Annotated in this window: 49 protein-coding genes and 1 tRNA gene (1 of these 50 running past the window's edge); 23 read left to right on the forward strand and 27 right to left on the reverse strand. The window is 55.8% G+C overall.

Annotated elements, in window-relative coordinates:
- Positions 1-310: 310 nt before the first annotated feature.
- The 8 genes from QHG98_00005 (at position 311) to QHG98_00040 (ending at position 8,098) form a co-directional block, all read left to right on the forward strand.
- Entirely contained in the window at positions 311-616 is a 306-nt protein-coding gene (locus QHG98_00005; protein ID MDH7596115.1) for a ferritin family protein, read from the forward strand.
- 117 nt (positions 617-733) lie between these two features.
- A complete protein-coding gene (locus tag QHG98_00010; GenBank protein MDH7596116.1) occupies positions 734-1,777 on the forward strand; it encodes an mRNA surveillance protein pelota in 1,044 nt (347 codons plus the stop codon).
- A gap of 235 nt (positions 1,778-2,012) precedes the next feature.
- Positions 2,013-3,038: a hypothetical protein gene (locus QHG98_00015; GenBank protein MDH7596117.1), complete on the forward strand. Its 1,026-nt coding sequence runs from the start codon at positions 2,013-2,015 to the stop codon at positions 3,036-3,038.
- Positions 3,039-3,146: 108 nt separating this feature from the next.
- Complete coding sequence (locus QHG98_00020; GenBank protein ID MDH7596118.1) at positions 3,147-3,791, forward strand: DUF115 domain-containing protein; 645 nt, start codon at positions 3,147-3,149, stop codon at positions 3,789-3,791.
- A gap of 61 nt (positions 3,792-3,852) precedes the next feature.
- Complete coding sequence (gene aspS / locus QHG98_00025) at positions 3,853-5,157, forward strand: aspartate--tRNA(Asn) ligase (GenBank protein MDH7596119.1); 1,305 nt, start codon at positions 3,853-3,855, stop codon at positions 5,155-5,157.
- Positions 5,158-5,661: 504 nt separating this feature from the next.
- Complete coding sequence (gene pstB, locus QHG98_00030) at positions 5,662-6,405, forward strand: phosphate ABC transporter ATP-binding protein PstB (protein ID MDH7596120.1); 744 nt, start codon at positions 5,662-5,664, stop codon at positions 6,403-6,405.
- A 7-nt stretch (positions 6,406-6,412) separates the two neighbouring features.
- Positions 6,413-7,081, forward strand: a complete 669-nt coding sequence (gene phoU, locus QHG98_00035; protein ID MDH7596121.1) for a phosphate signaling complex protein PhoU — start codon at positions 6,413-6,415, stop codon at positions 7,079-7,081.
- Positions 7,082-7,090: 9 nt separating this feature from the next.
- A complete protein-coding gene (locus QHG98_00040) occupies positions 7,091-8,098 on the forward strand; it encodes a phosphate uptake regulator PhoU (GenBank protein ID MDH7596122.1) in 1,008 nt (335 codons plus the stop codon).
- Between the two features lie 353 nt (positions 8,099-8,451).
- On the opposite strand, the gene QHG98_00045 is transcribed toward QHG98_00040, so the two are convergent.
- The gene (locus tag QHG98_00045; protein MDH7596123.1) at positions 8,452-10,335 is read right to left on the reverse strand and encodes a GNAT family N-acetyltransferase; all 1,884 of its coding nucleotides are present in this window, start codon (positions 10,333-10,335) and stop codon (positions 8,452-8,454) included.
- Positions 10,336-10,421: 86 nt separating this feature from the next.
- On the opposite strand from QHG98_00045, the gene QHG98_00050 reads away from it, so the two are divergent.
- Together QHG98_00050 and QHG98_00055 are read left to right on the forward strand one after the other, a co-directional pair.
- Positions 10,422-11,120, forward strand: a complete 699-nt coding sequence (locus QHG98_00050) for an FkbM family methyltransferase (GenBank protein MDH7596124.1) — start codon at positions 10,422-10,424, stop codon at positions 11,118-11,120.
- Positions 11,121-11,368: 248 nt separating this feature from the next.
- Positions 11,369-12,172, forward strand: coding sequence for a 2-amino-3,7-dideoxy-D-threo-hept-6-ulosonate synthase (locus QHG98_00055; protein ID MDH7596125.1), 804 nt, complete (start codon positions 11,369-11,371; stop codon positions 12,170-12,172).
- A 152-nt stretch (positions 12,173-12,324) separates the two neighbouring features.
- Here QHG98_00055 and QHG98_00060 read toward each other — a convergent pair whose 3' ends face one another.
- From QHG98_00060 to QHG98_00090, 7 genes are all read right to left on the reverse strand, one after another.
- Complete coding sequence (locus QHG98_00060; GenBank protein MDH7596126.1) at positions 12,325-13,473, reverse strand: molybdopterin molybdotransferase MoeA; 1,149 nt, start codon at positions 13,471-13,473, stop codon at positions 12,325-12,327.
- Positions 13,474-13,485: 12 nt separating this feature from the next.
- The gene (gene cobQ / locus QHG98_00065) at positions 13,486-14,988 is read right to left on the reverse strand and encodes a cobyric acid synthase CobQ (protein ID MDH7596127.1); all 1,503 of its coding nucleotides are present in this window, start codon (positions 14,986-14,988) and stop codon (positions 13,486-13,488) included.
- A 257-nt stretch (positions 14,989-15,245) separates the two neighbouring features.
- Entirely contained in the window at positions 15,246-20,312 is a 5,067-nt protein-coding gene (locus tag QHG98_00070) for a PAS domain S-box protein (protein ID MDH7596128.1), read from the reverse strand.
- A 37-nt stretch (positions 20,313-20,349) separates the two neighbouring features.
- Positions 20,350-20,961: a cyclase family protein gene (locus QHG98_00075; protein MDH7596129.1), complete on the reverse strand. Its 612-nt coding sequence runs from the start codon at positions 20,959-20,961 to the stop codon at positions 20,350-20,352.
- On the reverse strand, positions 20,962-21,603 hold the full coding sequence (locus tag QHG98_00080) for a hypothetical protein (GenBank protein MDH7596130.1): 642 nt from the start codon (positions 21,601-21,603) through the stop codon (positions 20,962-20,964).
- 133 nt (positions 21,604-21,736) lie between these two features.
- Complete coding sequence (locus tag QHG98_00085) at positions 21,737-22,396, reverse strand: hypothetical protein (protein MDH7596131.1); 660 nt, start codon at positions 22,394-22,396, stop codon at positions 21,737-21,739.
- Positions 22,397-23,031: 635 nt separating this feature from the next.
- A complete protein-coding gene (locus tag QHG98_00090; GenBank protein MDH7596132.1) occupies positions 23,032-23,925 on the reverse strand; it encodes an aldolase in 894 nt (297 codons plus the stop codon).
- A gap of 157 nt (positions 23,926-24,082) precedes the next feature.
- On the opposite strand from QHG98_00090, the gene QHG98_00095 reads away from it, so the two are divergent.
- Positions 24,083-26,740: a cation-translocating P-type ATPase gene (locus QHG98_00095; GenBank protein MDH7596133.1), complete on the forward strand. Its 2,658-nt coding sequence runs from the start codon at positions 24,083-24,085 to the stop codon at positions 26,738-26,740.
- A 288-nt stretch (positions 26,741-27,028) separates the two neighbouring features.
- On the opposite strand, the gene QHG98_00100 is transcribed toward QHG98_00095, so the two are convergent.
- Genes QHG98_00100 through QHG98_00110 form a run of 3 tightly spaced genes read right to left on the reverse strand, consistent with a single transcriptional unit; the run spans position 27,029 to position 30,699 of the window.
- Positions 27,029-27,583 (reverse strand): hypothetical protein, encoded by a 555-nt coding sequence (locus QHG98_00100; GenBank protein ID MDH7596134.1) that lies wholly within the window; start codon positions 27,581-27,583, stop codon positions 27,029-27,031.
- Position 27,584: 1 nt separating this feature from the next.
- A complete protein-coding gene (locus QHG98_00105) occupies positions 27,585-29,027 on the reverse strand; it encodes a histone deacetylase (GenBank protein ID MDH7596135.1) in 1,443 nt (480 codons plus the stop codon).
- Entirely contained in the window at positions 29,017-30,699 is a 1,683-nt protein-coding gene (locus QHG98_00110) for a hydantoinase/oxoprolinase family protein (GenBank protein ID MDH7596136.1), read from the reverse strand. The genes QHG98_00105 and QHG98_00110 overlap by 11 nt, the downstream gene beginning before the upstream one ends.
- Before the next feature lie 286 nt (positions 30,700-30,985).
- Here QHG98_00110 and QHG98_00115 point away from each other — a divergent pair, with 286 nt between their 5' ends.
- Positions 30,986-32,080: a methionine adenosyltransferase gene (locus QHG98_00115; protein ID MDH7596137.1), complete on the forward strand. Its 1,095-nt coding sequence runs from the start codon at positions 30,986-30,988 to the stop codon at positions 32,078-32,080.
- A 154-nt stretch (positions 32,081-32,234) separates the two neighbouring features.
- On the opposite strand, the gene QHG98_00120 is transcribed toward QHG98_00115, so the two are convergent.
- The 3 genes from QHG98_00120 to QHG98_00130 are packed head-to-tail and all read right to left on the reverse strand — an operon-like array spanning position 32,235 to position 35,074.
- Positions 32,235-32,894, reverse strand: coding sequence for a TfuA-related McrA-glycine thioamidation protein (locus QHG98_00120; GenBank protein ID MDH7596138.1), 660 nt, complete (start codon positions 32,892-32,894; stop codon positions 32,235-32,237).
- Positions 32,851-34,062 carry a YcaO-related McrA-glycine thioamidation protein gene (locus tag QHG98_00125; GenBank protein MDH7596139.1) on the reverse strand — a complete coding sequence of 404 codons (1,212 nt, stop codon included), beginning with the start codon at positions 34,060-34,062 and terminating at the stop codon, positions 32,851-32,853. Before QHG98_00125 ends, QHG98_00120 begins: the two co-directional genes overlap by 44 nt.
- Position 34,063: 1 nt before the next feature.
- Positions 34,064-35,074 carry a hypothetical protein gene (locus QHG98_00130; protein ID MDH7596140.1) on the reverse strand — a complete coding sequence of 337 codons (1,011 nt, stop codon included), beginning with the start codon at positions 35,072-35,074 and terminating at the stop codon, positions 34,064-34,066.
- 311 nt (positions 35,075-35,385) lie between these two features.
- Between QHG98_00130 and QHG98_00135 the strand changes: the two genes are divergently transcribed.
- The 6 genes from QHG98_00135 (at position 35,386) to QHG98_00160 (ending at position 40,499) form a co-directional block, all read left to right on the forward strand.
- Positions 35,386-35,835, forward strand: a complete 450-nt coding sequence (locus QHG98_00135; GenBank protein ID MDH7596141.1) for a hypothetical protein — start codon at positions 35,386-35,388, stop codon at positions 35,833-35,835.
- 2 nt (positions 35,836-35,837) lie between these two features.
- A complete protein-coding gene (locus QHG98_00140; protein MDH7596142.1) occupies positions 35,838-36,449 on the forward strand; it encodes an orotate phosphoribosyltransferase-like protein in 612 nt (203 codons plus the stop codon).
- Positions 36,450-36,704: 255 nt separating this feature from the next.
- Complete coding sequence (locus QHG98_00145) at positions 36,705-37,832, forward strand: glycosyltransferase family 2 protein (protein MDH7596143.1); 1,128 nt, start codon at positions 36,705-36,707, stop codon at positions 37,830-37,832.
- 25 nt (positions 37,833-37,857) lie between these two features.
- A complete protein-coding gene (locus QHG98_00150; protein MDH7596144.1) occupies positions 37,858-38,949 on the forward strand; it encodes a glycosyltransferase family 4 protein in 1,092 nt (363 codons plus the stop codon).
- A gap of 84 nt (positions 38,950-39,033) precedes the next feature.
- On the forward strand, positions 39,034-39,921 hold the full coding sequence (locus tag QHG98_00155) for a tributyrin esterase (GenBank protein MDH7596145.1): 888 nt from the start codon (positions 39,034-39,036) through the stop codon (positions 39,919-39,921).
- Between the two features lie 242 nt (positions 39,922-40,163).
- A complete protein-coding gene (locus tag QHG98_00160; GenBank protein ID MDH7596146.1) occupies positions 40,164-40,499 on the forward strand; it encodes a hypothetical protein in 336 nt (111 codons plus the stop codon).
- On the opposite strand, the gene QHG98_00165 is transcribed toward QHG98_00160, so the two are convergent.
- From QHG98_00165 to QHG98_00190, 6 genes are all read right to left on the reverse strand, one after another.
- Entirely contained in the window at positions 40,496-41,611 is a 1,116-nt protein-coding gene (locus QHG98_00165) for a TIGR04013 family B12-binding domain/radical SAM domain-containing protein (protein ID MDH7596147.1), read from the reverse strand. The genes QHG98_00160 and QHG98_00165 overlap by 4 nt on opposite strands.
- An 80-nt stretch (positions 41,612-41,691) precedes the next feature.
- Positions 41,692-43,395: an adenine deaminase gene (gene ade, locus QHG98_00170; GenBank protein MDH7596148.1), complete on the reverse strand. Its 1,704-nt coding sequence runs from the start codon at positions 43,393-43,395 to the stop codon at positions 41,692-41,694.
- Between the two features lie 399 nt (positions 43,396-43,794).
- Positions 43,795-44,583: an ABC transporter permease gene (locus QHG98_00175; protein ID MDH7596149.1), complete on the reverse strand. Its 789-nt coding sequence runs from the start codon at positions 44,581-44,583 to the stop codon at positions 43,795-43,797.
- The gene (locus QHG98_00180) at positions 44,576-45,565 is read right to left on the reverse strand and encodes an ABC transporter substrate-binding protein (GenBank protein MDH7596150.1); all 990 of its coding nucleotides are present in this window, start codon (positions 45,563-45,565) and stop codon (positions 44,576-44,578) included. Before QHG98_00180 ends, QHG98_00175 begins: the two co-directional genes overlap by 8 nt.
- Positions 45,566-45,754: 189 nt before the next feature.
- A complete protein-coding gene (gene mobB, locus QHG98_00185) occupies positions 45,755-46,150 on the reverse strand; it encodes a molybdopterin-guanine dinucleotide biosynthesis protein B (protein MDH7596151.1) in 396 nt (131 codons plus the stop codon).
- Positions 46,151-46,215: 65 nt separating this feature from the next.
- Positions 46,216-47,421, reverse strand: coding sequence for an ArgE/DapE family deacylase (locus QHG98_00190; GenBank protein MDH7596152.1), 1,206 nt, complete (start codon positions 47,419-47,421; stop codon positions 46,216-46,218).
- A 587-nt stretch (positions 47,422-48,008) separates the two neighbouring features.
- Between QHG98_00190 and QHG98_00195 the strand changes: the two genes are divergently transcribed.
- From QHG98_00195 to QHG98_00210, 4 genes are read left to right on the forward strand one after another with little or no spacing between them, the layout of a single operon-like run.
- The gene (locus QHG98_00195) at positions 48,009-49,430 is read left to right on the forward strand and encodes an MFS transporter (protein ID MDH7596153.1); all 1,422 of its coding nucleotides are present in this window, start codon (positions 48,009-48,011) and stop codon (positions 49,428-49,430) included.
- A 59-nt stretch (positions 49,431-49,489) separates the two neighbouring features.
- Entirely contained in the window at positions 49,490-50,584 is a 1,095-nt protein-coding gene (cobD, locus tag QHG98_00200) for a threonine-phosphate decarboxylase CobD (protein ID MDH7596154.1), read from the forward strand.
- Positions 50,581-50,817: a cysteine-rich small domain-containing protein gene (locus QHG98_00205; protein MDH7596155.1), complete on the forward strand. Its 237-nt coding sequence runs from the start codon at positions 50,581-50,583 to the stop codon at positions 50,815-50,817. Before cobD ends, QHG98_00205 begins: the two co-directional genes overlap by 4 nt.
- A 6-nt stretch (positions 50,818-50,823) precedes the next feature.
- Positions 50,824-51,771, forward strand: a complete 948-nt coding sequence (locus QHG98_00210) for a cobalamin biosynthesis protein (protein MDH7596156.1) — start codon at positions 50,824-50,826, stop codon at positions 51,769-51,771.
- A 96-nt stretch (positions 51,772-51,867) separates the two neighbouring features.
- Here the strand turns inward: QHG98_00210 and QHG98_00215 are convergent, their stop codons facing one another.
- A complete protein-coding gene (locus QHG98_00215; GenBank protein MDH7596157.1) occupies positions 51,868-52,356 on the reverse strand; it encodes a MogA/MoaB family molybdenum cofactor biosynthesis protein in 489 nt (162 codons plus the stop codon).
- Between the two features lie 473 nt (positions 52,357-52,829).
- On the opposite strand from QHG98_00215, the gene QHG98_00220 reads away from it, so the two are divergent.
- A complete protein-coding gene (locus tag QHG98_00220; protein ID MDH7596158.1) occupies positions 52,830-53,075 on the forward strand; it encodes a hypothetical protein in 246 nt (81 codons plus the stop codon).
- 122 nt (positions 53,076-53,197) lie between these two features.
- On the opposite strand, the gene QHG98_00225 is transcribed toward QHG98_00220, so the two are convergent.
- The 6 genes from QHG98_00225 to hisC form a co-directional block, all read right to left on the reverse strand.
- Positions 53,198-53,494 (reverse strand): MTH1187 family thiamine-binding protein, encoded by a 297-nt coding sequence (locus tag QHG98_00225; GenBank protein MDH7596159.1) that lies wholly within the window; start codon positions 53,492-53,494, stop codon positions 53,198-53,200.
- Positions 53,495-53,558: 64 nt separating this feature from the next.
- Positions 53,559-53,631, reverse strand: a tRNA-Val gene (locus QHG98_00230).
- 34 nt (positions 53,632-53,665) lie between these two features.
- Entirely contained in the window at positions 53,666-55,198 is a 1,533-nt protein-coding gene (locus QHG98_00235) for a sodium:solute symporter family protein (protein ID MDH7596160.1), read from the reverse strand.
- 406 nt (positions 55,199-55,604) lie between these two features.
- Positions 55,605-56,213, reverse strand: a complete 609-nt coding sequence (locus QHG98_00240) for a CDP-alcohol phosphatidyltransferase family protein (protein ID MDH7596161.1) — start codon at positions 56,211-56,213, stop codon at positions 55,605-55,607.
- Positions 56,206-56,727, reverse strand: a complete 522-nt coding sequence (locus QHG98_00245) for an adenylate kinase family protein (GenBank protein MDH7596162.1) — start codon at positions 56,725-56,727, stop codon at positions 56,206-56,208. Before QHG98_00245 ends, QHG98_00240 begins: the two co-directional genes overlap by 8 nt.
- Positions 56,718-57,671, reverse strand: the 3' portion of a protein-coding gene (gene hisC, locus QHG98_00250; protein ID MDH7596163.1) for a histidinol-phosphate transaminase. The gene runs 111 nt beyond the window's last position; 954 of the gene's 1,065 nt are visible here — the last part of the coding sequence; the start codon falls outside the window, past its right edge; it ends in the stop codon at positions 56,718-56,720. The genes QHG98_00245 and hisC overlap by 10 nt, the downstream gene beginning before the upstream one ends.

A 57,671-nucleotide genomic window follows, 5' to 3' on the forward strand; every position in this document is an offset into this window, starting at 1 on the left:
GCTGCTTCTTGCGGATGAGGGCAGGAGTGACAAAGAGATAGTAGATGTGCTGAAGGTTTGTGGGCTGGCAACAGGAACGAAATGCGATCCGCGCAACTGTACGGTGGAAGTTCAGCAAAGATAATGCCAGAGCAAAACCCAAACGACACTACAATACGGTTAAAAATTGATGTTACGGAGCAGTAGTAATTTTAACGAGCTTTAGAATACAAATACATATGATGGTTGGAGTTATTGAATCTGCCTGCCACTTCTCTGCTTTCCGATAACTATTTCCGCCAATCCACAAAAAAGAGGTTGGTGATTTTCGATGCCAGAGTTTGCCACACCGTTTGCGGGCATGGCCAGCGACAGGAAGCTCACAAAACAGGAGCTTGTGAGGGCGATAAGGTATGTCATCGCGGCTGAGTACGAGGCGATCCAGCTCTACACGCAGCTCGCGGAGTCAACAGATGACGATCGCGCGAGGGCTGTGCTGATCGACATCGCTGATGAGGAGGTTGTGCACGCCGGCGAGTTCCTGAGGCTTCTCAAGGAGCTTGAGCCGCGCGAGGAGGAGCTGTACAAAGAGGGATACGAGGAGGTCGAGGAGATACTGGCGAAGCTCAGAAAGTGATCATCTCATCCGGACGCCGGGTTCATGCGGGGCTCTGATCCGAGCTCAGAGCCCACTACCATCTGATCGGCTGCCGGGATCAGGCGTTGAGATCGATGCTCTTTGATGATGGTGTTTATGCGCGTCGTGAAAAGAAGCCTTCGCGGTGATGAGGGTGAGATCTCTCTGGTTGCTGAGAGCCTTGACGATCTCTGGCACCTGAAGCATCTCGTATCTCCTGGAGATCTGGTCTTTGCCACAACACAGCGCAAGATCTCCGGCGCGACGGACAAGCTCCGGCCGGAGAAGGCCGAGCGGAGGACTGTGCGGCTTGGCATCGCGGTTGAGGCTGTGGAGTTCCACACATACTCAAACTGGCTCAGGATCCATGGGGTGATAAAGTCGGGGGTGGATATCGGGTCTTATCACACGCTGAACATCGAGGCCGGGTCGGAGCTCTCTATAATAAAGAGATGGCGCCCTGACGAGCTCCAGAGGATCGAGGAGGCTGTGGCAGAGTCGAACCGGCCGCGGGTCGTCCTGGCTCTCGTCGAGGAGGGCGAGGCCACAATAGGCGTCCTCCGGCAGTTCGGCGTCCAGACCGTGGCCGAGATCAGGGGAGGGAGCGGGAAAGGCTCTGGATCCAGCGTGAGAGATGATTTCCTAAAAGAGGTCGCGGATCAGATTGCGAACTCTGCTGGCGATGATGCTTATGTTGTCCTGGCAGGCCCGGGCTTCACGAAGGAGGATCTCAGGAAGGTGATGGAGGCCAGGTACCCTGATCTCCTCAAGCGCCTCACAATGGATGATGCATCATCCACAGGAAGGTCTGGATTCCAGGAGGTTCTGAGAAGAGGAACGGTTGACAGGATCGTCGAGGCGAGCAGGATATCGCGCGAGACCAGGCTGATGGACGATCTGATGAAGGAGATAGCGACAGATGGAAGGGCAGCTTACGGCATCAGAGAGGTCAGGGAGGCTGCGAACTACGGCGCGATCGAGACCCTGATGATCACGGACAATCTCGTGCGGAGGGGCGAGATGGAGGAGCTGATAAGAGATGTCACTGGAGGGCGCGGCAGGGTTGTGATATTCAGCTCGGAGTTCGAGCCTGGAGAGAGGCTTGAGGCCCTGGGCGGGGTCGCTGCGCTGCTGCGCTTCAGGATTCCAGGAGCATCGTGAGTGCAAATCTGGGGTTCGGATATGCTGCGAGGTTCGATTATACTTGCTGCATTTGGCAAAGTTCGAGGTGCAATCTGGCATCCATCTCTGATCATGCATCTCAGTGCGAGATCTTCGGATGTCCTGTGCTCTGCTGGGGCGCTTCCGGCGTCGTTTCAATCAACAGATTAAAATAGGAGATTCACAGAAAAGATAACAGTTTCAGTCTGTATCGAATTTGGATGGAGGGAAAGATTTGAAGAGAGTCATACTGCTGCTTGCAGTTATGGTTATTATAGGGATGTCCTCAGTGCACGCCAAATATGGGCTTTCTACGGATTTACAGCCAGAGGGTTATAAGTACCCAGGGGAGAAGGGCGGATATCCCAACGAGGTCGCAGAGAAGAACGTGACCTTCAACTTCGAGCAGGACGTCCAGGGCAGCGGCTACTTCATGACATACAGGTATGCCAAGGCCGGCGCGCTCGCCTTCAAGGACTACGTCCATGGCTCGGGCTCCATAGACAACGAGTTCGTGATGTTCACGCAGGAGCTCGATAAGAACACGCACCCGATAGATGCCGACTGGGTCGACGAGAACGTCTCGTGCATCTCCGTGAAGGAGGACAACGTGATGGTCTACTCGCCGTACCAGTTCGCGATCGGCGCGGGCTACTACGCTGTGAACCCGCTCGTCTTCGACTCGCTGCTCAAGGAGAAGACCTGGATAAAGAACTACCGCGCAGGAACCTCGATGCACCATGAGGTCGAGTACGCTCACGGCATAGACAAGGAGCTTGAGGTCCTTGCGAAGGAGAAGTACTTCCACCAGTACGATCCGGTGTACGAGGGAGTGGGCTACACACAGATGAAGATCAACGAGCATGTCGACAACGGCAAGGTCCACTTCGGAGTGCTCCAGGCATCTTCAGATTACACAGCGAATGCGGCCGTGCCAGCATATCCAGGCACTGCACTGACCAGCAGCGCCCTGAGCGATATACGGGCTTACAAGAACCCGGCGATAGAGATCGATGAGGACTACTTCGGTACATACGACATAACCAAGAACATGACACTGAACGTGCCGTACAAGCTCACCCAGAAGAGCGAGGACTGGCTCCCGTGCTGCTCTGGCGGCTGGGCTGATATTCCGGCTGGACTGAAGAAGGGCTTCGGCTCGAGCGCTGAGGGCATATTCGACTGCTCCTGCCTCGCGAAGGCAAGGGCCGGAATGTACGGGCCGACTGATGTGAACCCGCCATTCAAGGCGTGGGCTTAGATAGGGATCCATCCCTATCCTTTCTGTTTTATTCTGAGCAGCCGTCTGCCGTTTCTCCTCCGGATTATCAGCACAAGGCTTTTTGCTTCTCCAATCAATTAAATGCAGATGCGCTTCGAGGAATGGGATAGGATATACAAGAGGATCCTTGCCGACTTCAGCTTCTCCAGATCCAGGGATGAGGAGGCGGCGCGCGTTCTCTCCTCTCTTCTCGATTCCATCGATCAGATCACGCTGGACGAGCTCAAGGATGCTGTTCGCGGCAGGGATGTGGTGGTGTGCGGCAACGCTCCCCGCCTGAGAGATGAGATCGGAGGAATAACTCCCTCGGATGTTGTCGTGGCAGCAGACGGCGCCACATCAGTGCTTCTTGAGCATGATGTGATCCCAGACATCATAGTGACAGATCTGGATGGATGCATTCCGGACATCATCGATGCCAATCGCAGGGGATCTGCGGTCGTGGTGCATGCGCACGGGGATAACATCGATAAGCTGAAGGAGCACGTGCCGCATCTCAGGCGTGTCCTGGGAACGACGCAGGCATCGCCGCTGGAGAACGTCCACAACTTCGGAGGGTTCACAGACGGCGACAGGGCCGTGTTTCTCGCACTCGAGTTCATGCCCAAAAGCATCAGACTGATCGGGTTCGATTTTGATGATGAGAACGTCACGCCCAGAAAGTCCAAGAAGCTCAGATGGGCGAAGGTGCTCCTTGAGATCGCGCTCGGACCCAGATGCACAGATCCCTGAGCATCAACGATTCCGGACTGCTTTTATACCCGGAGCCAATCTTTCGAAGGGTGAGATTCCATTGATTCTCAGAACTCATTATTCCGGTGAGATACGTCCGGAGATGGACGGATCAGAGGTCACGCTGGCAGGACATGTCCACGAGATCAGGGATCTTGGTGGAATATGCTTTCTCGTTCTCAGAGACAGGGAGGGGCTCGCGCAGGTGACGGTTCTCACAAAGAGGGCTGACCGAAAGCTGGTGGAGACTGTGCGCGGCGTGAGCAGGGAGAGTGTGGTTCTGGTTCGCGGCAGGGTCAAGGCAGAGCCGAAGGCGCCGAACGGCTTCGAGATCCTCCCTGAGGCTGTGGAGGTGCTCTCGAGAGCGGATTCGCCCCTGCCCCTCGATCCCACGGGTAAGGTCGGCGCGGAGCTCGACACCAGGCTGGATGCGAGGTTTCTGGACCTGAGAAGACCCGCATCGATGGCCGTCTTCAAGATAGAGTCCGCTGTTATGAGAAGCCTGAGGAACACATTCTATGAGAACGGATTCATCGAGGTCTGCACGCCAAAGATCGTGGCGACCGCGACTGAGGGAGGCACAGCTCTCTTCCCGATAAGCTACTTCGAGAGGGAGGCGTTCCTGAACCAGAGCCCGCAGCTCTACAAGCAGATGCTGATGGCCACGGGCCTCGACAGGGTCTTCGAGATAGGGCCGATATTCAGGGCTGAGGAGCATGACACAAGGAGACATCTGAACGAGGCGATATCTGTGGATATAGAGATGAGCTATGCGGATCACGAGGATGTGATGTCGCTCCTGGAGAACGCTGTCTCCTCGGCTTACAGATACGTCTTGGAGAGCTGCGATAAGGAGCTACAAATTCTGGGCGTTGAGCTTGATGTCCCGAAGACTCCGTTCAGGAGGATCACATACACAGAGGCACTCGAGATGGCCAGCGAATCCGGAAAGAAAAGCATGGAGTGGGGTGATGATATAGATACTGAGACCGAGCACTACCTGGGATCTGTGATCGGAGAGCATTACTTCCTGACGGACTGGCCGAGCTCTGTGAAGCCATACTACACACAGCCATATGATGATAAACCTGAGATCTGCAAGGGTTTCGACCTCATGCATCCCACGATGGAGCTTGCGAGCGGTGCGCAGCGCGTGCATGATTACGATCTCCTAGTCAGCAGAATAAAGGAGAAGGGTCTGAACCCGGAGAGCTTCGAGTTCTACCTCAAGCCGTTCAGGTACGGAATGCCGCCACATGCAGGCTGGGGGCTGGGGCTGGCGCGTCTCGTCCAGACCATGCTCGGGCTTGAGAACATCAGGGATGCGGTGCTCTTTCCAAGAGATCGGAGGAGACTGGTCCCCTGATAAAAGGAACATGCTCAATACGTTGAGGTAAATTGCCCTCTTGGCGGATTCTGGATGAACAACTATGCCCGATGATAGCGGCTTCACTTGATCAGTAACTCAAGTACGCTCACGATATTGAGCAAATACGATAAAAGCTCTCTCTTCGTTTCCGGGCATGAGCGAATTGCATCTCAAAACCGCGCGCCCCTGAGGCATTGCAGGTGGAAATGCATTTGCTGCGGTTTTGAGACCACATCGCTCCCGTATCCTGCGGTCCATTCTGTGCGTCTGATTGCTCCTCGCTGAGAATACCAGATCGGTGGTGTTTGTGTTGTTTACGCTCAGGCGTGATCCGGTCCTCGCAGCATCTCTTCCAGTGGCCGGCATTCCGAACCGGCGAAAATATAAATAGATCCCGGAAGCCCAGTATCTTCATTTAACACAGGAGATCACCGGATGTCCCATGCGGTCAGCGTGCCTGTCCCGCTCAGCATGAACCGTGGGCGGCAGGAGGTATCTTGCTTGTTCAAGATAGAGTCGAGGAACCTATCGCTCTGGTACGGGAATAAGCAGGCTCTGAAGAACATAACCCTGGGGATTCCTGAGAACAAAATAACGGCTCTCATAGGCCCATCGGGATGCGGAAAATCTACGTTTATCAGATGCATCAACAGGATGAACGATCTCATATCAGGCGTCAGGATCGAGGGAGAGATCCTGTACGATGGGAAGAACATCTACGATAAGGACATGGATGTCGTCTCTCTCCGAAAGAAGATAGGCATGGTCTTCCAGAAGCCAAACCCCTTCCCGATGTCGATCTACGATAACGTTGCATACGGCCCGAGGATTCATGGATACAGGAACATCGACAGGATCGTGGAGCAGAGCCTGAAGGACGCCGCGCTCTGGGAGGAGGTAGAGGACAGGCTAGATCAGCCGGCCATGGGTCTGAGCGGTGGGCAGCAGCAGAGGCTCTGCATAGCAAGGGCGCTGGCCATGAGACCTGAGGTCCTGCTCTTCGACGAGCCATGCAGCGCTCTCGATCCAATATCGACAGCACGCATAGAGGGGCTCATGGAATCGCTCAGAGGAAGATACACACAGATCATAGTGACGCACAACATGCAGCAGGCTGCGAGGGTCTCTGATTACACCGCATACTTCTACATGGGGGAGATGATAGAGTTCGGGGAGACGAAGCAGATCTTCGAGAATCCCAGGGAGAGGAGCACAGAGGATTACATCACTGGAAGGTTTGGTTAGCTTTGGGGTGGGGGTTTTGAGTCCGTACAGGGAGAAGTACCACAGAGATCTGAACGCGCTCAGGACGATGACGAAGGAGCTCTCAGATCTCGTCTCCTCCTCGATAGAGAGATCTGTGGAGGCGCTCTGCAGGAACGATGCCATCCTGGCCAGGGAGGTCGTTCAGGGCGACTACGCGGTTGACGATCTGAGCGTGAAGCTGGAGAGCAAGTGCATGGAGCTCCTGGCCCTTCAGCAGCCAATGGCGAAGGACCTGAGGATGATAATCGGCATACTTAAGATCGGGATAGATCTCGAGCGCGCAGGAGATCTCGCCGTGGACATAGCCAGGGCCGTGATCCAGACAAAGGACAGGGATCATATAGAGAAGCCAGACGGCCTCTCGAGGATGGCACGCATCGCGGTTGAGATGCTGTCAGGGGCGATGGAGGCTCTCGAGAGGGGTGATCCAGAGATGGCGAGGAATGTGACGAGGCATGATTACGAGATCGATTCTCTCTACGTAAAGGTGCGTGACGCGCTGATGATGATGACGGCTGAGAACATGAGCCTCATGGACCGGACGATTCCAATGCTCATGGTGAACAGGCACCTCGAGAGGATCGGGGATCACATCTGCAACATCTGCGAGTCCATAGTTTATATGATCGAAGGGAAGAGAGAGCATCTGAATTAAGAGATCTACATGGAGACGAGAAAGGTTCAGAGGACCGGGAAATCGACGTTCATAGTCTCACTCCCCAAGGGCTGGGCGGTGAGAAACGGCATAAAGCCCGGATCCATAGTGTACATCACACAGGGGGATAGCGGGGATCTCATACTCTCACCTCAGCGGACGAGCCAGAATCTGAAGGTGAAGCTTGACATCGGGGAGAAGTCGGGAGAGGCGCTGATCAGGGACATCATCGGATGTTATCTGTCAGGGTACAGAACGATCGAGGTGGTCTCCACCTACATGACGCCGGAGCAGAAGAGGGACATACATCAGATCGTGAGCAAGCTGATCGGTCCCGAGATACTGGAGGAGACCGGTAACAAGGTTCTCATCCAGGATCTTTTGAACTCTGAGGAGCTCCAGTCAGACAGGGCTCTCAGGCGGCTCAGGACCGTCGTGAGGTCGATGATACAGGATGCGATCGACTCTCTGATAGGGATGAAGAAGAGCCTCGCAGAGGATGTCATACAGCGCGACGATGATGTGGATCGCCTCAATCTTCTTGTATCGCGCCAGTTCACCGAGATGCTCAGGACCGGCGCGCTCTCGCAGAGCTCTCTAGACGTCATCACGGCCTTCAACTACGCGCTCGCTGCATCCAACCTGGAGAGGATCGCAGATCACGCACACACCATAGCAGCTCTGGTGATCGAGCACAGCACGCCTGTCCCTGAGGACATGGCAGTTGAGCTCTCGAGGATCTCCGCGATCATTGGCGGTCTCATAGATGAGGCCATATCAGCACTGCTAAACAGAAACACAGAGACAGCTAACTCGATAATAGAGCGGACGAAGGAGATACGCAGGGAGGCGATGAGGAACCTGGAACCCATCATATCCAGCTCATCGGCGGAGAACCAGGAGGAGATCATGATGAGAATGGTGGTATCAAGCAGCATCGCGAGATTCCTGGATCACATAAAGAACATCGGCGAGTTCACCATCAATATGACACACGCCCAGCTTCACAACCATTGATCTGCCCTGGCGTTTTATCCGGCCGCGATACCCTGAGCAAAGCTGGCGCAGATGATGGCATCCGCCGAATATGCCCAATGCGTTGAGGTAAATTGCCCCTATTGGCATATTTCTGGATGAACGACTGTGCCATAGGGACTTCACTTGATCGGTAACTCAAGCGCTCTTATGTATTCAGCAACTTGAAGGACATGCAGGCTGGTTGCTGAATGAACTCATTCGCTCGCCACGAGCGCACAGCGTGACTGGTGCCTCTTCGGGCAAGTTATCAGATGGATAAGAGCGAACTCAAGTACGCTCACGATATTGAGCAAATACCATCCAACCATCGCAGCCCTTCAGCTGGCAGGTTGTCACAGGTAAATCTTAACCGAATACACACCCCCCTCCAGCTTCCTCTCAGTCCGGAGGTTGAGCCGCTCGAACATCCTCAGAACCGCCTGGTTCTCCACAAGAACCTCAGCGTTCAGATAGAACAACCCCTGCTTTCTCGCCAGGTATACCAGATACGAGAGGATCTCCATGCCCACACCCTTTCTCTGATAGTCATCTCTGACGACTATGGCCACCTCTGCGGTATGCGTTCCCTCCGCGATGCTGTACTGTCCGAGGCCGATCACCTCCTCTTTGTCATCCTCCTCGATCACGGCGAGAATTACCATCTCTCTGGTGTAATCTATAACAACAAAATCCTGAAGCTGCTTGTGGCTCATGCCCTTGCGTGCTGATGCGAAACGCTGGTACATCGTCTCGTCTGATAGAGAGTAGAAGAAATCCTTCAGGAGCGGCTCGTCTGTGATCCTGACCGGCCTGAGAAGTATGTTGATGCCGGTCTTCGTCGTTCTGTACGTCTCCAGGTGCTCCGGGTACTCGCCCTTCTCGCCGGGTATGAACTGCTGGTCCGCATAGATGAGCGAGAGCCGCTTCGCCTCCTCTAAAAGCCACGGCCGGAACTTCGGGTGCGCCAGGGCTATGAGATCCATCGCACGCTCCCTGACGTTCTTGCCGTGGAGGTAGGCGATCCCGTACTCTGTGACCACATAATGCAGATCCCCTCTCGTCAGTGTGACCCCTGCGCCCTCCCTGAGCATCGGAACTATCCTCGATATCCTCCCGTTCTCAGCGGTCGATGGCAAAGCGAGAATCGCCTTGCCCCCGGGCGAGAGGACCGCGCCGCGCATGAAGTCTGCCTGGCCTCCAATGCCGCTGTGGAAGAACGTTCCGAGAGACTCGGCTGTCGCCTGGCCTGTGAGATCGACCTCCATCGCGCTGTTGATCGATACCATGTTCCGGTTCTTCGCTATGATGAGAGGATTGTTCGTGTAATCGATCGTCTTGAACTCTATCGCCGGATTATCATGTATGTACTCGTACGTCTTCCGGGTGCCCATGCAGAACGAGGCTATGGTCTTGTATCTGTCTATGCTCTTCATCGAGTTATCAACAGCCCCTACCTTCATGAGCTCTATGAACCCATCTGTCAGAAGCGATGTGTGAATGCCGAGATGCTTCTTGTGCTTCAGGTTTGCGAGGACCGCGTTCGGTATCATTCCGTAGCCGGCCTCGATCGTGGATCCGTCCTCCACTATCCGCGCCACATACCTTCCAATCTGCTGGGCCAGCTCTGTCGGCACGCTCTCCACGTACTCCAGGAGAGGCTCGTCGTGGGGTATAACAAAGCTCACATCATCCATGTGGATGAAGCCGTCTCCCTGGACCCTGGGCATGTTCGAGTTTATCTGTGCTATGACAACTGACGCTCTCTCCACAGCAGCCTTCACGATGTCAACGCTTATCCCCAGGTTCAGGTAACCGTGCCTGTCCGGAGGTGTTGTCTGTATTAACGCGACATCTATCGGTATGCGCCCCCTGTCTATCAGATCAGGTATCGCTGAGAAGAATATGGGGGTATAATCCGCGAGCTCCTTGTTCACAGCATCGCGCGTGCTTCTCCCGATGAAGAATGTGTTCAGCCTGAAGTTCTCCCTGAACTTGATGTCTGTGTATGGAGCAGCGCCCAGCGTCCATACGTGAAGTATCTCAGTGTCGAAGAAGGCCTTCGGATGCTCCCTAACGTAGTCGGCGAGCGCCTGGACCAGGAACTGCGGCTCGCCGCAGCCGGTGCCTATGAAGATCCTGTCGCCCGCGTGTATGTGGCTGAACGCCCTCTCCAGCGAGACGAACTTTTCAGGCCACTGCGCCCTCAGATCACTGTAGTAGTGCTCCATGATCTCCATAAGCTTCCCCCAGGCTCAATTAAAGGCTGACTTAATTAATTTTACCTGCAGAGGATTTATGCGCCCATACAGGCAGATGTATCTCCATGGATCTGGATCGTCTTGTGCTGGGCGCAGAACTCCCAGATGGTGTTCTGATCAGATTCCGGCCGTTCTCCGAGGGGGACGCTGATATGATAAGGGACGTATACCAGCACAGGCACTACGATCTCCTGGACATACGCCCGGGCGAGGTGGTGTTTGATGTTGGCGCGCATATCGGATCGTTCGCGTTAAGAGCTGCAGGGATGGTGGGGGAGGATGGCCTTGTGGTCGCGGTGGAGCCGGAGCGGAGCAACTACGAGCTTCTCAGGATGAATTCGGAGGGAATGGATAGCATCATTCCACTGCGCATGGCTCTGTCTGATTTCAGGGGAACTGGCAGGCTATTTCTTGCAGAGGGGACAGTTGCTCACTCCCTGGTCTTCCGCAGAAGCACCTTCTGGGATGAGGTTCCTGTCAACACCATGAACGGTCTCATCGAGGAGCTTGGGATCGGGCCGGATGTGGTCAAGATCGACGCTGAGGGTGCTGCGCTGAAGATCCTGAGCTGTGCTGATAGAATGCGCTGCAGGAAGATCGCGATCGCAGCGTACCACTTCCCTGCTGAGGACCTCCAGGTCGCAGGCAGGCTGCGATCGATGGGTTTCATGCCGAATATAATCCATGTGAGGGCGAGCGTATACAGAAGCCCTTTCGCCCCAAGCGTGCCCATAGTCACGGGCGAGTGGAGGGGAAACGTCTGAGATCTGAGTCATGCGAAACTCAACAGGAACGTCTGCAGGTCGAGTACGAGAGAGATGACGCTGAAGAAGTGCAGCTGAGTCATGCGGATCTAAACAGAAACGCCTGCAGGATCATGTGAAAACGTCCTCAGATCCTCTAAGCCTCATCTCCGGGTCATTCCAGGGCAAAGCATATCTCTGACTCTGACCGCCATCTTTTTATATATGACATTTGTTAGCATGTACCACGTTAACACTAGGAGATAGCTATGAGCGAGATTGGCAAACGTGTTCGTCTGGAAAGAATCATGGACAGGGACAGCGGGAACACCGTGATAATACCTCTTGATCACGGGATATCGGTCGGCCCGATACAGGGGCTTGCAAACCTGCCCGAGATGGTCGATAAGGTTGCAAAGGGCGGAGCAAATGCGGTGCTCCAGCAGAAGGGCATGGTCAGGCATGGGCACCGTGGCTACGGCAGGGATATAGGCCTGATCGTGCACATGTCCGCCTCCACGTCTCTAGGTCCTGATCCGAACAACAAGGTCCAGGTCGCCATGGTGGAGGAGGCGATAAAGCTCGGAGCGGATGCGGTGAGCGTCCACATAAATATCGGCTCTGAGACCGAGGCGGAGCAGCTCCACTTCCTCGGGATGGTCTCGGAGAGATGCGACTTCTGGGGCATGCCGCTGGTCGCGATGATGTACCCCCGCGGCAAGGATATAACAAACCCGAACGCTCCGGATGTCGTGGCGCACGCCGCCAGGGCAGGCGCAGAGCTCGGGGCTGACATCATAAAGACGAACTACACCGGATCTCCGGATAGCTTCAGGGAGGTTGTGGCAGGCTGCCCTGTGCCTGTGGTCATTGCAGGCGGCCCGAAGACAGCGACGGACCTTGAGTTCCTGCAGATGATCGAGGGCGCGATGAAGGCAGGTGCGAGGGGTGTCGCCATAGGCAGAAACGTCTTCCAGCACAGGGATCCGACCCGCATGACCAGAGCGATATGCGCGATAGTGCATCATGGGAGAAGCGCAGAGGAGGCTGCGAGAATACTGAGCGAGATCTGACGCGCGGGAGCTGATGTGCGGATCTCCGGCGATTCGTCGATGCCTCCTGATGGGGTCGGGGACGTGTTGAAAGCGTGGATCCTGGATTCATCCCGCTGGGCAGTGCGCCTGGAATCTGCGTTCCTTGGGGAGATCTCTGCGGGGATCTCCTCTCACTCGAATATATGCACCTCGACCTGCTCCCCCACGTCCAGCCCCTCAAGATCCTCAGGCACCAGAACGAAGCCGTCAGCCCGCGCGACCGAGCTCAGTATGCCTGCGCCGCTGATCATTACCGGATCAGCGACCCCGTCCTTCAGCGAGACCCTCGCGAAGGTGATGTACCCTGGCCTGGAGGGGATCTTTCTCGAGAGCATCGCATCTCTTCTCCGAACATCATCTCTGAGATGCGCAAGTCTCTTCACCGCGGGCCTCACGAGCAGGTACAGTGAGGCCAGGGCAGCCACAGGGTATCCCGGCAGGCACACAACCGGCGTGCCGCTGACGGATCCAACAGCTGTGGGCCTTCCAGGGCTCAGCCTGATGCCGTGAACCATCAGCTCGCCCATCTCCTCAAGCACGCCCGGCGCATAATCTCTATCACCTACAGAGGTCCCACCTGAGATCAGTATCAGATCAGATCCCAGGTATCTCTTTATAACACGCTTTATCGAATCCCGGTCGTCCGGTATCACGCCGGAGAGCTGCGGCTCGCCGCCCCAGAGCTTCACGTAACTGCATATCATGATGCTGTTGATCTCCCGCGCCTCGCCCGGCGCCGGCACGCTGCTCCTGGGAACGAGCTCGTCCCCGGTTGGGATAACAGCGACACGCGGTCTGGTGAAGACATCCACCTCGCCAATGCCGACCGCCCCGAGAAGCGCAAGGTCAGGAGGCCTGAGCCTGTGCTCCCGGCCGAGAACCACATCCCCGGCTCTTACATCCTCACCGACCCTGGAGACGTTTCTGTAAGGGGTGAGCTCGGCTGTGACCTCAAGGACGCGGCCGCGCAAGAACGAATCCTCAAGCATCACAACCGCATCGAACCCATCTGGGAGAGCGGCGCCGGTCCTCACCCTCACGTGCTCTGTGATCTGAACGGGCGAACTCTGAGATGCCCCGCGTGTCTGCTCTGATCTTACAGCATATCCATCCATGGCGGCCCTGTTGAACGACGGCAGATTCTCCGGCGACAGAACATCGGATGCGAGAACCCTTCCGCATGTCTCCTCGATCGGGATTTTCTCAATCTCATCTACAGGAGAGCAGAGATCCAGGAGCCTTTCAAGGGCGTAACCGACAGAGGACAGTTTTCTGAACATGTCTCACCGGCTTTAATGCATCTGTGCTGCATTTCCGTCTGCAGGCTTGCTCTCATTATCTGTTGACACATCCAGCTCAAGCATGCTCAGTATACTCTTCACATCAAGATGCCTCTCCACAGCCTTCGCCAGGGCGTCAAAGCCGTCGCTGCGTGAGACCTCCTGGCGCCTGAGCCCCCTCCGCTCGTAGAGGTAATCGAGAAATGCGTTTCTGAAGTTCTCGTTCTCGAATAGGCCGTGGAGGTATGTGCCCATCACCAATCCATCCTTTGTGACAGAGCCATCATCTCCGAACGCGCTAACCTCCCTCGAGTCCGTGATACCCATGTGTATCTCGTATCCCTTTACATGCTCCCCTTTTATCCTCCCCAGTATCGGGCCGTCTCCTGTGACCTCCTTTGTGACCTGAACGGTTCTCTTCTCGTATGCATCGAAGCGGGTCACGGCATCGATGAGCCCCAGCCCCTGGACGGATCCGCAGATATCCTCTATCCCGCAGTCGATTATCTCCTTCCCCAGAATCTGATACCCTCCGCAGATGCCGATAATCGGAACGTTCCTCAGGGCAAGAATCCTGCGATCCATCCCGTACCTCCTCATCTCAGCAAGATCTGATACGGTGTTCTTTGTGCCCGGTATTATCACTGCATCCGGATTTCCGAGATCATCCCTCAGATCGACGTACCTGACCCTGGCGTATCGCTCCAGCGGCTCGAAGTCTGTGAAGTTCGATATCCTGGGGAGCCTTATGATCGCTATCTCCGGCAAATCCTCTTTCTGTGAGATTCTCTTGTCAGAGAGCGATACCGAATCCTCGGAGGGGATCTCCAGATCCAGGTACGGAAGGATCCCGAGCACAGGGATCCCTGTCATCTCCTCCAGCATTTTTATACCCGGCTGAAGTATTGCGGGATCCCCGCGGAACTTGTTTATGACCAGCCCCTTAACCAGATCTCTGATCTCGGGCGGCAGGAGCTTCACAGTCCCGTAAAGGCTCGCGAAGACCCCGCCCCTCTCGATGTCCCCCACAAGTATTACGGGGGCTCTGAGCCTGGATGCGACGTATATGTTCGCGATATCCCTGTCGAAGAGGTTTATCTCAGCCGCCCCTCCCGCCCCCTCAACGATGATGTAATCGTAATCCCTGCTCAGCTCCTCGATCGCGGAATCGACGATCTCCTTCAGGCTGTCTATATCCTTGTAGTAATCAGCAGCCGACTTGTCTGCCACCGGCCTTCCCATTATTATGACCTGAGATGTCCGGTCACCCTTTGGCTTGAGCAGTATGGGGTTCATGAGCACGGACGGCTCCAGGCCGGCTGCCCATGCCTGCACAGCCTGGGCTATCCCCATCTCTCCGCCTGAGGATGTCACCCACGAGTTCAGGCTCATGTTCTGGGACTTGAACGGGGCGACGCGAAGACCGCGGTTTTTGAGCATCCTGCACATGGCGGTTACCAGTATGCTCTTTCCTGAGTGGGATGTTGTGCCCAGAATGATCAGGTACTTAGTCATCCAGCAGACCTCTCGAGATGGTTGTATTTGTCACTTCGCTCATCCATTGGCAGCGCTGTGTGCAGTTGCGGGGAACACTCGCTGCGCTGGATCTTCTCAGCCACGAGCCAGAAATCCTGACCTTTGCGGCTGAATCCGATTCCCTCCCGGGAGGCGTAAAGACCGCTGGCTGCAGGAGTTTCTGGAACCCAATCTGGACATTGCGTGACACGCGCATGCTTCTCCGAAGCTGATGGCACGGGCGCTGGCAGGATGTCTCACCCTGCAATCCTCTCCAGCTCTCTCCTGACCCTCTCGAACTCCTCATCCAGAGCCCTCAGCCTTTCCCCCACCTCATCAAGCTTCGCCTCTCGCCCGAGCGCCTCGATCTCCGCGCATATCCTGGACAGGCGCAGCGCCCCTATGCTCGCGCTTGCCGACTTCATGCTGTGGGCTGCCCTGTGTAGCGCATGCGGATCATTTTTTTCAAGGGCCTCATGCATCGATGCTATCCTTGATGGGGCGTTGCTCAGGAATATCGCTCCCAGCTCCGCAACCACATCCGGCTCGCCCGCCTCCTGGAGCTCCCTGAGCCTGGACAGCGTCGAGCGATCCAGAACACCCTTCACATTCTCGATCGCTGCCTTCAGCTTCTCCATTGTCACAGGCTTGCTTATGTAATCGTCCATTCCCGCTGCGATGCACCTCTCACGATCTCCCTCCAGCGCATAGGCTGTTATCGCCACGATACGTGGTCCTTCATATCCCTTCAACTCCCGTATTCTCCGGGCCGCCTCCAGGCCGTCCATCTCAGGCATCTGCACGTCCATGAGCACGAGATCGTAATCGCGATGCTCGAGGGCGCTTAGAACCTCAAGCCCGTTACGCGCTGTATCCGCCCTGTAGCCGAGATGCGAGAGCATCATGAGCACCACCTTCAGGTTCACCGGATTGTCCTCGGCGACAAGGATCCTCAGGTCGCGCTCCTCGACCTCATGAGGTGCGTCGGCCTCCTCTGCCCCCGTGACTGCGATCATCGCTGAGATCATCTGCGAGTGCTTCACAGGCTTCGGGATCGCCGGCGTATCGGGCGAGACGCTTGGCTTCAGCAGATCCGTGATCGCGAGAACCCGTGAGCCCGGCATGGCAGATTTTATTCTCATGATATCGCTGCCGTCAGCAGATTCTGCGATCACAAAATCGAAGTTCTCCCTGAGAAGAGAGTCATCCAGGAAGGGCGCATCCACGACATCGATCCTGTAAGAGCAGAGCAGCGTTTTTAGCACACTTCTGGCGGTATCGTTTCTGTAGATCAGCAGGGCGCGCCTTCCCTTCAGCATATCGCTCCTTTCCTGTGGTTGCTCTGAGACCCTTGCTTTTATCGTGAAGTGGAATGTTGAGCCAGCTCCAGGGGAGCTCTCAGCCCAGATCCTGCCCCCCATCATCTCAACGAGATGTTTGCTGATTGCAAGACCCAGACCAGTTCCGCCGTACCTCCTTGTGATCGAGGAATCGACCTGGCTGAATGTCTGGAAGAGCCTGCTCATCCTCTCCGCAGGAATCCCTATGCCGGTATCCCTGACTGAGAAGTGCAGTTCTGACAGGCCCTCATCCATATGCAGGCAGCTCACCCTGAGGAAGACCTCGCCCTTATCGGTGAACTTGATCGCGTTCTCCAGAAGGTTGACCAGCACCTGTCTGAGCCTTGTGACATCTCCTATAACCAGCTCCGGCACATCCTCGTCTATGAGATAGATCAGCTCGATCTGCTTCTCGCCCGCTTTTACAGCGAGGATATCCATGCAGGTCTCGACGCACTCCATGATGCTGAACGGGCTCGAATCAAGCTCGAGCTTTCCATCCTCGATCTTCGAGAGATCCAGTATGTCAGCGAGCATCTCCAGAAGCGCACTTCCGCTGCTCTGTATTGCGCTGACGTACGACCTCTGCTCCGGGGTGACGCTTGTCCTCAGGAGCAGCCCTGACATGCCTATTATCGCGTTCAGGGGGGTCCTGATCTCATGGCTCATGTTCGCAAGGAACTCCGCCTTCGATCTCGCAGCCTCCTCAGCAGCCTCCTTCGCTTTTCTGAGGTCCTCAGCCGCTTTTATGTCTTGGGTCACGTCCTCGAAGATGCCCAGCCTCCCGAAGTACCTCCCGGATCTGTCGATGATATCCGTCGCGAAAACCTTTATCACCCTATCATCTGTTCTGATCTCGATCCCGGCCTCGTCGCTGCGGCCGTAGATCCCTCTGAGCGCTTCTCCTGCATCCGAATGCATCGAGCCTATCCGCGAGAAGAGATCGTTGCCATCAATCCTTCCGGATCTGAGATCATCCTCGAGATCCTCAACACCCAGAAGCTCGCAGAACCTGTGGTTGAGGTAAATACTCCTGCCCGTCTCTCTGTCGAGCACATAGAATCCGAAGGGTATGCTCTCGGTCATGGATCTCATCAGAAGCTCACTCCACCTGAGACGCTCCTCGGCGAGCCTCCTCTCGGTTGCATCCCTCTGTATCGATACCCAGTGGGTGATCTCGCCCCTGTGATCCCTCACAGGGAAGATGTTCAGCTCGACCCAGAACTTTGAGCCGTCCTTCCTGTAGTTGACGATCTCCTGGTTCGCAGGCATTCCCTTCCTGACCGCCTCAAGGATCTCCAGAGTCCTCGATCTGTCGGTCTCCGGCCCCTCAAGAAAATCCGGGTACCTTCCGAGCACCTCCTCTCTCCCGTATCCCGTCATCCTGGTGAACGCATCGTTCACGTAAACGATCTTGGGCATCCCATCAGATGGATCGGGTGCGGCTATGACGATCGCGTCGTTGCTGTTGACCACCGCTGACTCGAGAAGCCGCATCCGCTCTATGGCATCATTTTTCGCCACCGCCTCTCCTATGGTGCTGGCAGAGGCGACCAGGATCGAGACTTCGGCATCGGTCCACACTCTTTCGCAGGTTGTATCGTCGAATCCGACGATGCCCCAGAACCTCCCACCGACTGTGATCGGGACGATGAGTATGGATAGAACGCCATACGGCTCCAGGATCTCTCTCACCGGAGATGGAAGATCGCGCACAATGCCCTTTATGACCCTGCCAGAGCTCAGGACCTCGTACCATCCCGGGAAGAACCTGCTGTACGATAGACCCCTGAAGATCGGATCGTCTATCCAGCTCCTGATTCCATCCCTGCACCACTCGAACCTCAGGCAGAGCTGTGGCTCATCCCCCACCTGGTTCTCGAAGACGTAGACGCGGTCCACCTGTGAGATCAGCCCCAGAATCTGCATCGCCTCATTGATCGATGACTCGTAATCCTCTCCAGAGAAAAGACTGCTTATCGCAAGAGCAGATCCGGCAAGAAGATTGTCTCTCCTGAGCAGTTCCATCTCAGCAAGCCTGCTCTCGGTGATATCCCTCATCGACTCGATCGCGCCCACGATCCTCCCATCTCTGTCCCTGAGCGGAGAGGCCTTGACCCAGAGATATGCACCGCGTCCGTTGTAAAGCGATGGCACGTGGACGTGGGCGTAGAGCGTGTCTCCCTTCTGTTCAAGATTCTCATAAAGGGATGCGATATGCTCATCATATCTCATGACGAGATCTATGAGCATCGGCCTCCTGCATCCGTGGAACGGCAGGGCATAGGCAAAATCCCCCTTCCCGAGGATCTCGCTCTTCGATATCCCTGTCATCTCCTCCATGGCCCTGTTCCAGGCCACCACCCTGCCATCCGCATCTATGACAAGAGTCGCATCCGGAAGAAACTCTATTATCTCGAGAAGCCTCTGATTCATCGATTCGAGACGCTCCTTCGCGCGTCTGATCTCTGTTATATCATTCCCAACACACAGGATCTCCGTCTCCCCGCTCTCAGAGACGATTGGCTTGTTCGTCCATGCGATCCAGACGCGCTCTCCGCTCTTTTTCATGTTCTCATTCACATTCGTCCTGTAGTCCTCAGGCGCTTTGAGTATCTCTGCGATCATTCCTCTGAGATCCCTTCCTGTCGACTCGATCTCAGGGACGAGTGTGCCCATTACGCACTTCCCCAGGATCTCGCTCTCCGAGTAGCCGAAGAACCGCTGGGCGAACTCGTTGATGAACCTCACATTCCCTCTTTTGTCCATCCTCAGGATTATGCTGTTCGCGTTCTCGACGAGCTCCCTGTACCTCTCCTCGCTCCTGCGTAGGTTCTCCTCAGCAGCGCTTCTTGCTATCGCCCCGCCTATGCTGGCCACCCCAAGCATGAGTATGGATATCTCGTTCCAGCTCCAGGATCGCTCGCGCTCGCAGTCTTCGAACCCGATGAACCCCCAGAGTCTGTCCGCTATTGTTATCGGGAATATCAGAACTGACCGCGCGCCGCGGCATTTCAGCATATCCCTCTCCTGCGGAGGCATCTCGTCCACTATTCCATGGACAGGCCTGTCGTTCAGGAAACGCTCGCGCCAGCGCGGGATCACATCATAGCGAATCATCTCATCCAGGCTCGCGGGAACGCTGCCCCTCTCCCACCTGAACCTGAGCACAGCCTCATCCCCGGACTCGCTGTTCTGATAGATGTAAACACGATCGACATCAGCTGCGGATCCGAGGAACTCGAGCGCGTTCATCAAACTCCTCTCAAATCCATCCACTGTCAGGAGCTGGTTTGCAGCCATCGCGACGCCGGCGAGGAGCACATCTCTCTTCTGGATGTAATCCTCTTTCTCAGAGGGGGATAGGAAGACGCACAGCGTTCCATCGCCCTCGATCGGGCTGAACCTCCCCACCATCTCGATGCTCGAGCCGTCGATGGATCTGTACACCTGGACGCTCTCGGTCTCCTGTCTCATAGCCTGCCTGATTATCTCATCGATCTCCTCCCTGTCCTGCTCCATTATGTCATAGAGTGTGAGGGACTGGATCTCCTCCGGAGGGTACCCCAGCAGCTCCTGGAAGGCTGCGTTTGCATCGAGGATCCTTCTGCTTGCAGCCTCCACAAAAAAGACAGCCTCTCTGGATCTTTCGAGCGCGGCCCTGTACCACCGCTCCTCCCTTCTCTCCTCAAAAGAACCTGAGAGGTCGGAGATGATCATCAGCCCGCTGGAGCCGTCGGGATCCCTGAGGGGAATAACAGAGAGGGGCATCTCAGAACTGTAGCTGCCTATCCGCGCCCTGATCCTCGAGGTAGCATCAGATGCAACTGCGGAGGCCAGGCAGTCGCCGCATGATACCCCGAGGAGCTCATAGATGGATCTGCATCTCGAGATCCTCCCTGACAGCATTTCAGCGGTCCTGCTCAGGTATCTGAGACGACCTTTATCATCAAATACATATACTGCTGGTTTATCAGCATCCATACCATTCCCTCATGAATTCGACCTGGAGACGGAGATCTCAGAGGATCCACTGATGCCACTCAGCCGGAGCCAGGATGGCTCTGACCGGAGATGCCTCGGCGCCCTCGATCTTCAGCGGCATGCAGAGAAGCGTGTGCACGCCGGCTGGGACGCCTTCCAGATACAGCCCCTCCAGGATCAGCATGTCATTTGATAGCAGAAGCCTGTGCACGGCATCCTCCTCTGAGCTGTCCACTGAGAGAGCATCTGTTCCGATCAGCTTTAATCTGCGGTCCACACATGCTCTGGCGGCGCCCTCTGATAGGTATCCAGTGAGAGATCCTGTTCTGAAGATGACGCCCTCTGCGAGGGGGTTCAGACCCGATAGGTTCTCAGGAGAGACAACAGTCCCAGAGTCGATGAGATCCACCATCATGATCAACCTCTCGATGGGAATCTCATGAACGGATCTGCCGCCTCTGATGAAATGTGAGGGTGCGTCGATGTGCGTGCCTGCGTGGGCGCTGAGATGGAGCGCGGAGAGCGTGTAGGGGTCACCCCATTCCAGGCTTTTCAACACCTCTCTGGAGAACCCCGGATCTCCTGGATATACGGGCAGCATGCTGCTGATATTCTGTGTTACATCGTAAATTCTGATATGAGGAGGCATCTATCCCATCATCCCCATGCCGCCGGCTCCGCCCATGTTGATGCCCGGCGGAATCACACCCGCTGCAGGAGGCACGAGATGCGCCAGGGAGTGCACATCTGTGTACCTGCTCTGGGCGCCCGTGGTCTGCGCCTCAGAGGAGGCTGTGTCTGATGTGTTGTCAGATGCGATTGCGGATGCAGGCTGTGATGCACCAGCCTCTGACTGCGCCTCCATGACAGGCGTGTATCCAGAGGTATCCGGATTTATCAGGATCGCCTCGAAATCTCCGCTCTCAGCGTTTCCGATGCTGTCGGATCTGTAGAACGTTCCGCGCATCTCCTCGTCCGAGCAGCTCCCGATCAGCCTTATTTCAGCGATACCGCCACCTCTCAAGAACGTGATCGTCAGCTCCAGAGTGCTGTTGTTCATCGATCCCATAACAGCGCCGTTCCATGACTCCTCAGAGGAGCTGGCAGATCCGAAGAGCTGGCCCTCGAACTGATGGAGGACCATTGTCACGGCGTTCTGGCCGAGCGATACTCTCCATATACCCTCGAGGGCAGGCTGATCTGTGGTTGCGTTCTGAGCCAGCCCCTCGCCTGTGCAGAAAAAAATGAGTACGAACAGAAGGGCTGCATGATACCAGTGGCATCTGAGCATGGATAACAGGTCTATCTGCTAATATTAATTGCCATCGCAGGGCTAGGATCGCGGGCCGGCTTGTGTGATAAGCACATCTGCATGCCGGTCATGCCGTCCCCCGCGCCCTGGCCAGTGTCGGGTGAGATGCGGCTCACATGAAGAGCCTTATGTCGTTCACGGTCACTGTATAGAATGGATGCTGTGTATCGACGTATATGCGGTCTCCCTGATCGTAGATCGCCCATCCACCGCTGTTTATGTTCCCGTTCAGGTTCATGAAGCACAGCAGCCCGGGCAGGACAGGTGCGGGCTTGTCGTTGTCAGGATCCGAATCTCTGACCCTGGTTCCCGCCTGGAGCGTCATGTAACCTGTTATGCGCACATCACCTGCGTCGATCCTGCCGTACTCTGGACCGACGTCAAGGTAAACAGGGTCCACGATGCTGTATGCTCCGTCGCCATCAACATCGAAGTAGACAAGCTGCGCGCCGGTCATGCCACCGATGCCGAATGGTGTGAGCTTGTATCCGTAATCCTGATCACCTAGTCTGACCTGGCTTCCTGCAGGATATTGTCCAAAGGGCGTCAGCCTCACATCGTTCTCGTTGACCACATCATCTGAGGGATCCACATCGATATAAACAGGATCCGATATATCGAAGACCCCACGCATGTTTGCATCCGAGTAAGCGAACACAGGCGCGGATGAGAACGCGCTGAGTGCTCTCGACTCATCAGCATCGTATGGCAGGACCTTGGAGCCGTAGCTCGGGTCTGCAGCAGCTGAGCCGATCGCCATGAGCACAGCCATGAGAATGAGAAATCTCGTCTTTATACCCCCTTCACATGAAATATCATCATTACTTGATTTAAATTTTATCGTCATCCTCATAGAGATGCTTCAGCTATCCCTTTCATGATGCCTGGAGGAGATGCCGATTCTGAGATGCGGTACGCTTTTAGTCGGCTCCTCTGCGGCCTGAAATGCCGGTGTATCTCCCAGTGGCTGTGCAAAGTCTAATATCATGTGAAACGATCTTCGCCACGGGCTGCCATACGACTGCAACGAGATCTTCGGCAGGTACACAGGTCTGAAACCATGCGAAAAGATCTCCGCCTGCCAGGTGCATCTATCCAGCCGGCATCTTGGCATCAAACAGTGAAGCGACCGCCGGATATTACCGAGTATTCCTGTTCGCTCTTATGCGTTCAACAACTTGTGGGTCATGCCTGGAGGTTGCTGAACGCAATCATTCCCCGGAAGGAGGGCAGAGCAGGAGCGGTGTCTCTTTTGGGATAAGAGCGTTCCTGTTAACCTCTTTCTCTACGATCTGTCCATGTGGCCAAGTAATTTTATAGATGATATTTTATATCAAAAAGTGGGGTTTTAGGAATTCTCGACTGCATCAAACAGGCTGGAATCCCCTGGATGCGGCGGTTCCAGGTTCACCGCAGCATGCGCAGCGCCTCCTCCAGGGATCTGTTCTCCACAGTTATGGCGTATATCGCGTTGCACATCCTGATCGCATCCTCGAGCCTCTTCTGGTGTATGTTCCTGCCGGTGGCGTTTCCGGATGCGCCTGAGATGTGGATCTGCTCGTGGAGTCTCCGGAGGAACGCCTCAGGATCTTCGCTCGATCCGCCGGCGCATACCACCTTTGTTCTGCCGGCCGCCAGCACAGCCTCCCTGAATGCCAGAGCTGGATTCTCCGCCCGGGGATAATTCACCTTGACGAAGTCGCTCCCCAGAGCGGCCGCAACCCCGCACGCTCCAGCGATCAGATGCGGGTCGTGCTCGTCCTTCACAGCCTTGCCCCTGGGATACATCCAGAGAACCACAACAAGCCCGTGTCTGTGAGCATCGTGTACCACCTGGGCTGCCTCCCTTAGCATGATCGCCTCATGCTCGCTTCCAGGGTACACTGTGTAGCCGACGCCCAGTATCCTGAGCCCAGTCTCCCTCTTGAACTCCAAGACCTGCGGGACATCAATCCATGCCCTGCTCAGCGGATCCGCCTGCGATGTCTTTATCAGATTCGTCTTTGAGTTCAGCTTGACCAGGTAAGGAACGGCCGGATAGTCCATGCCGTATCTGGCAATCAGGCCGAGCTGCGTCGCAAAAACGCCGATCCTGCCCCGGCTCGCTATCCTGAAGAGATGCTCCGGATCCGCATCATCCTCTGCTATCCCCTGGCCGTAGAAATCGTCGTTCAGATGCTCGACCTTCTGATCGCCTGCAAACAGCATCAGCCTTCCGGAGCCTCCTGTGATCTCTGTGTAGTTCCTGATGTATTCGTCCCTCGCGTTTCCTGGAACATCAAGCGGCACCTTCAGATCCATCTCCACAACTCCCCGCAGAATGCATGCTTCTCTTTACCTTCTCCCCCTTAATCTTTTGCTGCACTGGTGGAGGTCTGTATCTGACCGCGTGATCGAAGAGCAGAGGTCCTTGCTGCAATCACAAGGTTAATAGCACTGACCCACAGACTGCAGTCTTATGGCTAACTGGCATGCTCTGCCACCTGAAGATGCTCTTAAGCTGCTGAACTCCAGACCCGAGGGTCTCCCGGATGGCGAGGCAGCATCCCGTCTTGAGAGGTTCGGGCCGAACGATCTCGCTCGAATCTCCGGACCCGGCCCGGTCAGGATCCTGCTGCGACAGTTCGAGAACTACATGGTCCTGGTGTTGCTGGCTGCAGCAGCGATATCCTGGCTCTCAGGGGAGAGATCTAATGCGATCGTGGTTCTCGGAATTCTCCTGTTCATAGCCATCCTGGGATTCGTACAGGAGTACAGAGCTGAGAGGGCGATGGAGGCGCTCAGGAAGATGGTCGCACCTGAGGCAAGGGTCTTCAGGAGCGGCAGGCTGATCACGGTCCCGGCGAGAAACATCGTGCCCGGGGATGTTATTTATATCGAGGCTGGCGATATAGTCCCCGCGGATGCGAGGATACTTGATGCAGCTGCCCTGGAGCTTGTGGAGTCGTCGCTGACCGGGGAGTCCAATCCGGTGAGAAAGAGCCCTGATCCTGTGGATGAGAACGCGCCCCTGGCGGACCGAAGCAGCATGCTGTTCATGGGCACCATGGTCACCTACGGCAACGGAAGGGCTGTTGTGACGTCCACGGGCTCCAGCACAGAGCTCGGAAGGATCTCGGGGATGATCCAGGAGACCCCTGCAGAGCCTCCGCTCAAGATCAGGCTGCAGCAGCTCTCCAAAAGCCTCGCAGTTATGGTATTCATTGCAGCTCTTGTGGTCTTCTCGATCCAGGTCTACAGGGGCAATCCAGTTCTGGATACGCTTCTGATTGCCGCAGCTCTTGCGGTCGCCGGCATACCTGAGGCTCTCCCGTTCGTCGTGACACTCGCTCTGGCATATGGAACGCAGAGCATGGCCAGAAGGAATGCGATAGTCAGGAGGCTTCCCGCGGTTGAAACCCTCGGGTCCACGACAGTGATATGCACCGACAAGACCGGCACCCTGACCAGGGGAGAGATGACTGTGAGAGAGGTCTGGTGCGGGCGCAGGGTCGAGGTTACGGGCTCAGGGTATGTGCCAGAGGGTGTGTTCAGGATTGATGGCACTGAGATCGATCCTGGATCTGTTGATGCTTTAAAGGAGACGATAATCATGGGGGCTCTGTGCAACAACTCAGAGGTCGTATTCGAGGATGGATGGCGGATCGCCGGCGATCCGACCGAGGGAGCCCTGATAGTGCTCGCCAGGAAGGCAGGTCTGGATATACGCGAGAGTTGCAGGGAGGTCACCGAGTACCCATTCGCATCTGACACGAGAAGGATGACCACAGTGCATGAATGCGACAGCGGTCTCCGGGTCTCAATGAAGGGTGCGGTCGAGGTTGTCGTGGAGAGGTGCTCATGGATTATGGATCCCACAGGTCTCAGACCCATGACAGAGGTGGAGAGGAACAGAATTCTGGAGACCGCGGACGAGATGGCGGGCAGAGCTCTGCGGGTTCTGGCGGCTGCATTCAAACAGATCGAATCCGGAGAGCTGGGCAGGGATGCTCTTGAACGGGATATGATCTTCACAGGCCTCTTCGGAATGATGGATCCACCGCGTGAGGAGGTCTTCGGAGCGATAGATGTGTGCAAGAGAGCCGGCATAAGACCGGTGATGATCACAGGGGATCACAAGCGCACCGCTGAGGCGATCGCAAGGGAGCTGCGCATGCTCAACGGGGAGGTGCTGGACGGCTCTGAGCTCGACAGCATGAGCGATCAGGAGCTCAGCGATCGGATAGAGAGAATCTCCGTATTCTCAAGGGCAACTGCGGAGCACAAGATGAGGATAATAAAGGCGCTGAAGGAGCACGGCCATATTGTTGCAATGACCGGGGATGGTGTGAATGATGCTCCTGCTTTGAGGTCTGCGGATATCGGGATCGCGATGGGCCGGGCCGGAACCGATGTTAGCAAGGAGGCCTCGGACATGGTGCTGGCAGACGACAACTTCGCCACAATAGTCGCAGCTGTCGAGGAGGGCAGAAGGATCTACGAGAACATAAGGAAGGCATCATCATACATGTTGGCGGTGACGTTCGCAGAGGTGGCTGTGATACTGATAGCGGTGCTGGTCGGCCTGCCCGCTCCGCTCCTGGCGCTTCAGATACTCTGGATCAATGTCGTCGCTGAGGACTTCCCCGCGATAGGCCTTGCTGTGGAGCCTGCGCGGGCTGGGCTGATGAACGAGCGCCCGAGGAACCCGAAGGAGCCGATCCTGTCGAGGGATGTTCTCAGATACACCCTCGGCACGTCAGCTGCGATGCTCATCGGGACACTGGGTCTGTTTCTCATCAACATCGAGGATGGTCTCGGCTACGCGAGAAGTGTGGCATTCGCATCTCTCGGAGTATGTGCGATATACAATGCATACAGCAGCCGATCATTCCATCATTCTGTGTTGCAGATGAACCCCCTGGGGAACAGAAAGCTGCTCGCCGGGATCGTGGCCTCGCTCGCATCAGTTGTGATGGTCATCTACATTCCGGTGTTTCAGAGGGCATTCGAGACGCTGCCGCTGACTCTGGACTCCTGGCTGCAGGTCTGGCTGGTCTCAACGATAGTTATCGTCATAGCAGAGGTGCTGAAGAGGTCGATGATGTGGCGTCATGCCAGTGCACGTGATTTCTGAAAGTCTGTTCAGATATTCGGACCCACGGCCCTTGAGGCAAAAAAAGCTCTTATGTATTCAGCAACTTGAAGGACTTCAAGACGGTTGCTGAATATACCCATTCGCTCGCCAGGCCTTCGAATACTTTGAATGGTTTCGACAGTTTCGACTTCGGCGAAACTCTTCGACACAGTCGAAGATAAGTCGAAACGAGCGCATAGCAGGACCGGTGCCTCTGCGGATAAGTTATCAGATGTATAAGAGCGAATGCACAATTAGAGAAAGAGAGAAAGCCCTGGAATTCCCAGCTCACCAGTACAGTTCCGCTCTGCTGATGCACTCCCTTATGAGGGGGTCGAGCGATCCCCGCACAGGGAGTGCGCGCAGGATCTCTTTTATGTACCAGGCCTTGGCGCGCATCAGCCCAGATGCATCCAGACCGTCCAGCTCTGAGAGCAGAGCATCTGTCGTTCTCCGGGCCGAGCTGATCGAGCTCTGAAGGTTATCATCTTCCATATCGTCCTGATCTGAGAACTTTATGGCAGTCCCCAGATCGATGATGGCATCTGTGAGCTGAACAAACCTCGAATTATCGTTGCTGCATATGCCTCCGTGCGTCTCTGCGTATCCACACTCTGAGCACCTCTCATCCGCGTACTCTATGCAGAACGGGCACATCTCCGGCCTGAGGGGGAGGTAGGCGAGCTCCAGGAGCGCAAGCGCCCTGGCAAGCCGGCACGTCCCCTCAGAACTCGACAGGCTCTGCTCAACCGCTCTCAGCACCCTCAGAAACTCCAGGGCTCTCGCCCTGATCGCGCCCCTCGCCCTGAGCACAGATTCATCAGATATCCGGGCTGCGGCCATCTCACAGGACGATCTCGTTTCTGGTTCTGGTGCAGTACGCTCTGAACCTGTCAGACGGCCTGTCCTGGAGGTAAACATAGTCGTACTTCATCTCGGATTTGTGCTCCTCGTACTCCTCACGCGCATCCTCAATGCAGCTTCTGCATGCGAAGAGCGGCACAGAGACGCAGAACGCTGTGTTCAGCCGGCCGTATCCCCTGGCAGCCTGTGTGGAGACCGTGAGATATCCGGGACATTCTGTGCACATCCTCAGCGTCTCCTCCTGCCCCTCGGTTATCATGTCTGTATCGTAGAATATCCTCTTCCTTCTGGAGTAAAACCTGCCGTGCTCCTGCCTCGCCTTTGCCACAAGGTCGTCCCTGCTCTCCCAGATGGTGAGGAGGTGGTTCACGGTGGCCTCTATCGATCTCCTCATCTCAGATGTCAGGACAAACCTCCCAGGAACGTAGTCCGGCTCTCTCACATTTGAGTAATCGAGCCCGGCCATCGCCTGGATGATTCCTGTGTTGACGTAGGGCAGCGCGCTCTCTATGGCGTAGCCGCCCTCGAGCACTGCCATATCCGGAGCGAGCATCTCGTTCAGCCTGGCGTAGCCCTGGGCTGTGAACCTCATGTTGGCTAGAGGATCTGTGTAGTGGTTGTCCTGGCCCGCTGAGTTGAAGACTAGCTGCGGATCGAACTCCTCCAGGACTGGAAGTACAAGGTTCTCCAGGACGTACAGTATCCCCTCATCCGTCGTCCCGGGGGGCAGCGGCACGTTCAGCGTTCGTCCCAAAGCGAGCGGCCCGCCCATCTCACTGGTGAATCCTGAGCCCGGGTAGAGCGTCCGGCCGTCCTGGTGGAAGCTTATGAAGAGCACATCAGGATCATGCCAGAATATATCCTGAGTCCCATCTCCGTGATGCACATCGGTGTCGACTATGGCGATGCGCCTCACGCCGTACTTCCTGCGTATGTACTCGACCATTATGGCCTCGTTGTTGATGTTGCAGAACCCCCGGTTCCCATGGACAACCCTCATCGAGTGGTGGCCAGGAGGGCGCACAAGAGCGAAGCCGTTTCTTATCTCTCCCTTCATCAGAGCATCCGCCAGGACGAGGGTGCTGCCTGCTGCTATCAGGTGAGCTTCGGTCACCTGTGACTGCACATCTGGAACGCAGAAGTGGACCCTGGCGACATCCTTCAGCTCGGCCAGACGCGGCCTGTACTCAACGATCTCCGGGAAGTCCATCAGCCCTTCCTCAAAGATCTGGTCTCTCGTGTAGAGAAGCCGCTCCTCCCGTTCTGGATGCGTGGGAGATATGGCCCAGTCGAATGCCGGGAAGAATATCAGGCCGGTCTTTCTCACAGAGGATGTCCTGGCAGGCCTCACAGGGGTTTCGACTCTCCTCGTGGGCGCATCGATTTTTGAGGCATTCTGTTTCGGGTGAACATCAGCTGCCATGCTCTCCCCTCCAGGATGTGATGATTCCTGCCGGGATCTCCATCCTGACATCGATAAGCTTTCCAACAGTCGACCAACCGCGGACCATATTGAAGACCTCACTGTCCACCACCTCCGCCTCGTCAGCGTAATCCTGGATTCCCAAGCGCTCTGCCCGCTCTCTAAGAAGCTGTCTTGCCATCTCCTGAGCCCCCTCGAGGCTCAGGTTTCTGCCCTTCGCCTCGCCCAGCGTGCCATCCTCCTCAACTGTGTACATGCCTCTCTCAGTATCTATCCTCAGGCTCAGCGTCATCGTGGGCCTGGCGACCGCAGCGCCTATCGCGTTGGCCACAGGCGCGTGCTCCGGAATGATGGCCAGCGCGTTGAGTCTCTTTGCAACCAGCGGCACCAGCGGAGGTGAAGCCCCCCCGACTCCGACAACATTCTGCGGTCTGGCCTTTGTCCTCTGGAGCAGCTCCCAGATCCTGTACGCGGGCTCCTGCTCCCATTCCAGAAACATCATGTTCACGGTATCAACTATCCTATCGACAACAGTATCAACTATCATTCTGGCTGCGTCCTCTGTGCTGCATCCAAGGGTGCTGGCGATTATGCCAATGCCTTTCCGGGCAAGGGTTATTTCCCCAAGGTTTGTGAGGCCAAGAACCATGAGGGCATCGGTGGGTGTCGGCTCCGGCCCGCCCAGTGCAAATGCAGGCCCTGCCCTGTCCGGCCCCACCGTGATCTCACCGTCTGACACCCTGACGACGCTGTCGCCGCCGATACCTATGGAGCGGACAGCAAACGCCCTCACATGCGTCAGCATATCCTCTATCTTCGCACCCCTCGATGAGAGAAGCGGCTTTCCGGAGAGTATCAGCGCAAGATCGGTTGTTGTCCCGCCTATATCTATAACGACTGATGTCTGCCCCTCAGGGGTCAGTGCCATTACCCCCATGACGCTCGCAGCCGGCCCTGAGAATATCGTCTCAACAGGCCTGTCCAGTGATTTGTCCAGCGGGAGCGTTCCGCCATCTGCTTTCAGAATGTATATCGGAGCCTTTATTCCACGCTGGCGCATGGCGCGCTCCGCCTGCTCCGCGAATCTTCTGTAGTGATCGCGGGTCGCGAGGGTCAGCATGGTGGTGGCAGCTCTTCGCGGGAAGTTCAGCCGGCCGGAGACCCTGTGCCCCATCTCGACCTCGATCGCGGGGGCGGCCTTCGAGAAAACCTCCTTAACGTGCATCTCATGCTCGTGGTTCCTCTGGCAGAACTTTCCCACGACTGCGACCTTCCTGTACCCCTGGTCGGCAAGGCTCTGCGCAGCCGCTCTTATCTGATCGTCCCTGAGCGGCGCGATCTCCCTCCCTCTGTAATCCACCGCGCCATCAAGGATCACAGGCTCTGTCCTGAACCTGTAATCCCTCGGGTTGACTCCAGGCCCGGGTATCAGAACCAGGCCGACCCTGTCCGCCTTTCCCTCTGCTATGAGGTTTGTGATCAGCGTGGTGCTGAGCACCACCCTCTCGATCCTCTCAACGTCAACACCCTCGATGAGCCTGTCCATTGTTCTGAGCAGGCTGCCGAGGATCTCCTGATGGTCAGTCGGGCCGATGGCGGTCTTCACGACTCTGCTGCCGTCCACCAGCGCCGCGTTGGTTGTTGTTCCACCGACGTCTATTCCTACAAACATCGTATCGCCTTTTTCCACGGCCCGCTAACGCGTTTGATGTATATCGGCCTTTTGGTGATCTGCGTCCCCCGAACCTGCGGGGAGGGAATGTCAGCGAAGATCAGCTGCTTCGAAGCTGTCTGACGGGCACACCGCCACATCGCACGCTTGGACCTCTAGATCTGAATGCTCATAGAGCGACCTCCTGTAGAGAGGCAGTGAGACCCCCAGGAAGTCACGCCAGCATCTCGACAGCCTGTGCGCTCGACCAGCAACTATATTGAGCTTCAGGAAGCACAATCTATGGATGTCGGATACTCTCATCACGTTTCGAAATTTCGAGCTCCCGCGGTTTGAGGTTGTGGAGAGGAAGTGCACTGGGCATCCGGACACACTCGCAGATGGGATCTCAGAGTCCATATCTAGGGAGCTCTGCAGGATCTACATGGAGGAGTTCGGCGAGATCATGCATCATAACGTGGACAAGGTGTTGATCATAGGAGGGAGGTCAGAGCCGCGGTTCGGGGGCGGCCGGATACTTGAGCCGCCTGCCATAGTGGTCGGCGGCCGGGCCACGTCTGTGAGATCATCCATGAGTGAGATCATAAGAGATGCGGCGACATCATATCTGAGAGTGGCCGTGAGACACCTTGATGAGTTCGTGGTGGAGCCCAGGACGCGGGAGGGCTCTCCGGAGCTGAGAAGCCTGATGGGAAAGGGCGCCAACGATACCTCCATCGGATCCGGGTTTGCGCCCCTACGACCTCTCGAGTCGATGGTGCTCGAGATCGATCGCATGATCGATGGGATGAAGGGGGTCGGTGAGGACAGGAAGATCATGGCAGTCAGGTTTGACGACAGGGTGAAGGTGGTTGTGGCCGCAGCCGCCATCTCAAGGTACATCTTCTCAATGGATGATTACGTGGAGATGAAATCCCGCATAAGGGAGACCATCAAGAGCGTTTATGATGCTGAGGTCGATGTCAACGCTGCAGATCACGATTCCGGCATCTTCCTCACGGTGACAGGAACGTCAGCTGAGATGGGGGATGATGGCGCCACAGGGAGGGGCAACCGCGCGAACGGGCTGATAACTCCGATGCGACCCATGACCATGGAGGCGGTCGCTGGCAAGAACCCTGTGAACCACGTCGGCAAGATATACAATGTGATAGCGCAGCGTGCAGCCGAGGAGATCTCGAGGCTTGACGGGGTACAGGAGGCTTATGTCACGCTGGTGAGCAGGATCGGCTCCCCTCTCGATCAGCCGCTCATGAAGGCCTTGAGCATCGCCGGCTCGGAGAGAGCAGGATACGAGGCAGAGTCCATACTGGATGACTGGCTGGGAAGAGCTGACAGGCTCGTCGATGAGTTCGTATCCGGCAGGATCAGGATGTTCTGAGTGTGGTCAAGATGCTGTGGTCATGATGCAGCTCTAACGCAGCGATAACGAAGGGCGGGCTGGTGCATTATCTCAGGGAAGCGCTCATGACGCAGGTTCATTGGTGCGGATGGAAATGGCGCATGCGATGCTTACAGTGACCTGAGTGCTGGATTCAATGGAGCTGCAGCTCCCTGGCCATCTCCGCAGCCCTTCTCAGCGCCCTTATGGCGTCCTCCCTCTTGAGATCCGCCCGTCTGCTCTCAAGGAACCTCCTGAACTGGAGAAGCGTCTCCTCCGGAATCCTGCCTGTGGCGTCCTTCATCAGATTCTCATAGCTCCGGGACGGAAAGTACCTGGCTCTGGCGATCTCCAGCAGATCTGCTGCGCTCTTCGCATCGATAAAGCCCTCATTCACAGCCAGCCTCAGGTTGTGGCGTATGTTGACCAGCGGCTCGGAGAGAGGCTCGAGCGTCACCGGATCGAACACAAGGGCGACCTCGTCGTCAGCGGCTATCTCCCCGCTCCTGTATGCCCTGTAGATCTCGCCGATGCCCTCCATGCCGTAGACATCCATCTCAGCTGCCCGCAGAGCCCCCATGCTGGAGGCGCCGATCACCCTCACGCCCATCTGCAGCGCCTCGAGTATCTCCTTGTGCGCCACAGAGGAGTCCTGGAAGAAGACGCCATCTATCAGGCATATTATCTCCGCACCATCTCTTGCAGCTGCGAGAACGTCGCCACGCCTGGCCGGCGGCCTGTAATCCGCATCGAGTATGGAGCGCGCCTCGTCATGAGGCATGCTTGGACCCAGAAACACGACGATTCTTGGCATCCCTGCACCGCTTGCCAACCCTTTCCGGATCCACAGCCGATATCTCCAGCCCGGGCACTATCACCCTGACCACGGGCACCATTATCTCAGGAGCTGTGAGATCCACGACTATCGCCCTGTCAAATCCGGCTGCCTGAAGCCGATCGAGCATGAGTCTTATGTCATCCAGAAAATCATCGGTATCATAAGACTTTATGGAGCTGAAATCCTCCTCGCGCTCGTGCTCGAACCAGTGCCTGTTCAGGCGCTTCAGCCTCTCATAACCCATCATGCGCCTGAAGTCTGCGCTCACAGTATCCTCCCGGGCGCCATGTATCTGCGTTAGCCGGCTCTGCGCGACCTCAGTGAGAGCTCTCAGAAGCGCCACCTCAGGATCGGTATGTGTGCCCATTCCTGCGGTCAGAAGCGCCGGATCCTTCAGCTTCAAATCATCTGAGACCGCGGCGAATGTTGCCACATCTACGTCGCTCGTTATGTCCCTCACGTAAACCTGGACCTCCGCGAGCCGGAACATATTGAGAAGCTCCCCGGCGAGGCCGTCGCCGTTGTATCGAAGCAGCGGCCCCATGCTCCTGGAGTGCTCCGCTATCGACCACGCATCCCTCTCGATGACCTCTGCGAGTCCGTGGAAGATCGCCTCCTCCAGCTGGTTCCCTGATGCGAGGCCTGTGGTGTTTGTCCTGAACAGGCGCGTGTAGACTGATGGCAGTGGATGGAATACAGCATTCGCCGGAACCAGAATCTCCTCGTCCCCTATGAGATCGTATCCCATCACCCAGGGGATCTCTGCATCTGGATCAGCATCTCTCGGCAGGATGAGCTCCTCTGGATTCAGCGCGTTGTCCCTGAGCTCTGAAAACCTGGCAATTCTGAGATCGGAATTGCGGACCTCGGCAGAGTACCTCTCGATGCCCTCCATTATGGCGGAGACCTTCGCCTCGGTTGGAGTGGCGCCCTTACCATTGTAAACAGATATCGCGCCCTTCTCTGCTGTTGGTCTTATCGAGGTGAACACAGGTATGCCTATCCGGTCGAGGTTGGTGATGTCTGCAACCCTTGTTATTCCGGCCGCAGGCATCTTCCTCTCCACGATCTCGAGCGTCTCCTCTGGAGGCAGAGCACGGTGTGTATCCTTCTTGTACCTCTTCAGGCAGGATCTCAGTCGCAACTCACCATCTCCTGGCCGCTGACGGCTTCAGGATCCTCTCCGCGTCCTCCCTTAGAAGCATGTTGGTCAGGGCGCTCAGAGAGCAGAGTGTGCCGCGACCCTCAATCTCCTCTCCCGCAATCCTGGCGACTATGTAGCCCTCCGCTGACACCTCGATCTCCGCGCCGATCTCTGTAAGTCGCTGCAGGATGATGTTTCCCGTGGCGCCCATGGACTTGTCCATCCAGCAGTGCTTGAACGGGCACAGGTTGCAGTAGAGCTTGAACTGCTCTGCGCTAGCCTGCGGCACAAGCCCTGCGACGATCTCGGCCTTCACAGTGGCGTATGCCATGCAGCACCCGAGAACTCTGCTTGCCAGAACCTCCTCTCCCCTGGCCAGGGTGACACGGACATGGCCGTGCTCTATCTCGTACCTGTTCTCGAGACCGAGCTCGAGCTTCTTCCTGCCAGTGTTCGGCTTTCCCTCAAGCGTTTTTTTAATTGGATCTGCTATCTCCGGAGTGATCGCGGCGGCGATTGTGACCGCGCATGTCGGGCAGTAGGATGGCGGAGATGATGCGATTGCATCTCCCTTTGAGTCAAAGAATGTTGCGACGACGCCCAGCCCCTCGCGCCTGATGAGCGTCCTGCCGCCCCTCTCCTTCACCATGTTCAGTGCCAGGACTGCTGGGGTCACGACCCTGCCATAGCCGAAGAGCGCTGCAACCTTCTCCACAACATCCTGGGTGCTGGTTCCATCTCTTCTGAGACGATCCTCAATGTCAGATGGGACTATGCCTGCATCCAGCTCTGCTGCGAGGACTGCAGGAGACCAGACGATGCCGAAACCCTCCCCGATCACCTCGCCCCTGTCATCTGTTATCCTGGCGAGTATTCCTGAAGGACGCTCGTATGCGAGGATAGATCCCCCTGTGGCGCATACCTCCTCAGCTATGGCGTGGCAGGTGCCACAGGCGCCCTCTCTGGGGTTGATCCTCCTCGCAACACGCTCCGCAAGCTCGTCCCTGTACATACAGATTAAGATAGGCAGAATGCTCCTATTAACTTTGTGGGGGTGTCTGGTTTAAGGGCCATTTTAATAGCAACCCTGGCAGCGTAAGGCGTGCGCAGGCATTTCCCGCGACGACGTGCTGAATCGTTACGAAGCGGCATTTGGCGCGGACCTTTTTCCCTCCACAGGGGGTGGCATTGGGTCATGAGCGTTTTCTGCCATGGCTGCTGCGGCGCATGTCTGTCTGTTTTGAACTCACAGCAGATCTGGGCACCGGCGTCTCCGCATCGGTACTGAAAAAGTCCAAGTACTATTAGCTCAATGGCATCAGTGTGTATATAGTTGCAGACGCCTCTGTGTTCATACTTGGAAAGCCGCTGAAGGGAGTGGTGATCACGGTTCCTGCGGTGGAGCAGGAGCTCAAGGACATCCGATCGAGGATCAAGCTGCAGATCTCAGATGTGAGGATCGAGCCACCCACAAAGGAGACCCTGAAAAGGGCGACAGATGCAGCAAGGGAAACGGGTGATCTCTGCAGGCTCTCACAGACAGATCTGGAGGTCCTTGCGAAGGCCATTGAGTATGATGCAGCGCTTGCCACAGACGACTATGCTCTCCAGAACGTCGCTGTCCATCTGGGTCTCAGGGTCGAGCCGGTCGTCCAGCGTGGGATAAGGCGATTCATAAAGCGCACACAGAGATGCCCTGGCTGCGGCAGAGCTTTTGAGGGAGATCTCTGTCCTGTATGCGGAACACCTCCGAAAAGAAGAAAGAAGGGATGATCATGAAGAGTATAGAGGATCTCATAAAGAAAGCCACAGAGCTCAAGTCTGAGGGTCTTTCAGAGGGTCAGATATCTGAGGAGCTGAACGTCTCCAGGGAGACCGTCACCTGGCTTCTCACGCATGCCGAGCGCGCCACAGTCCCCGGGCCGAAGGATATCTCGGTGGACTGGTCTATGATAGGAAGGAGCGCCTACAGGCTGAGCCACATAGCCCAGGCGCTATCAGAGATGATATTCGATCTCCTTGACGAGAAGGAGCTTGACATCGATATGGTCGTGGGCGTGGCGCTGAGCGGTGTGCCCCTCGCTAGCATGGTCGCGAACCACATGGGCGTGGGGCTCGCGGTCTACATGCCAACAAAGCAGATGGCATCGCAGGATGTCAAACCCCATGGGAACCTGAGCACGAACTTCGCCGATGTCAATGGCAGGGAGTGCGTCATCGTGGATGATGTGATAACGTCAGGCAGGACCCTGGAGGAGGCGGTCGCATACCTGGATGATCACGGCGCCAGGACGAATGTCATAGCGGTTCTGATCGACAAGAGGGGCGTGGACAGCATCGCAGGTGTGCCGGTCTGCTCCCTGCTCAAGGTCATCAGGGTCAACTGACGATCAAGAAGATAAAAACATTTTAATTTTTATCTCGTGCCACCTGCAGATGGAGCGAGGCGCTTTTATGCGCCCTCCAGAAATGGATGGTGGCGATCTGGATTTTCAGAGTTCTGTCATTTCCCAGCCCTGCATGTGGGGCCGGCAGTGCGAGCAGTTGGATTCAGATGCTGGGGAGATGATTAGCATGCTGTGACCTGGCCGCGCTCCGGGGACTCACAAACTCTTATAACTCCCTCATGCCATTGCCCGTATGTGCGCTCAGTCAGTCTCATCATACCCACCCTGAACGAGGCGGACACGATCGGCGAATGCATAATGAGATCGCGCGCTGTTCTTCAGAGCGTTGCCTCTGAGTGGGAGATAGTTGTGGTAGACAGCTCAGACGATGAAACCCCAAAGATAGCGGAGAGCCATGGCGCCACTGTGGTGAGATCCGAGGCGCTCGGATACGGAAGGGCGTACCTGAGGGGCTTCGAGGTGGCATCGGGGGATTACATAGTCCTCATGGACGGAGATCTGACATACGCCCCTGAGGATATCCCCAGGCTCTTGAAGCTGCTCGACGAAGGCGCGGACCTGGCGATGGGCAGCAGGCTTCGCGGCAGGATACATCCAGGGGCGATGCCGGCGCTTCACAGATACATTGGGAATCCGGTTCTCACCTGGATCCTCAACCACCTCTACTCGATCAGGGTATCGGATGCGCACTGCGGGCTCAGAGCTATAAGGAAAGCTGCTCTGGAGAAGATGCGGCTGCGAACCGCGGGCATGGAGTTCGCCTCGGAGATGCTGGTCGAGGCATCCCGGCGGGGCCTCAGGATCGCCGAGGCGCCGATTGATTACTACCCGAGGCGAAGGGGAGGATCGAAGCTCCGCTCCTTCTCCGATGGCTGGCGCCACCTGAGATTCATGATGCTCTATCAGCCGATCCCGTTTCTGATGGCGCCCGGCGCTCTGGTCATGGCTCTGGGCATGATGCTCACCGCCGGGGTTCTCCTTGTATCCCGCTCCTCTGAGCTCAGGATGCACTCTCTCATCCTCGGGATCATGATGCTCTTCATCGGCTACCAGACGTTTCTCGCAGGTATCCACTTCAGCATATTCGGCACCACGCATGGAATAACGAACAGCTGGCTTGCGGAGAGGCTGCTGAGCTATCATTCCCTGGAGAAGGAGATCCTTCTGGGGATGGCTTTCATAATCGCGGGCATTGCCATTGGTGGCAGGGTGCTTATGAGCTGGATCAGCGCCGGCTTCGGGTCGCTTGCTGAGGTTCAGAGCGCGATGATCGCGATGGTCCTCTCAATGATCGGGATCCAGACGATATTCTCGGGCATGCTAATAAGCCTCTTCCTGCTCACAGATGGCAGGGAGTGCTAGAGCGTGCATTTGAGGGCAGATCACGATGAGAATAGCGTATGTTTATGACGCAGTTTACCCGTGGATCAAGGGAGGCGCCGAGCGGAGGGTTTACGAGCTCTCGCAGAGGCTCGCCCGTAGGGGGCATGAGGTCCACTGCTACGGAGCCAGGTGGTGGGGGAGCGAGAGGGAGATCAAGCTGGGCGATGTGTGGCATCATGGAGTCTGCCCTCCGTATCCTCTGTACAACAAAAATAAAAGGTCGGTGAAACAGGCCCTTCTGTTCTCTCTTGGCCTTCTGAGATACCTTGAAGGTGGATACGATGTGATCGACTGCCAGGAGTTTCCGTATCTTTCATGCTTCTCAGCGAGAGTTCGCTCAGGAGGCGCATCCTTCTTCATAACGTGGCACGAGATCTGGGGCGATTACTGGATCGAGTACCTGGGCAGTTTGGGTTATCTCGGAATGGCCGTTGAGAGAGCTGCTGCGATGCTGACCGGCAGCAACATAGCGGTCTCTGAGATGACGGGGCGGGAGCTGATGAATTTCGGGGTCAGGAGCACTGTGGTCCCAAACGGAATAGATTTCATGCAAATACAATCGATCAGGCCTGCGGATTCGGAGCACGATCTTGTATTTGCAGGAAGGCTGATATCTCACAAGAATCTGCACATGTTACTGGAGGCCATCTCTTTACTTTCCGATGTGAAGCTCCTTATAGTTGGGGAGGGTCCGGAGGCGCCGCGGCTTCATGCCCTCGCCAGATCGCTTGGTTTGAATGACAGGGTGAGGTTCAGCGGCTTTCTCAAATATGAGGATACGATCTCTCTGATCAAGTCATCCAGGGCTTTTGTCCTTCCCTCAACCAGAGAGGGGTTCGGGATGGCCGCCCTGGAGGCGATGGCATGCGGGGTTCCAGTTGTCACGGTGCGCCACAGAATGAACGCTGCATGCGATCTTCTGACCCCCGAGACAGGAGTGATCGCGGAGCCCTCGCCGGGTTCGCTTGCGGATGCGATCCGGGCTGCGCTCGATCTCTCCAAAGCAGCAAGCTCGAGGTGCAGAGAGATCGCCAGGCGATACGACTGGGATGTTATCTGCGGAGAGATCGAGAGGGTGTATGCTGAGCGTGCATGAGATATCGCAGAATGGATCCTGGAATGCAAATGTGGGGATACCATCGGTATTATTATTCATCGATCTCCCCAGGAGATCTGTTCGATGATCACCATCAGGACATCAGGCGAGAAATGCATCTGTGATTTCACCTTCGATTTCTACTGGCAGCACAGGGGCTCGCGTTTCGATCCGGATGCTGAGATCGATGGGTGGAGTTACAGGTCTCTGGTGGATGCGCTCAGGCGCGGCGAGAGCGTGAAGATTATTGGAGATGCAGGGAGCAGGCTCTGCTCCAGCATGGGCGTGGATCTGATGAGGCTGGGCGGGAGCGGTGCCGCTGTGGATGTGGGAGATGTGATTGTGGACGGGGATGTGGGCCCGAGAATGGGCATCTCGATGATCCGAGGCGCGATCTACGTCAGCGGCAGGGTCGAGGAGCCGCTTGGCAATCTCATAGAGGTGGAGAGCGATCTCTCCGGATACAGAATGTTCGTCTCCATAACAGAGCTTCTGGAAAGGGGATATTCTCCACTGCCTCCAAATGAGCTCTCTGACGGTGTTCTCAGGATATCCGATGGCATAACCAGAGAGACGATAGGGGCGAGGAATGAATCTTCCGGGAGGATCGAGCTCTTCGGGAATGCAGGAATGAGCGCCGGAATTCTCATGCGCTCAGGAGTTCTCGAGATCCACGGCAGCTCGGGCAGAAACACAGGGGTTCTGCTGAGTGGTGGAACTCTGGTGGTGCATGGCGACACAGAGGATTTCACGGCGACAGAGATGAGATCAGGGGAGATCTTCGTGAAGGGGAACGCAGGCGGTTTTGCGTGTGCAGGGATGCGTGGAGGGTATGTGTTTGCGAGGGAGTGCAGACCTGTTCCTCCCGCCAGGCCATCAACCCCCTCTCCAGATGATATCCGGCGGATATCAAAGATCTTCGGCATCAGCAGCATTCACGCGATGATATACCGGAAGATCATCACCAGGTAGCATGCTCTTCCAGACCGAGAAATGTGTTTTTTAAATCCCCGTCTGGTCATAAGCTCGAGCCACCGAACAGTCTCCTGAGGGATCGGCCTCCACTGACATGATGCCTCATGATCTATATCTTGTTGGTCTCAATGAATCTCGAGTACGTAACGTCATATTGGCTCAACAGGGATTTCTGACATTCTGAGTTCTGCGAAGCAGCTAATTTTATAATCCACATCTCACTCTCTTAGGGTGATACGATGAGCGAGATGCGAGAGCTTGTCATAAACGAGGAGGAGATCCGTGACTTTCTTCTGGAGCGGCTCAGGCTTGAGGGAAAGAGCGCAGAAGCACTTGATAAGCTGAGCCTGCCGTTCCTTTTCGCGTCGGGCAGCGAGCTCCTCCGCACATACATTCTGAACGCGTCAGGTTTTGCAGCAACGCTCCCCGACAAGTACAAGATACCACAGAGAGGGTACGTCTGGTACATGTTCTCGCAGGCCGTCAGGGAGATCGAGGTGCGTCCAAAGGAGATACTGATCAGATACGAGCTCCAGGACAGCTACATGCTCCCGTTCAGGCAGTTCTACCTCTAGTGCAGCCTTCCTTTCAGTTTTCCGGCAAGTGCCAGCCGACCCAGCCTGAGCTCCGCTTCTCTAAGAAGGGGCGAAGGCTCCTGAGATTCCAGCGGTGTTCCAGGCAGAGGCATGAACCTGTGGGCTCTGACCCTGCCCCCCATTCTCACTATCTTCTCCGCCAGTTCGACCGTGAGCATCTGGTCCTCCTCGCTCTCCCCGGGAAGGCAGAGTATCAGGTCGACATTCGGCACCATCTCATGATCGATGCAGAGCTCACACGCCATCTCGATATCATGTACACCATGACCTCTGTTGATCGCTCTCAGAACCCTGTCGCTTCCTGACTGCCCTCCTATGCTGAGCGTTCGGTTCGTGCAGTAGGTAGTTATGATCTCGAGCGCTCTCTCCGAGACGAAATCAGGCCGCACCTCTGACGGGAACGTGCCGAAGTATATCGGCCTCTTCAGCTCTGATAGAGTTTTGAGAAGCATCTCGACCCGTTCCAGTCTCGGTCTTAGACCATCTGAGCCGTAGGCGAGCGCATTCGGAGACGTGAACCTCAGATCCATGTGCATCCTCGCATGGCTGAGAATCGATGGTATGGAGCGGTGGCGCATGATGCTCCCGCAGAGCCTGGGCGTCTGGCAGTATGCGCATCCCCATGGACAGCCCCTGGTTATCTCTATTGGCGCGAGAAGGGGATGCGAGAAAGAGGGGTATCGATCCAGATCCACGAAACCCCTGCGCTCTGTCACGACGAGCTCTCCGTCCTTCATGTATGCTATCCCCCGCACAGACCCCGGATCGCGGCCTGAGCGGATAGCATCGATGAGTTCCGGGAGCGTCTCCTCTCCCTCCCCGATCACGACGTAATCAAAGTGCCTGAGGACCTCCTCAGGCCTTGCAGATGGATGAGGCCCGCCTGCGATGAATATGGATTTTATACCTGAACTGCGTGCTGCATCGACCTCTCTGTAAACCTCTTCAGCCTGCGGAGTCGCAATGCTGTAGAGCATTATTCCCGGCTTTGGCGCGTGTGCAAGCCTGGCACCGCTCACGAGCGGAAGCAGAGCTGCTATCGTGTACCTGTTCTTTCTGTTCCACCTGAACCATATATCCAACCCGGACATGGCCCCGTCACCCCATGAACAGAGGTACGTGCCCGAACCCTGTTTCATGCCCTGGGCACGCCCTCCCGCCTCCATGCCCCTCACTCCATGAACAGAGGAACGTGCCTGAACTCCCTCACATCCACAAGCCCTCTGTCTGTGATCCTGAGCTCGGGTATGACCGGCAGTGCGAGGAACGAGAGTATCATGAACGGATCCTCAAGCTCAGATCCAAGGGAGTGGGCTGCTGATATCACATTCTCCGCGTCCTCGACCACATCCTCCACGCATCGATCAGATAACAGACCCGCGATCGGTAAAGGTAAAGAAGCGAGCACTCCACCATCGACGGCAACCCATCCACCACCCATGGATATCAGGGATTCCACAGCTCTGAGCAAGTTCTCATCGTCCACTCCCACGGCCGTGATGTTGTGGGAGTCGTGTGAGATTGAGCTCGCGATCGCCCCTTTCTTCAATCCAAACCCGCTCACGAGGCCAAGTCCAACATTGCCTGTGGCCCTGTGTCTCTCAACCACAGCGATCTTGAGGATGTCATTCCTGGTATCTGAGAGAACCTCTCCATTCCTCACAGCTGGGCGCGCTGCAATCATCTCTGTCAGAATCTGGTTCGGAACAACGCTTATCACCCTCGCGATTCTGCCAGCAGCAGGGATCCTGAAGGACTCACGCGTGATGGGCATCCGAACATTCATGGTGCTCTGCAGCGGCAGCCTCTTCGACTCAGAAATCACTGTGAGCCTTCCGTCCCTGGCCACCTCCCTGCCCTCGAAGATCACGCGCTTCACATCAAAATCATGGTCCATAACAACGATGTCAGCCCTGTATCCAGGAGCCACGGCCCCTGTCCTGCGAAGCCCGAAGTGGCGCGCAGGGTTGATCGTGGCCATCTGAATCGCTGCGACCGGATCGACGCCGGCATCTGTGATTCTTCTTATCATCTGATCGATGTGCCTCTGCATGAGATCTCTCGGATCAAGATCGTCAGTGCAGAGCATGATGTTTGGAGTGTTGTAATCCCTGATGATCTTCACAAGATCATCAAGATTCCTCGCAGCGCTGCCCTCCCTGATCATTATGCATATGCCTGAGCGGAGCTGTTCAGTCGCCTCTTCTGCTCCTGTACACTCATGATTGTTCTCTATGAGCGCGGCAGCATACGCCTGGAGATCCCTGCCCCTCAGCCCTGGCGCATGGCCACATACTGTTTTGTTCCTCGAGGCAGCGGCCTCCAGCTTTGCGAGCACCGACTCATCTCCGTGTACAACTCCTGGATAGTTCATCATCTCCCCCAGACCCACGACCCTGGGATCCTCAAGGAGGCTGGCGATCTCGCTCATGCCCAGAGCAGCGCCTGATGTCTCCAGTGGGGTTGCAGGCACGCAGGATGGCGCTGTTACAAGAAACCTCATCGGGATGCCCTCTGCGCTTCTGAGCAGATACGATATCCCCTCCACGCCCATCACGTTCGCGATCTCATGCGGATCTGCTATCACCGCGAGCGTACCGCGCGGGACGACGGCCCTCGCATACTCTGATGGCATCACCATGGAGCTCTCCAGGTGTACATGAGCATCTATGAAACCCGGCGCTATGAGCATATCCTCAACAGAGATCACTCTCGTGACGCTCGAGCAGTCGAAACCTGCCACGTGTCCGCCGTAAATCGAGATGTCAGCCCTGTATATCTCCCCTGAGAAGACATTTACCAGCTCGCCACCCTCCAGGAGGAGATCCGCCTCAAGCTCGCCTCTCGCTGCGGCTATCAGATCCCTGGTCCTCAAAGAATCACCCACATAAAATCATGCAGCCTGCAATATAGCTCTGCCCTGCAGAAGCTCGATCATAACCCTCAGAAACTGATGAATTTTAGGAGGCACATCCAGGTTGTCGAAAAGGATCATGCTGTCTGCGAAAAGTCGGTCGCTCTTATGTATTCAGCAACATGGAGACCATGGAGGCCGGTTGCTGAATGCGCTCATTCCAGCGCAAGGCCTTCGACTACATCGAAGGGTTTCGACAGTTTAGACTTCGTCGAAACTCTTCGACGCAGTCGAAGATAAGTCGAAACGAGCGCATGGCATGACTGCTCTCTGCGGACAGGTTATCAGATGGACAAGAGCGAAGTCGGTTTCACCATATCTCTCCTTCAACCTCGAACCTTAAAAATCGCCAGGGTGTGCTCACTGCGTGAGCCCGACCCGCCATCTGAGAAGCCTGTCCTCGATTATGCCCCTGAACGCCTTGTCGATGAAGAGGCCGAGCATGCCCAGAACGATCATGTACAGCAGGACGTGGTCCATCTTGTGCAGATAGTAGTAAGACCATATCCTGTATCCGAGACCGCTCGTGCTGACGCCGAACATCTCTGCCGCAACGAGACACATCCAGGCTATTCCCATCGCGATTCTTATTCCCGCGGCTATGGATGGGAGCGCGTATGGAAGCGCCACATACCGTATCAGATCCCTGTCCCTTGTCGCTCCCAGGACCATCGCCGATTCCACATAAACCCTGGGCAGGTTCCTGAACCCGACGTATGTGTTTATCAGTATCGGGAAGACGGCGCCGACGAATACTATGAATCCCGCCGACTCATGTGTGAGCCCGAACCAGACGATGGCGAATGGTATCCAGGCCAGGGGTGGTATCGGCCTGACCACCTCCACTATGGGATCGACGATCCTGTCCACGGACCTGGACCAGCCCATCCCCATGCCAAGAGGCATTGCTATGATCATGCCTGCGAGTATCCCCAGGGAAAAGTGAAGCAGGCTCACAGGCAGATCCTGAAAGAATATGTCACCCCAGCTGGAGCCGAAGGCGCTCACCACGTCGATAAAGCTTGGAAGCACAAGCGAGTCGTTCACGAGCATGGCAGAGATCTGCCATACAGCCAGCAATCCGATGAGGGGAAGGGGCTGAGCCCACTCCCTTCTGAGTTTACCGGATTCTCTGCTTATCTCACTCACCCCTCACCTTATCGTAGAAGCTCACATCGAAGAGCTCCTCTTCGGATGGCATTCTGCTTATGTACTTCAGCTCGTAGTTGACCCTGGCGTACTCCATGGTTGACGGAATCTGCAGATGAGGATCGCTTATCCATCTCCCATCCCAGTTCTTCATCGAATACTCCACAACACTGAGATCCTGCTTCGTACGGTTGGCATAGATCCTCGCTGCCTCATCAGGATGAGCATACACATACTCTGTTGCTTTGATGTGCGTCTTCACGATCTGATCAACAAGCTCCGGATGCTCCCTGATGAGCTTGCCGCTGACGACCAGGCTGCAGCATGCATGGTTCGGCCACATCTCTCCAGAGTAGACAACGACCCGTCCCCTGTTGGCCATCTCTATCACCGATGGCGATGGCTCGGGCAGCAGCGAGCCGTCGACCTGGCCGGCAAACATCGCTGTCACAGCATCACCCGGGCCCATTGGAAGAATCTTAACCTCCGATGTATCGACGCCGTTCTCCTTCAGCCACTTTTTGAGAACAGTATCCTGGATCGAGCCTGGCGGGAATGTCGCTATGCTCATGCCCCTCAGCGACTCGGGGCCTTTGTATTCCTTATCAGGAGCGAGCACAAGAGCAGAGCCGTTGGTGTTGACTCCGGCGACTATCTTCGCATCAAGACCTCCCGCGATCGCAGATATCGGCGGTGCAGTCCCAACATAGGCGACATCCAGGCTGCCGGCCAGCATCGCCTGCATCTCCGGCGGTCCTGAGGGGAACTCGTACTCCTCGACTGCCGTCACTCCAAAAGGCCTGAGATCCTCAAGCCACCAGCCCTTCTCCATCGCGACCATCTCAGCTATCTGATGGGTGCTCGGCTGGTAGCCGATTCTGAGTGTTATGTTCTCGGATGGTGTTTTTGTTATGCAGCCAAGCGAAGCCACAACCACCAGTCCGACGATCAGGAAGACAAGCATGTGCCTCAATATCCTCACCGGTTTCTCAGGTGATCGCTCGCTATAAAGTGTTTTCCATAAATTGGAAAAAGATTTCCTTAAATGGAGAAAACATTGTCACATTTATACAAAAATGACGCGCAGGTCGGCGGAGCGTCTCCATACACATCAACAACTGTGTAAAAACGCATCTGTCAGGAAGTGGTGGGGATATCGGGGCGGCTCAGATCAGAGAGAGAGGATCATGCTCACGATATGATCCACAGTGGAATCGTTCACATCACGGACGTCACATATCTTGTTTGGTGCATCTATCCCGCCGATGGCTATCTTCGGGTAATGGCTGCTCTTGAACCCCTCGAGTATGACAAAATCGATACCCCGGTTTTGCATCTCCGCGAGGGCAGACTCAAGGCTCCCCTCAGGGGTCACCACGATCTGGCCCAGGCCGATGCCGATGACGACATCTGCGCCGGCCATGAGGTGCCTGTGCGTGTCGCCCTGGTCGACATGATGCCCTGGCATGTGCTTCACCGTCCCCACGCGGCCGTACCTCTTGAGGGCTTTTACCAGAGCCTCGATCAGTGTGGTCTTCCCAGACTTGTGATGACCCACAACAGCCACTACCTTCAATCCATCACCTGATATCTGCACATTTTGCTCTCATATCTGAGAGGCACCTTCGAAGTCTAGAGCAGAAGCTCCCCGATGAACCGCATGTAGCTCACGAGGTCCTCGACACTTACGTTCTCATCGATGCCATGTGCATTGCTCTCGAGCTGCCTCCCGACACCGTAGACTGCTGCAGGGATCTTTGTGACCTCTGTCGCATACGCCTGGTCCAGGCTCCCCTGTGCTCCAGATAGATGTGGCTCGGATCCGGTGGCCCTCCTCACCGCCTCCTTGACCTCAAGAACCCAGGGGTGCTCCGGATCCATCCTCATGGGGGGGTACCCGGGCCACATCTTCAAGCTGACATCCGGGCCGAAGCGTTTGACAACCCCCTCAAGCTCATTCATGGCATCCTCCATCCTCTCCTCCGGAATCACCCGCCTGTCACCACGTAAGACGCATCTGTCAGGCACGATGTTCTCCTTTATTCCACCATGTATCACGTTTATGTTCAGGATCGGCATCATGTGATCTATATTCTTATCCCTCAGCACGGAGCTTGCGGGAAGCGATGATCTCTTCTTTTCTACCTCCCGCTTGTGCATGAGTATCGCATCGATCACAGGAAGCGACTTCTCTATCGCGTTATCTCCGAGAAAGCTGGATCCGCTGTGCACCGCTCTTCCCTTCACTGTGACCTCCCAGGTGATTATGCCGTTCGATCCGATAACCACATCATCGGAGAATCCGTCCATGCAGAGCATCTTATCTCCCCGGACCATTCCGGAATCCGCAAGATAACACAGCCCTGAGTAGCCCCCAACCTCCTCATCGGTCGTCAGAAGGAGGCGGAGGTTGTACTTCGGCTTCCTGTCAACCAGAATGCCTCTGAGGGCAGCGATAAGCGCTGCTACAGCCCCCTTTGAGTCCGAGACTCCCCTGCCGTATGCTCTGCCGTTCATGATTGTGAGCGAGAAAGGATCTGTGGACCATCCGTCACCGGGAGGCACGACATCGAGGTGCGTGTATATCACCAGCCACTCGGGCCTGCCGAGATCCATATCTGCGATCAGATTGACCCTGTCTCCTGAGAGCCGGGGATCGGAGCACCTGGACTCGAAGACCTCTGCAGGCATCACAAGCTTTTTCGTTGCAAACCCCATCTCATTGAGCAGCGGAACAAGGTAATCCACTATCTCATGGTAGAAGCTCCCGGGTGGTGCAATTGTCCTGAAGGCTATGAGATCTCTGAGGAGATCCAGCATGTATCCAGAGTCGAACATCTTGTCATCTCCGCTCATGTGTTCCACTATGCCAACGCGGTTTAAAGTTTTAACCCGGGAGTGCTGTGTTGAATAATTGAGAGCTAAAAGGTCGATTGCTCTCGATTTTTACTATAATTGTAATTTGTATGAATTGGGTCTCTGCTATCGGATTCTCAAACCGCTCTTATCCATTTGATAACTTGCCCGAATGAGCAGGGGTCATGCTATGCGTTCGTTTCGACGAATGAATGCTTTCATCGACCACATTGCATGCTCTGCAAGTTGCTACGCACATAAGAGCGTCTCAAACATTATTCAACACAGCCCCGGGAGGACGGTTAAGTTGAGGTCGAGTGCTCGATTCGCTGAACGTCTCTCAGGAATCGCCGATCAACGACACAATACATCATAAATCCTGCGGTGCCGCATGCTGTTGATCTCAATAATACGAGTACACGACATAAGTTGAGCATAAATGCCAACCGGTTCACACCGAAACTCATTTTTGTATCAGTTTGGAGCTGCATGACCCCATTCAGTGGTGTCCGCATTACCGAAAGCAATACATCCTCGCAAATTCAATGGGCGCTTCAGCAGGTATCAGCATGATTGTCTGCCAGGAAGATAGCGATACAGAACGCATACAGAGCTGCGCTCTTGTCGTCTCAGTGATCGGATCGTTCCTCACGGCCTTCACGTCATCAGCTGTGAACATCGCGCTGCCGGCCATAGGCAGCGAGTTCTCCATGGACGCGGTGATGCTCAGCTGGGTCTCAACAGCGTTTCTTCTGGCGGCTGCCGTCTTCCTGGTGCCGTTCGGGCGCCTGGCCGATATATACGGGAGGAGGAGGATTTTCGGCTGCGGGATCGCGCTCTTCACCCTGGCATCGATACTCGCGCCGGCTTCACGATCCGCCAGCATGATCGTTGCTGCAAGGTTCGTGCAGGGAATTGGAGCTGCGATGATCTTCGGCACTGCGGTCGCTATTCTGACATCAGTCTTCCCCCTGAGAAAGCGCGGCAGGGTCATCGGGATCAATGCAGCCTCTGTTTACCTGGGTTTGTCACTTGGCCCTGTTCTTGGTGGGATTCTCACCCAGTACCTCGGCTGGAGAAGCCTGTTCACAGCAACGGTTCCGCTCGGCGCACTCGCTCTGGCGCTCCTGATGCTGACGCTGCGGGAGGAGTGGGCGGATGCGAGGGGCGAGCGGTTCGATCTCACCGGATCTCTGGTCTACGGCATCTCCATCATGGCCCTCGTCTACGGCATGTCGCTGCTCCCCTCCAGCTCCGGCCGTTTTGTGGCAATCGCGGGCCTGGCCGGCCTGATCCTGTTCCTGTACGTGGAAACAAGAGCTGCGAGCCCCGTTCTCGAGGTCGATCTCTTCATATCCAATCGCGTCTTTGCCTTCTCAAACCTCGCGGCACTCATAAACTACAGCGCTACCTTCGCGACAGGATTCCTCCTGAGCCTGTACCTCCAGTACATAAAGGGTCTGGACCCCAGGAGTGCGGGTCTGGTGCTCCTGGCACAGCCGCTGATGATGACGATCTTCTCCCCACTTGCCGGCAGGCTCTCCGACAGGATTGAGCCGAGGCTTGTTGCCTCTGCTGGCATGGTATTCACGCTGCTGGGCGTCATGCCATTTGTGTTTCTTGATGAGCTAACGCCGGTGTGGTTCATCGGCGCCGTCCTCCTCATCCTGGGATTTGGTCTTGCTCTCTTCACGCCACCAAATACAAACGCTATAATGAGCTCTGTTGATAGAAAATACTACGGGATAGCATCTGCGACCCTCGGGACGATGCGTCTTCTGGGCCAGATGCTGAGCATGAGCCTGGCGATGGTGATCTTCGCGATCTACATCGGGAGGGTCGAGCTAACCCCTGAGACTTATTCCAGTCTCATAGAGAGCAGCAGGGTGGCTTTTACGATATTCTCCCTGCTCTGCTTCATCGGCATATTCGCATCGCTGGCGAGGGGAGAGCTTCGCAGCGGCGCTGCGGTACGTGGTAGAGATAAATAGATCTGTGAACCCTGGTGGCATCCGCCAGGTTAAAATCATTGAGATCTTACGGGCTGTGGATGAGAGTTCGCAAAAGCTTTGCGGCGACCGAGCCGTGCCAGCATGGAGGCAGGGTTCGTGAGATGTCCAGAATCCTCGGCAGGGAGATTCTGGACTTCAGCGCAAGCATCAACCCCCTCGGCCACCCTCCCCTGGAGGACCTCGTGCTGCGAGAGCTGAAGAACATATGTCATTATCCGGACATCACATACAGCGATTTCAGGGAGGCTGCAGCATCATTTGTCGGGGTGGATCCTGAGAATATAGTCCCTGGAAACGGCTCATCAGAGATAATAAGAATTTTCTCAGAGGTCTGTATAGATGATGGCGAGGTCGCGCTCATACCTTCCCCCACCTTCGGCGAGTACGAGACCCAGTCTAGGCTTGCAGGCGCACAGATCATTAAAACAGATCTTGGCGTGGAGAATCCAAGGGATCTCGAGTCGGTGTTCGATGAACCGCTCTTGAGGGGTGCAAAAGCAGCGTTCTTCTGCAACCCGAACAACCCCACAGGGACTCTCACAGACAGGGAGAGTGTCAGGAGGCTTGCAGAACGGTGTGAGGACTGCGGGGGTTTTCTCCTTGTTGATGAGGCTTTCATAGAGCTCTCTGATCCAGATCAGAGCCTGGCAGATCTCGCGCCAGATATGGAGGGGCTGGTGGTCATGAGATCCCTGACGAAATCGTTCGGCGTGCCGGGACTGCGTCTGGGGTTTGCTGTCACTAACAGAGAGCTTGCGGGGATAATGAACAGGGCGCGGATACCATGGTCGATAAGCTCGATAGCATCTGCTGCCGCTGTTCATTTGCTGAAGAATGTGGAGTTTCTTGAGAGGAGCAGGCAGACTGTCGTTAAAGAGCTTGACTGGCTGACAGGGGCACTTACAAGCATCGGGTTGAGGCCGCTCAGAAGCAGCACGAACTTCGTGCTCGTCGATGTGAGGGGCACGGGCATGGATTCGGGAGAGCTTGCGGAGAGGATGCTGCATGAGGGCATTCTCATAAGGGACTGCAGATCTTTCGGCCTTGATGGATACGTGAGGGTCGCCGTGCGGAGGAGAGAGGAGAACGAGATGCTGGTTCTCGCCCTCAAGAGGGTCCTGGAGGGTGCATGAGGGAGAGCTGCGACCGCTACCCATGCCACTTCGAGGGGCAGGACTGCACATTCTGCTTCTGCCCGTTCTACCCGTGCCTCGATGAGAGCCTTGGATGCATGATCGATGGGGTATGGAGATGTGATGGCTGCACGATACTTCACAGAGCTGATGTGGCAGCCGGAGTTGTTGAGGATCTGCTCCGTGGAGAGGAACTGGAGGCTGTCTGGAGGAGGGTCAGGTCAAAGGTGTGAAAACAGATGATCGAGCCGTCTCCACTTTCAGTTCTGATACTGGCGATCCTGATCGATATCATCCTGGGGGAGCCGCCAGCTGCGCTTCATCCTGTGGTCATGATCGGAAAGGCGGTGGAGCGCCTCAGGCAGATGTTGCCGCGGAGGAAGCTCTCGGGGCTGGCGATCTCGGTGGTTGTGATCTCAGGAGCCGCGCTCGCTGGCTCTGCTCTTATCCGTCTCGCACATGCCGCCGGAGCTCTTGCGGGCGTATCTGCGATGGGAGATATCCTGGCCCTTATCGTCTCCGCTTACCTTTTGAAATCCACATTCGCCTTCAGGAGTCTGATCTCCACATCCGGAGAGATAGGCGGTCTCATCGATGAGGATCTCGATTCAGCAAAGCGCCTCCTTCCGGCTCTGGTGAGCAGAAATCCTCTTGATCTCACACACGCGCAGGCCAGGTCCGCAGTCATAGAGTCGCTCTCCGAGAACTACGTCGATACGATCGTCTCACCCCTGTTCTACTACGTGCTCTTCTCGTATCTCGGCCTCGGGGTGGAGGCCGCGCTTGCGTTCAAGGCTGTAAGCACGATGGACAGCATGCTGGGGTACAGGACTGAGGAGCTCCGCGAGATCGGGTATGTTCCCGCAAGGCTTGATGACATCCTGAACTGGATCCCGGCTAGGATGAGCCTGCCGCTGATCATGATCTCCTCACCCGGGAGGTCCCTGGATATCCTCATGGCATGCATGCGATACCGTTCCGTCACCCCAAGCCCGAACTCAGGGTGGCCTATGGCAGCAGCTGCGGGCGCACTGGGCACGAGAATGGAGAAGCCCGGGGTCTACACGATACTTGATGAGGGGAGGGAGCCGGAGAGCGAGGATATATCATCAGCGATTTCGCTCATCGGGAGGGCGATGGCTCTGACTGCTTTGTTATCGGCGCTGCTTCTCATGCCACTGAGATGAGATCGATATTCATGAACACAGCCATGACTGCAACGGTCGATAACATCTTATCCAGCCACCCCCGGAACTGATCGCATTGAAGCTGCTACGGAGAGATCATCTGCCTCGGGCATGCTGCAGTATGTGCTCAAGCTCCTGCAGGATGAGCTCGATCCCGAGGGATGCAGCAGCGGGAGATCCCGGTATGGCAAATACAGGTACGCCTCTTATCAGACCGGCTGATGCCCTTGTGAGCATCGCCCGTGTGCCGACCTGCTCCAGGCTCTTCAGCCTGAAGATCTCTCCAAACCCTGGAATGCCCTTCTCAACAAGCGGCTCTATCGCCTCTATTGTGAGGTCGCCCGGTGCCAGGCCGGTTCCCCCGCAGAATATCACAGCATCGCTGTTCCGCTCGATGCTCTCGAGCAGCGCCAGGCGCACCGGCATGATGCCATCTGGAATCAGCCTGTATCTGAAATCATGGCCTGATGCAGTTATCCTCTCGACTATCCTCTTCCCGGAAACATCCTCAGCATCATCAGGCCTGGATACAGAGCCGTACCGTGTGAAGCGCGAGGTGCTGACTGTGATAGAATCGATGATCATCAGATGGAGGCTGATATGAAAACATAAAGGCGTTTCGATATGCTCGAGATGCTTGTCTAAGCGTCATCGGTTAAGATCGACATGTGTAGAATTGGACTTCGCTCTTATCCATTTGATGACTTGCCCAAAGGGAGCAGGGGTCATGCTATGCGTTCGTTTCGACGAATGAATGCTTTCAGCGACCACATTGCATGCTCTTCAAGTTGCTACGCACATAAGAGCGTTGGACTTAATAGTCTTATCCCCATCAGTACTGCTATCAGGACTCAAGTCCACAGGTGGTCGATTTGAATCAGACTCTCCAATCTGGCGTGATCACAATTTGTTAAATTCCATGGTCAATATATTTACATAAAATCCTTAACCGATGGCCAATGGATGCTTGTCATAACCAGATCGCCGGAATAAATTCAGCACGCCGACCATCTCTGTTTGTGGAAACGCAGATATATGATAACTGCGCATCGAGCTGCATGCTCAGCCAGATGGAGCAGGCCATTGATGGATTCGAGAAGATGAGCGCTGATAAGAGGGCGGCCATGCGTGGAATCCTGCAGAGATACGTTGAGGGAAGCATGGGGATCGACGAGGCGTATTACGAGCTTCTGGATGCAGGTCTGATACCGATGCCGAGCCGGTGTGCGATGAAGCCGAAGATCAGCTCTGAAGGCGATGAGGCCAGGCTGAAGGATCTGATACGGACCAGGATCCTGCGCTGACTTGTGTGGGGGAGATGTGTATATCATCCCGTAGGGGAAAGGCCTCTGCCACTTCAGGGCTGCCTGAAGCGTGACCAGTGGTCTTTAAAAATTTCTGAGCTGACGCAGGAGGGATGCGCTCTTTACGGTCTCCTCTCCAGCGCCTTCAGCTTCGTGTCTATTGATATCTCCTTGTCCAGCCTGTAGTCTATTGTCACAGTGGTTATCACCCTCTGCACCTCCATGTCTGTCAGTATCTTGTTCGCCCTCTCAACGATCATGCAGACCTGCTCGATCGACTCCGCCTCTATTGCTGTGGACATCGCACCAGGCACGAATTTTATGCCCGAGCTTTTCAGCATCTCATGCACCGCACGGATGTACCTGCCGGCGCTTGTGCCCGCGCCCATGGGTACCACGCTGAACTCAGCAACTATCATGATAATAAATGAGATGCGATCGTATAGAAATATTTTTAGGATCTGGCTGGTGGGATTGTGACGATGGGCCCGACGCGATTCGAACGCGTGATCCCCGCCGTGTAAGGGCGATGTCATGACCCCTAGACCACGGGCCCTACCGCCACCTCTTATACATTTTGGTATTAGACGTTATCGCTTGCTCTTCGGACGGATGTACAGGCCGGTCATCGTTGTATCCAGCACATCCACCGGGGGCGATCTGGTCAGAAGGCTCACAACCACCATGGATGCTATCGATAGAATGAATCCATAGAAGCTGAAGTGCACTGGAAGAGGTGATACGAACCAGTGGTACCATCCAGCCACAAGTGCTCCTATGAGACCAAGAGACATCGATGCTATCGCGCCCTCCCTCGTCGCCCTCCTCCAGTAGAGACCGGCAAGTATCGGCACCACAAATGTGGCGAGCATTATGCCTATACCCATCCATATCAGGAAGGCCAGAAGCTCCGGCGGCTTCCTCCAGGCCAGGATCAGCGTCAGTATCACGGAGAGTACTATAGCTATTCTGCTCACCAGGGTTATGCTTCTATCCGAGGCTTTTTTATTGAAGAACATCTTATAGATGTCCCATCCGACATAGCTGCCTATTGTGAGCATGAGCCTGTCGGTGGTGGACATCACTGCGGAGAGCACGATCACAGCGACCAGCGGGCCAGCGATGGTGGGGAAGATGTGCATCGCTGCGACAACAAATGCATAATCCTGCGCGTTGGATACGTTTGTCGGGAGCGCTATCATCCCCTCCTCCACCATCGCCCTCGATGCGAAACCTGAGATCTTGACGAGGTACATCACGATCAGGTACAGAACGAAGGCGGCAAGCGGCGACCACTTGAAGAATTTCTGGCTCCTGGCCGAGAGGACGTTGTTTATGACATGTGGAGCGCTCGCAAGCCCGAATGTGAGCAGGAAGAAGAATGATACCAGGTACATCGGCGTCATGAAGGCGTACTTCGCATATGGTGGATGCATCTGCGGGTACCAGATCCTCACGTAGTTCGGGTCAATTCCTGCAAGGACGCTGTTCACATGTGTGAGGCCGCCTGCTGACTGGATGATGAATGGCGAGACCGCGAGAACTCCTATTATTATAAGCAACCCCTGTACAAGCGAGACCCAGGCGATTGCGTAGAGGCCGCCCATGATCGTGTATATCATCACTATTATTGCTCCGATCAGCAGCGCATCTGTGTATGAGATCTTGAGCATCCAGCTCAGCACCATGCTTATGGCGACGTACTGCCCCACCAGATATATCAGCGATACAAGTATACCGGCCACCGCAGAAAGCCCGCGCAGCCCGCGCTGGCTGTAGAACCTCTGCGCAAGGTAGTCCTGTATGGTGATGTATCCCATCCGTTCGGAGATCGCATGGAGCTTCGTTCCGTACACCAGGATGACGAAGGCAGCGCTCAGCGGCACGAAGATCTGCTCCCAGATCGTCGGCCATCCTCCGATGTACCCCAGGCCGCTTGTCCCGAGGATCGTCATACCGCTGCATATGCTCGCCACTATCATCAGCGTGAGCAGCCAGAAGCCCAGGTTCCTTCCTGCGACAATGAAGTCCTCAGAGGATCTTATCTTCCTCGAAGCCCATGCTCCTATGGCGAGAAGCCCCACCAGATACAGCCCAAGAATGAGTGCCATATTGAAGTCCATCAGCTCCACCTCAAAGCCCAGCCCAGAAGAACCAGAGCTATGATGCCGGGCACCATTGTTACTGCGATGAGAGTCTCAGTTGGCAGACCGAACAAAGAGATCTCCTCCCTCTGATGCATGATAGCGTGTTTCATTGTGGCATATAAATGTGGCGTGTGAAGCACCCGATGTTTGAATAAGTGATGTGATTTGCAGGAAAATACATTAAGAATGATCAGTTTGTTAAAAGATCTATTATTATTAGTATTGATGTATTATTTTGATCATCATTGTCATATTTCGTATCAATTGCCCTGAAATAACTGTCTGTCCCAGACAGGTCGCAGAACCTCCATAGGGAGGTCGCTGGCTGTTTTGAACAGTTTCTGGAAACCGCAATTCGAAACTGCATTACAAACAGAGACGGTCATCTCCCCAGGCACCTCCAGATGTGTACGAACCGCTGTATCGCTGTGATGTGGCTCAGCACCATGGTGATCAGCACCATCCAGCCGAGGATGTGGAGCCCATCTATTCTCTCAGGATAGATGGCGTTTGCAAGCGTCGCGATGATGATAAAAACCAGCCTGTCTGCCCGGCCAAGCATGCCTCCGTAGCATCTCCTGAGGCTCACGGCCTGCGCCTGTGTGCCGATGTAGCTGGTCATGAGAACACCTACGACCGCGAGAAGGCCTATCTCCCACCGGACATATCCGGCGAAGATCACTCCTGATAGCAGAAGCACATCTGAGTATCTGTCAATTACATGGTCTAGAAGATCCCCTCTCCGGTCAGCATATCCCATCCTGCGGGCCAGCGCGCCGTCCACAGCATCTGCAGTCCCGTTGAGCATGACCATGATCGCAGCTGCAAAGAGCATTCTGTGATCAGAGGCTGAGATGCAGTAGAAGAGAAATGCGAGAAATGAGAAGCAGAGGGAGAGAGCGGAGAGCATGTTCGGGGTCAGCCCCGCCCTTTCGACTATCTCAGCCACCGGCTCGGTGAGCGATCTCGAAGCATCTCTGAGATCATCCAAGGTCAATCTCCGGATCCCCCAGCCAGTCGATGCCTCCAGGGGGCATCTCGATCTCTCTTTTTACTATGGCAGTTACGATAGACGCTACCTCCTCCGGGCTCAGACCTGTGGTGTCGACCTCGTGCACCCTGGAGCAGAGCTCAAGCGCTTCTACCAGTATCAGATCGATCGCCTCTGCCTCGACGTTCTCCCTGATCTTGCTCTCCCTGTATCCGCGGGCCTCCAGACGCCTGCGGAGCAGGTTCGGATGAAGCCTGAGAACTATCGCCTCGTCTGCGAAGTGATGCGCGAAATGCCCCTCGATTATCAGAATCTCATTCTCACACGACCGCTCGATCTCTCTGATCCTCTCCTCAAGAGCATCCATGTCTGCCTCCAGGCACTCCCTCTCAGGGTCGAAGCCTGCGCTCATCCCATCCCTTATCAGATCATTGAGAGCCACGACCCTGAAAGGTAGGAGCCTCGAGACCGTGGTCTTTCCCGTCCCGGGGGTGCCTGTCAGCGCTATCCGCATATCTCCCTGTAAGCCTCCAGAAACCGCGCGTTCTGCTCCGGAGTTCCAACGGTCACGCGGATGTGGTGATCGCCAGCATCCCTGAACGATCTGCAGTCCCTGACTATTATGCCCTTCCGGAGCATCCTCTCTGTGATGACGTCAGACCTCTCAGAGGTCTCTATGTAGAGAAAGTTCCCCCACGAAGGGCTCGCCTCCACGATCTCTGAGAGCAGCAGCTTCCTCTCTCTCTTTATGAGCTCGACAGATCTGCGCATGTGCTCCAGGTCGCCCAGCGCTGCAATGCCAGCCGCAACCGCAGGGGTCGTGACTCCAAAGAACGGCGGAGCAGCTTTTCTGTAAGCCTCAGCGATCCATTCGGGAGCAAGCGCATAGCCGAGGCGAACTCCAGCGAGGCCGAACGCCTTCGACATGGTCCTGCCGACAACGAGGTTCTCGTACTCGTTCACCAGATCCACCATGCTCCTCTCCGCGAACTCCACGTATGCCTCGTCCAGGAAGACCACACCTTCAGTTGACTCGATCACCGATCGCAGCACATCCTCGTCCATGACCTCTCCGGTTGGATTGTTCGGAGAGCATATGAATACCATCCCGATTCTGTCGTCTCCCAGATGCTCGATCAGCTCTGAAGGATCGGATCGTCTGACAAACACCGGCTCTCCGCCGCACAGGATCGTGACGATCTCGTAGAAGCTGAATGTCGGGGTGGGGATCACTGCGCGAACTCCGTGATCCAGGAAGAGGCGGGAGAGGGTGTCGATCACCCCATCCATTCCAGAACCAATAAGCACCTGGCTTTCTGGAAATCCGGTGTACGATGAGATCGATTCTATGAGCCCATCGACCTCTGGATACAGATTCAGAGGCGCCTCAGCGATCGCTTTTCTCACATCAGGGCTCGGTCCATAAGGATTCTCGTTGCTCCCCAGCTTCACGATCCT

It is taken from the genome of Methanothrix sp. (assembly GCA_029907715.1).
Lineage (GTDB): Archaea > Halobacteriota > Methanosarcinia > Methanotrichales > Methanotrichaceae > Methanothrix_B.

What these genes read in the sequence shown, in the direction of transcription:
- QHG98_00010 (MDH7596116.1), top strand. Translation starts at nt 734, where the DNA reads ATGCGCGTCGTGAAAAGAAGCCTTCGCGGTGATGAGGGTGAGATCTCT.
- QHG98_00235 (MDH7596160.1), bottom strand. Translation starts at nt 55,198, where the DNA reads ATGGACTTCAATATGGCACTCATTCTTGGGCTGTATCTGGTGGGGCTT.
- cobD (MDH7596154.1), top strand. Translation starts at nt 49,490, where the DNA reads ATGAGAGTTCGCAAAAGCTTTGCGGCGACCGAGCCGTGCCAGCATGGA.
- QHG98_00110 (MDH7596136.1), bottom strand. Translation starts at nt 30,699, where the DNA reads ATGTTTGTAGGAATAGACGTCGGTGGAACAACAACCAACGCGGCGCTG.
- QHG98_00245 (MDH7596162.1), bottom strand. Translation starts at nt 56,727, where the DNA reads ATGCGGATAGCGCTGACAGGCACCCCCGGGACGGGAAAGACCACGGTC.
- QHG98_00040 (MDH7596122.1), top strand. Translation starts at nt 7,091, where the DNA reads ATGGAGACGAGAAAGGTTCAGAGGACCGGGAAATCGACGTTCATAGTC.
- QHG98_00205 (MDH7596155.1), top strand. Translation starts at nt 50,581, where the DNA reads ATGAGGGAGAGCTGCGACCGCTACCCATGCCACTTCGAGGGGCAGGAC.
- QHG98_00215 (MDH7596157.1), bottom strand. Translation starts at nt 52,356, where the DNA reads ATGATCATCGATTCTATCACAGTCAGCACCTCGCGCTTCACACGGTAC.
- QHG98_00160 (MDH7596146.1), top strand. Translation starts at nt 40,164, where the DNA reads ATGAGCGAGATGCGAGAGCTTGTCATAAACGAGGAGGAGATCCGTGAC.
- QHG98_00120 (MDH7596138.1), bottom strand. Translation starts at nt 32,894, where the DNA reads ATGCCAAGAATCGTCGTGTTTCTGGGTCCAAGCATGCCTCATGACGAG.
- QHG98_00050 (MDH7596124.1), top strand. Translation starts at nt 10,422, where the DNA reads ATGGATCTGGATCGTCTTGTGCTGGGCGCAGAACTCCCAGATGGTGTT.
- QHG98_00115 (MDH7596137.1), top strand. Translation starts at nt 30,986, where the DNA reads ATGTCGGATACTCTCATCACGTTTCGAAATTTCGAGCTCCCGCGGTTT.
- QHG98_00165 (MDH7596147.1), bottom strand. Translation starts at nt 41,611, where the DNA reads ATGTCCGGGTTGGATATATGGTTCAGGTGGAACAGAAAGAACAGGTAC.
- QHG98_00085 (MDH7596131.1), bottom strand. Translation starts at nt 22,396, where the DNA reads ATGGCTGTGCTCATGGCGATCGGCTCAGCTGCTGCAGACCCGAGCTAC.
- QHG98_00055 (MDH7596125.1), top strand. Translation starts at nt 11,369, where the DNA reads ATGAGCGAGATTGGCAAACGTGTTCGTCTGGAAAGAATCATGGACAGG.
- QHG98_00210 (MDH7596156.1), top strand. Translation starts at nt 50,824, where the DNA reads ATGATCGAGCCGTCTCCACTTTCAGTTCTGATACTGGCGATCCTGATC.
- QHG98_00090 (MDH7596132.1), bottom strand. Translation starts at nt 23,925, where the DNA reads ATGGATCTGAAGGTGCCGCTTGATGTTCCAGGAAACGCGAGGGACGAA.
- QHG98_00155 (MDH7596145.1), top strand. Translation starts at nt 39,034, where the DNA reads ATGATCACCATCAGGACATCAGGCGAGAAATGCATCTGTGATTTCACC.
- QHG98_00045 (MDH7596123.1), bottom strand. Translation starts at nt 10,335, where the DNA reads ATGGAGATCATGGAGCACTACTACAGTGATCTGAGGGCGCAGTGGCCT.
- QHG98_00080 (MDH7596130.1), bottom strand. Translation starts at nt 21,603, where the DNA reads ATGCTCAGATGCCACTGGTATCATGCAGCCCTTCTGTTCGTACTCATT.
- QHG98_00220 (MDH7596158.1), top strand. Translation starts at nt 52,830, where the DNA reads ATGCTCAGCCAGATGGAGCAGGCCATTGATGGATTCGAGAAGATGAGC.
- QHG98_00195 (MDH7596153.1), top strand. Translation starts at nt 48,009, where the DNA reads ATGATTGTCTGCCAGGAAGATAGCGATACAGAACGCATACAGAGCTGC.
- QHG98_00070 (MDH7596128.1), bottom strand. Translation starts at nt 20,312, where the DNA reads ATGGATGCTGATAAACCAGCAGTATATGTATTTGATGATAAAGGTCGT.
- QHG98_00005 (MDH7596115.1), top strand. Translation starts at nt 311, where the DNA reads ATGCCAGAGTTTGCCACACCGTTTGCGGGCATGGCCAGCGACAGGAAG.
- QHG98_00095 (MDH7596133.1), top strand. Translation starts at nt 24,083, where the DNA reads ATGGCTAACTGGCATGCTCTGCCACCTGAAGATGCTCTTAAGCTGCTG.
- cobQ (MDH7596127.1), bottom strand. Translation starts at nt 14,988, where the DNA reads ATGACTAAGTACCTGATCATTCTGGGCACAACATCCCACTCAGGAAAG.
- QHG98_00225 (MDH7596159.1), bottom strand. Translation starts at nt 53,494, where the DNA reads ATGATAGTTGCTGAGTTCAGCGTGGTACCCATGGGCGCGGGCACAAGC.
- QHG98_00150 (MDH7596144.1), top strand. Translation starts at nt 37,858, where the DNA reads ATGAGAATAGCGTATGTTTATGACGCAGTTTACCCGTGGATCAAGGGA.
- QHG98_00105 (MDH7596135.1), bottom strand. Translation starts at nt 29,027, where the DNA reads ATGGCAGCTGATGTTCACCCGAAACAGAATGCCTCAAAAATCGATGCG.
- QHG98_00020 (MDH7596118.1), top strand. Translation starts at nt 3,147, where the DNA reads ATGCGCTTCGAGGAATGGGATAGGATATACAAGAGGATCCTTGCCGAC.
- QHG98_00060 (MDH7596126.1), bottom strand. Translation starts at nt 13,473, where the DNA reads ATGTTCAGAAAACTGTCCTCTGTCGGTTACGCCCTTGAAAGGCTCCTG.
- QHG98_00140 (MDH7596142.1), top strand. Translation starts at nt 35,838, where the DNA reads ATGAAGAGTATAGAGGATCTCATAAAGAAAGCCACAGAGCTCAAGTCT.
- QHG98_00130 (MDH7596140.1), bottom strand. Translation starts at nt 35,074, where the DNA reads ATGTACAGGGACGAGCTTGCGGAGCGTGTTGCGAGGAGGATCAACCCC.
- QHG98_00100 (MDH7596134.1), bottom strand. Translation starts at nt 27,583, where the DNA reads ATGGCCGCAGCCCGGATATCTGATGAATCTGTGCTCAGGGCGAGGGGC.
- QHG98_00190 (MDH7596152.1), bottom strand. Translation starts at nt 47,421, where the DNA reads ATGTTCGACTCTGGATACATGCTGGATCTCCTCAGAGATCTCATAGCC.
- QHG98_00075 (MDH7596129.1), bottom strand. Translation starts at nt 20,961, where the DNA reads ATGCCTCCTCATATCAGAATTTACGATGTAACACAGAATATCAGCAGC.